General features: G+C 62.6%; 44 protein-coding genes (2 of these 44 cut by a window edge). 14 read left to right on the top strand and 30 right to left on the bottom strand.

Annotated features, from left to right (window positions below; genetic code table 11):
• A protein-coding gene (locus GUY40_RS03390; RefSeq protein WP_371924699.1) for an MFS transporter crosses the window boundary here: on the bottom strand, positions 1-1,052 show its 5' portion. 178 nt of this gene lie to the left of the window's left edge; only the first 1,052 of its 1,230 coding nucleotides appear in the window; the start codon lies at positions 1,050-1,052; its stop codon lies off the left edge, out of view.
• Positions 1,053-1,209: 157 nt separating this feature from the next.
• Here GUY40_RS03390 and GUY40_RS03385 point away from each other — a divergent pair, with 157 nt between their 5' ends.
• Positions 1,210-2,100 (top strand): LysR family transcriptional regulator, encoded by an 891-nt coding sequence (locus GUY40_RS03385; RefSeq protein WP_166567532.1) that lies wholly within the window; start codon positions 1,210-1,212, stop codon positions 2,098-2,100.
• Positions 2,101-2,127: 27 nt separating this feature from the next.
• Here the strand turns inward: GUY40_RS03385 and GUY40_RS03380 are convergent, their stop codons facing one another.
• The 19 genes from GUY40_RS03380 to GUY40_RS03290 are packed head-to-tail and all read right to left on the bottom strand — an operon-like array spanning position 2,128 to position 19,385.
• Positions 2,128-3,354 carry a beta-ketoacyl-ACP synthase gene (locus GUY40_RS03380; protein ID WP_166567531.1) on the bottom strand — a complete coding sequence of 409 codons (1,227 nt, stop codon included), beginning with the start codon at positions 3,352-3,354 and terminating at the stop codon, positions 2,128-2,130.
• Entirely contained in the window at positions 3,354-4,082 is a 729-nt protein-coding gene (fabG, locus tag GUY40_RS03375; RefSeq protein WP_166567530.1) for a 3-oxoacyl-ACP reductase FabG, read from the bottom strand. Before fabG ends, GUY40_RS03380 begins: the two co-directional genes overlap by 1 nt.
• On the bottom strand, positions 4,075-4,545 hold the full coding sequence (locus GUY40_RS03370; RefSeq protein ID WP_166567529.1) for a hotdog family protein: 471 nt from the start codon (positions 4,543-4,545) through the stop codon (positions 4,075-4,077). Before GUY40_RS03370 ends, fabG begins: the two co-directional genes overlap by 8 nt.
• The gene (locus GUY40_RS03365; RefSeq protein ID WP_166567528.1) at positions 4,542-5,735 is read right to left on the bottom strand and encodes a beta-ketoacyl-[acyl-carrier-protein] synthase family protein; all 1,194 of its coding nucleotides are present in this window, start codon (positions 5,733-5,735) and stop codon (positions 4,542-4,544) included. The genes GUY40_RS03370 and GUY40_RS03365 overlap by 4 nt, the downstream gene beginning before the upstream one ends.
• On the bottom strand, positions 5,732-6,217 hold the full coding sequence (locus GUY40_RS03360) for a DUF3261 domain-containing protein (RefSeq protein ID WP_166567527.1): 486 nt from the start codon (positions 6,215-6,217) through the stop codon (positions 5,732-5,734). The genes GUY40_RS03365 and GUY40_RS03360 overlap by 4 nt, the downstream gene beginning before the upstream one ends.
• Positions 6,218-6,242: 25 nt before the next feature.
• Positions 6,243-7,490 carry an NAD(P)/FAD-dependent oxidoreductase gene (locus GUY40_RS03355; protein ID WP_166567526.1) on the bottom strand — a complete coding sequence of 416 codons (1,248 nt, stop codon included), beginning with the start codon at positions 7,488-7,490 and terminating at the stop codon, positions 6,243-6,245.
• Positions 7,477-8,637, bottom strand: a complete 1,161-nt coding sequence (locus GUY40_RS03350; protein WP_166567525.1) for a sodium:proton antiporter — start codon at positions 8,635-8,637, stop codon at positions 7,477-7,479. The genes GUY40_RS03355 and GUY40_RS03350 overlap by 14 nt, the downstream gene beginning before the upstream one ends.
• Complete coding sequence (locus GUY40_RS03345) at positions 8,634-10,952, bottom strand: MMPL family transporter (protein WP_166567524.1); 2,319 nt, start codon at positions 10,950-10,952, stop codon at positions 8,634-8,636. The genes GUY40_RS03350 and GUY40_RS03345 overlap by 4 nt, the downstream gene beginning before the upstream one ends.
• Positions 10,942-11,544 carry an outer membrane lipoprotein carrier protein LolA gene (locus GUY40_RS03340; RefSeq protein ID WP_166567523.1) on the bottom strand — a complete coding sequence of 201 codons (603 nt, stop codon included), beginning with the start codon at positions 11,542-11,544 and terminating at the stop codon, positions 10,942-10,944. The genes GUY40_RS03345 and GUY40_RS03340 overlap by 11 nt, the downstream gene beginning before the upstream one ends.
• Positions 11,541-11,966 carry a thioesterase family protein gene (locus tag GUY40_RS03335; RefSeq protein ID WP_166567522.1) on the bottom strand — a complete coding sequence of 142 codons (426 nt, stop codon included), beginning with the start codon at positions 11,964-11,966 and terminating at the stop codon, positions 11,541-11,543. The genes GUY40_RS03340 and GUY40_RS03335 overlap by 4 nt, the downstream gene beginning before the upstream one ends.
• Entirely contained in the window at positions 11,959-13,503 is a 1,545-nt protein-coding gene (hutH, locus tag GUY40_RS03330) for a histidine ammonia-lyase (protein ID WP_166567521.1), read from the bottom strand. Before hutH ends, GUY40_RS03335 begins: the two co-directional genes overlap by 8 nt.
• Positions 13,484-14,419: a glycosyl transferase gene (locus GUY40_RS03325; RefSeq protein WP_166567520.1), complete on the bottom strand. Its 936-nt coding sequence runs from the start codon at positions 14,417-14,419 to the stop codon at positions 13,484-13,486. Before GUY40_RS03325 ends, hutH begins: the two co-directional genes overlap by 20 nt.
• On the bottom strand, positions 14,416-15,153 hold the full coding sequence (locus tag GUY40_RS03320) for a glycosyltransferase family 2 protein (protein ID WP_166567519.1): 738 nt from the start codon (positions 15,151-15,153) through the stop codon (positions 14,416-14,418). The genes GUY40_RS03325 and GUY40_RS03320 overlap by 4 nt, the downstream gene beginning before the upstream one ends.
• A complete protein-coding gene (locus GUY40_RS03315) occupies positions 15,143-16,828 on the bottom strand; it encodes an AMP-binding protein (RefSeq protein WP_166567518.1) in 1,686 nt (561 codons plus the stop codon). Before GUY40_RS03315 ends, GUY40_RS03320 begins: the two co-directional genes overlap by 11 nt.
• Positions 16,825-17,370: a hypothetical protein gene (locus tag GUY40_RS03310; RefSeq protein WP_166567517.1), complete on the bottom strand. Its 546-nt coding sequence runs from the start codon at positions 17,368-17,370 to the stop codon at positions 16,825-16,827. The genes GUY40_RS03315 and GUY40_RS03310 overlap by 4 nt, the downstream gene beginning before the upstream one ends.
• Positions 17,367-17,621 (bottom strand): acyl carrier protein, encoded by a 255-nt coding sequence (locus tag GUY40_RS03305; protein ID WP_166567516.1) that lies wholly within the window; start codon positions 17,619-17,621, stop codon positions 17,367-17,369. Before GUY40_RS03305 ends, GUY40_RS03310 begins: the two co-directional genes overlap by 4 nt.
• A gap of 9 nt (positions 17,622-17,630) precedes the next feature.
• Positions 17,631-17,903 (bottom strand): phosphopantetheine-binding protein, encoded by a 273-nt coding sequence (locus tag GUY40_RS03300; RefSeq protein WP_166567515.1) that lies wholly within the window; start codon positions 17,901-17,903, stop codon positions 17,631-17,633.
• Positions 17,872-18,690 carry a 1-acyl-sn-glycerol-3-phosphate acyltransferase gene (locus tag GUY40_RS03295; protein WP_166567514.1) on the bottom strand — a complete coding sequence of 273 codons (819 nt, stop codon included), beginning with the start codon at positions 18,688-18,690 and terminating at the stop codon, positions 17,872-17,874. The genes GUY40_RS03300 and GUY40_RS03295 overlap by 32 nt, the downstream gene beginning before the upstream one ends.
• Entirely contained in the window at positions 18,666-19,385 is a 720-nt protein-coding gene (locus GUY40_RS03290; protein ID WP_166567513.1) for a beta-ketoacyl synthase chain length factor, read from the bottom strand. Before GUY40_RS03290 ends, GUY40_RS03295 begins: the two co-directional genes overlap by 25 nt.
• Positions 19,386-19,631: 246 nt before the next feature.
• On the opposite strand from GUY40_RS03290, the gene GUY40_RS03285 reads away from it, so the two are divergent.
• Positions 19,632-20,402: a ParA family protein gene (locus GUY40_RS03285; protein WP_166567512.1), complete on the top strand. Its 771-nt coding sequence runs from the start codon at positions 19,632-19,634 to the stop codon at positions 20,400-20,402.
• Between the two features lies 1 nt (position 20,403).
• Here the strand turns inward: GUY40_RS03285 and trxC are convergent, their stop codons facing one another.
• Positions 20,404-20,838 carry a thioredoxin TrxC gene (gene trxC, locus GUY40_RS03280; RefSeq protein ID WP_166567511.1) on the bottom strand — a complete coding sequence of 145 codons (435 nt, stop codon included), beginning with the start codon at positions 20,836-20,838 and terminating at the stop codon, positions 20,404-20,406.
• 138 nt (positions 20,839-20,976) lie between these two features.
• On the opposite strand from trxC, the gene GUY40_RS03275 reads away from it, so the two are divergent.
• Complete coding sequence (locus GUY40_RS03275) at positions 20,977-21,228, top strand: hypothetical protein (RefSeq protein ID WP_166567510.1); 252 nt, start codon at positions 20,977-20,979, stop codon at positions 21,226-21,228.
• A 228-nt stretch (positions 21,229-21,456) separates the two neighbouring features.
• Here GUY40_RS03275 and selO read toward each other — a convergent pair whose 3' ends face one another.
• The 3 genes from selO to GUY40_RS03260 are packed head-to-tail and all read right to left on the bottom strand — an operon-like array spanning position 21,457 to position 28,113.
• Positions 21,457-22,920 (bottom strand): protein adenylyltransferase SelO, encoded by a 1,464-nt coding sequence (selO, locus tag GUY40_RS03270; protein WP_166567509.1) that lies wholly within the window; start codon positions 22,918-22,920, stop codon positions 21,457-21,459.
• Between the two features lie 58 nt (positions 22,921-22,978).
• On the bottom strand, positions 22,979-26,332 hold the full coding sequence (gene mscK / locus GUY40_RS03265) for a mechanosensitive channel MscK (protein ID WP_166567508.1): 3,354 nt from the start codon (positions 26,330-26,332) through the stop codon (positions 22,979-22,981).
• Between the two features lie 38 nt (positions 26,333-26,370).
• Positions 26,371-28,113, bottom strand: coding sequence for a potassium/proton antiporter (locus GUY40_RS03260; RefSeq protein WP_166567507.1), 1,743 nt, complete (start codon positions 28,111-28,113; stop codon positions 26,371-26,373).
• A 202-nt stretch (positions 28,114-28,315) separates the two neighbouring features.
• Between GUY40_RS03260 and GUY40_RS03255 the strand changes: the two genes are divergently transcribed.
• Positions 28,316-30,925, top strand: a complete 2,610-nt coding sequence (locus tag GUY40_RS03255) for a dermonecrotic toxin domain-containing protein (RefSeq protein ID WP_166567506.1) — start codon at positions 28,316-28,318, stop codon at positions 30,923-30,925.
• 1 nt (position 30,926) lies between these two features.
• Here the strand turns inward: GUY40_RS03255 and GUY40_RS03250 are convergent, their stop codons facing one another.
• A complete protein-coding gene (locus GUY40_RS03250; protein ID WP_166567505.1) occupies positions 30,927-32,729 on the bottom strand; it encodes an acyl-CoA dehydrogenase in 1,803 nt (600 codons plus the stop codon).
• Between the two features lie 205 nt (positions 32,730-32,934).
• Between GUY40_RS03250 and GUY40_RS03245 the strand changes: the two genes are divergently transcribed.
• Positions 32,935-33,474: a hypothetical protein gene (locus GUY40_RS03245; protein ID WP_166567504.1), complete on the top strand. Its 540-nt coding sequence runs from the start codon at positions 32,935-32,937 to the stop codon at positions 33,472-33,474.
• Between the two features lie 395 nt (positions 33,475-33,869).
• Here the strand turns inward: GUY40_RS03245 and putA are convergent, their stop codons facing one another.
• Positions 33,870-37,823 (bottom strand): trifunctional transcriptional regulator/proline dehydrogenase/L-glutamate gamma-semialdehyde dehydrogenase, encoded by a 3,954-nt coding sequence (putA, locus tag GUY40_RS03240; RefSeq protein ID WP_166567503.1) that lies wholly within the window; start codon positions 37,821-37,823, stop codon positions 33,870-33,872.
• A 361-nt stretch (positions 37,824-38,184) separates the two neighbouring features.
• On the opposite strand from putA, the gene putP reads away from it, so the two are divergent.
• Both putP and GUY40_RS03230 read left to right on the top strand, forming a co-directional pair.
• A complete protein-coding gene (gene putP, locus GUY40_RS03235; RefSeq protein WP_166567502.1) occupies positions 38,185-39,669 on the top strand; it encodes a sodium/proline symporter PutP in 1,485 nt (494 codons plus the stop codon).
• A 154-nt stretch (positions 39,670-39,823) separates the two neighbouring features.
• The gene (locus GUY40_RS03230; protein WP_166567501.1) at positions 39,824-40,663 is read left to right on the top strand and encodes a 23S rRNA (adenine(2030)-N(6))-methyltransferase RlmJ; all 840 of its coding nucleotides are present in this window, start codon (positions 39,824-39,826) and stop codon (positions 40,661-40,663) included.
• A 128-nt stretch (positions 40,664-40,791) separates the two neighbouring features.
• Here GUY40_RS03230 and msrA read toward each other — a convergent pair whose 3' ends face one another.
• Together msrA and GUY40_RS03220 are read right to left on the bottom strand one after the other, a co-directional pair.
• A complete protein-coding gene (gene msrA / locus GUY40_RS03225; RefSeq protein ID WP_166567500.1) occupies positions 40,792-41,439 on the bottom strand; it encodes a peptide-methionine (S)-S-oxide reductase MsrA in 648 nt (215 codons plus the stop codon).
• 104 nt (positions 41,440-41,543) lie between these two features.
• Positions 41,544-44,237, bottom strand: a complete 2,694-nt coding sequence (locus GUY40_RS03220) for a bifunctional diguanylate cyclase/phosphodiesterase (protein WP_166567499.1) — start codon at positions 44,235-44,237, stop codon at positions 41,544-41,546.
• Positions 44,238-44,550: 313 nt separating this feature from the next.
• On the opposite strand from GUY40_RS03220, the gene GUY40_RS03215 reads away from it, so the two are divergent.
• Both GUY40_RS03215 and GUY40_RS03210 read left to right on the top strand, forming a co-directional pair.
• Positions 44,551-46,281, top strand: a complete 1,731-nt coding sequence (locus tag GUY40_RS03215) for a PAAR domain-containing protein (RefSeq protein ID WP_166567498.1) — start codon at positions 44,551-44,553, stop codon at positions 46,279-46,281.
• Positions 46,282-46,403: 122 nt separating this feature from the next.
• Entirely contained in the window at positions 46,404-47,057 is a 654-nt protein-coding gene (locus GUY40_RS03210; RefSeq protein WP_166567660.1) for a DUF2931 family protein, read from the top strand.
• Positions 47,058-47,168: 111 nt separating this feature from the next.
• On the opposite strand, the gene aceF is transcribed toward GUY40_RS03210, so the two are convergent.
• The gene (gene aceF, locus GUY40_RS03205; protein ID WP_166567497.1) at positions 47,169-48,818 is read right to left on the bottom strand and encodes a dihydrolipoyllysine-residue acetyltransferase; all 1,650 of its coding nucleotides are present in this window, start codon (positions 48,816-48,818) and stop codon (positions 47,169-47,171) included.
• A gap of 13 nt (positions 48,819-48,831) precedes the next feature.
• On the bottom strand, positions 48,832-51,477 hold the full coding sequence (aceE, locus tag GUY40_RS03200) for a pyruvate dehydrogenase (acetyl-transferring), homodimeric type (protein WP_166567496.1): 2,646 nt from the start codon (positions 51,475-51,477) through the stop codon (positions 48,832-48,834).
• A gap of 72 nt (positions 51,478-51,549) precedes the next feature.
• On the opposite strand from aceE, the gene GUY40_RS03195 reads away from it, so the two are divergent.
• From GUY40_RS03195 to GUY40_RS03175, 5 genes are all read left to right on the top strand, one after another.
• Complete coding sequence (locus tag GUY40_RS03195) at positions 51,550-51,861, top strand: hypothetical protein (RefSeq protein WP_166567445.1); 312 nt, start codon at positions 51,550-51,552, stop codon at positions 51,859-51,861.
• Positions 51,858-54,794 carry a bifunctional [glutamate--ammonia ligase]-adenylyl-L-tyrosine phosphorylase/[glutamate--ammonia-ligase] adenylyltransferase gene (gene glnE, locus GUY40_RS03190; protein WP_166567495.1) on the top strand — a complete coding sequence of 979 codons (2,937 nt, stop codon included), beginning with the start codon at positions 51,858-51,860 and terminating at the stop codon, positions 54,792-54,794. Before GUY40_RS03195 ends, glnE begins: the two co-directional genes overlap by 4 nt.
• A gap of 155 nt (positions 54,795-54,949) precedes the next feature.
• Positions 54,950-55,999: a lipopolysaccharide heptosyltransferase II gene (gene waaF, locus GUY40_RS03185; RefSeq protein WP_166567494.1), complete on the top strand. Its 1,050-nt coding sequence runs from the start codon at positions 54,950-54,952 to the stop codon at positions 55,997-55,999.
• Between the two features lies 1 nt (position 56,000).
• Positions 56,001-57,062 (top strand): lipopolysaccharide heptosyltransferase I, encoded by a 1,062-nt coding sequence (waaC, locus tag GUY40_RS03180; protein WP_166567493.1) that lies wholly within the window; start codon positions 56,001-56,003, stop codon positions 57,060-57,062.
• Positions 57,062-57,671, top strand: the 5' portion of a protein-coding gene (locus GUY40_RS03175; protein ID WP_166567492.1) for a glycosyltransferase family 4 protein. 515 nt of this gene lie beyond the right edge of the window; only the first 610 of its 1,125 coding nucleotides appear in the window; its start codon is at positions 57,062-57,064; its stop codon lies beyond the right edge, outside the window. The genes waaC and GUY40_RS03175 overlap by 1 nt, the downstream gene beginning before the upstream one ends.

Here is a 57,671-nt window from a genome sequence, read left to right as displayed (position 1 = left end):
AGCGACGACGCCTGGCCCTTGGCCTTGGTGGCGCGGCGGCCGATCCAGCTGCTGGCCACCGAGTGGGCGCCGAAGAAGCCGAAGGTGAAGATCAGCATCCCGACGATGATGACCGGCACCGGTGTCAGCATGGTCAGGCCCAGGCCCGCGAACATCACCACGATCGTGGCCCAGAACACCCGGCGGCGGCCGAGTTTGTCAGCCAGTGCGCCGATCTGGGCCGAGCTGTAGATGCCCGACAGGTACACCACCGACAGTAACCCCACCAGCGCCTGGCTCATGTGATACGGCTCGGCCAGCAAGCGGTAGCCGATGTAGTTGAACAGGGTCACGAAGGCGCCCATCAGCACGAAGGCTTCGAGGAACAGCCACGGCAGCCCGGCATCGCGAAAGTGCATGGTGAAGCCATCGAGCAGGCTGCGCGGCTTGAGCGAGCGGGCGCGGAAGTTGCGCGATTCAGGCAGGATTTTCCAGAACACCGTGGCGGCGATCAGGGCCAGGCCACCGATGATCAGCATCGCCGTGTGCCAGCTGACGAAATCGATCAACACCCCAATGATCAGCCGCCCGCTCATGCCGCCAATGGCATTGCCGCCGATATACAGCCCCATGGCCAGGCCGATGTGTTGCGGGTGAATCTCTTCACTCAGGTAAGTCATGGCCACGGCCGCCAGCCCGCTCAGCGACAGGCCCACCAGGGCGCGCATCAGCAGGATGCTTTCCCAGTTGGGCATCAACGCGCTGGCCAGGGTGCACAAGGCCGCACAGAACAGCGCGCAAACCATCACCGGCTTGCGCCCGACCCGGTCGGAGATGGGCCCGGTGATCAACAGGCCGATCGCCAGCATCCCGGTCGAGACCGACAGAATCAGGCTGCTCTGGGCCGCATTGATGGCGAACTCGTGGGACAGCATCGGCATCATCGGCTGCACGCAGTAGAGCAGGGCAAAGGTTGCAAAGCCGCCGCTGAACAGCGCCAGCACAGTGCGCAAAAACAGCGGCGTGCCTTTTTCTATCCAGCGGTGTTCAAGCGTGGGGGCAATCGAATCGATGGGGAGGGGTTGAGCAGGTACAGCAACAGCAGTTTTCACAGGGACCTCGGCGGGGTACGGCCAAAGAGGCAGTGAAAAAAGAATATAGCTGGCTATCGACTAACTCCAATATATTGTTCGACCTGTTTGATAGCTTTGACGAATCAATGGAGCGCCCATGGAATTGCGTCATCTGCGGTATTTCATCGCTGTGGCCGAAGAGCTGCATTTTGGCCGGGCGGCGCAGCAACTCGGCATTTCCCAGCCGCCGTTGAGCCAGCAGATTCAGGCGCTGGAACAGGAAGTGGGCGCGCGGTTGTTCGAACGGACCAACCGACGGGTGGCGTTGAGCGAAGCCGGGCGGTTGTTTCTTGAGGAGGCCCGTCAGGTGTTGGCGCAGGTCGACAAGGCTGCGGATGTCGCGCGCCGTGCGCAGCTGGGTGAGTTGGGCGAACTGAAGATCGGCTTTACCGCTTCGGCGCCGTTCAACTCGAGCATTCCGCAGGCCATCTATCATTTTCGCCAGCAATTCCCGGCGGTGCACCTGAACCTGCAGGAAATGAGCAGCCGGGAGATCGCCGAAGCGCTGGTCAATAAAACCATCGAAGTCGGCCTCATGCGCCCGCTGCCGCTGCCCGAGGGCCTTGTGGTTTCGGAGCTGGCCCGTGAACCGCTGATGGCCGTACTCAGCGCCCAGCATCCCTTGGCGCAAGGCGCCGGCGGCCTGCAGCTGGCCGCGCTGGCGGATGAGCCGTTTGTGTTCTTCCCTCGCACCTTTGGCAGCGGGCTGCATGCGCAACTGCTGAGCCTGGCGCGGCAGGCCGGGTTCACGCCGCATTTTGCCCAGGAAGCGCTGGAGGTGATGACCATTATTGCGCTGGTGGCGGCAGGGCTTGGGGTATCGGTATTGCCGTCGTCGTATCAGCGCATGCGCATTGACGGTGTGGTGTATCGCACCCTGCTGGACCCAGGCGCGGAGACGGCCGTCTGGCTGGCTCAGCGGAGTGAGCCAGCCTCGGCGATGGGGCTGGCGTTTGTGGATTTGTTGACGCGTGGGGTGCAGGCGTGAACGCCTGCACCCATCAGGGGTAAAGGCTCAGGTCCAGCGACGGAAGATCAGTGAGGTGTTGACCCCGCCAAAGGCAAAGTTGTTATTCATCACAAAGCCATGGCTCATGCTGCGAAATTCCCCACACAGGTAATCGAGTTCGCCGCAGCGCGGGTCGATGTGGTCCAGGTTAAGGGTGTGCACGTACAGGTCACGGTTCATCATTTCGATGCTGAACCAGGACTCCAGCGCACCACAGGCGCCCAGCGTATGGCCGAGGAAACTCTTCTGCGAGCTGATCGGCATGCGCGGGCCGAACAGGCTGCTGGTGGCCTGGGTTTCGGCGATATCGCCTTGCTCGGTGGCGGTGCCGTGGCCGTTCACATAGCCGATGGCCTCGGTCGCCAGGTCGGCGTCTTCCAGTGCCAGCTCCATGGCCCGGCGCATGGTGACCTGCTCCGGACGGGTGGTGTGCTGGCCATCGGCATTACTGCCAAAACCCACGATTTCGGCGTGAATATGCGCACCACGGGCCAAGGCATGTTCGAGCTCTTCGAGGACCAGCATGCCGCCGCCTTCGCCGATCACCAGGCCATCGCGGTCGCGGTCGTAGGGGCGCGGGCTGCTTTGCGGAGCGTCGTTCTTGAGGCTGGTGGCGTACAGGGCATCGAACACCATGGCCTCGGTCGGGCACAGCTCTTCAGCGCCGCCGGCGAGCATCAAGGGCAGGCGGCCGAACTTGATCGCCTCATAGGCATAGCCGATGCCCTGGCTGCCACTGGTGCAGGCGCTGGAGGTGGGGATCAGGCGGCCGGTCAGGCCAAAGAAGATGCTGATATTGGCGGCGGTGGTGTGCGGCATCATGCGCACGTAGGAGTTGGCGTTCAGGCCGTCTGCCACCGAGTTGAGCAGCATATTGCCGAACGCCTTGATTTCGGCGGTGCTCCCGGTGGATGAGCCGCAGGCAACGCCCATGCGACCGTCACGGATGATCGGGTCGTCGAGCAGGCCGGCGTCGCGCAGGGCGTTTTCGGCGGCGGCCACGGCCAGGCGCGAAACCCGGCCCATGCTGCGCAACTGCTTGCGGGTCCAGTACGGCGGGACCTTGAAGTCATCGATAGGGCCGGCCAGGCGGGTGTTCAATTCCTCGAAACGGTCCCATTCGTCCATGCGCCGGATGCCGCTGCGATTGGCCGCGAAATTCGCCACGATACTGTCCCAGTCATTGCCCAGCGAGGTGATGCCGGCCATGCCGGTGACGACGACGCGTTTCATCAACACAGCCCTCCGTTGACCGCCAGGACCTGGCGGGTGATATAGGCGGCCTCGGCCGACATCAGGAAGTTCACGGCCCCGGCGACTTCTTCAGGGGTGCCCATGCGCTGGGCCGGAATCATCTTCAGCAGTTCTTCGACCGGTACCTGCTCATCGAGCATGGCGGTATCGATCAGCCCCGGTGCCACGCAGTTAACCGTGATCTTGCGCTTACCCAGCTCGATCGCCAAGGCCTTGGCCGCACCGATCACCCCAGCCTTTGAAGCGCTGTAGTTGACCTGGCCACGGTTGCCGATCAGCCCGGACACCGAGGTAATGCAGACGATGCGCCCGGCTGCGCGGCGGCGGATCATCGGCATGATGATCGGGTGCAGGACATTGTAGAAACCGTCCAGGTTAGTGCGCAGCACCTGGTCCCAATCGTCCTCGGTGAGGGCCGGGAAGGCGCCGTCGCGGGTCAGGCCGGCATTGCACACCACGCCATAGTAGGCGCCGTGGGTCTCGACATCCTCCACCAGAATGGCTGCACAGGCGGCGCGGTCGGCGACGTCGAATTGCAGCACCCGCGCCTGTTGCCCCAGCGTGAGGATTTCTTCGCGCACCGCCTCGGCATCGCTGCGGCCACTGCGGCAGTGCAGCACCAGGTCGAAGCCTGCCCGGGCCAGGCGCAAGGCGATGGCGCGGCCGATGCCACGGCTGGAGCCGGTGACCAGAATGGAGTCAGTCATGGCTGGATTCCTGTGCGTTGGGTTGGGCCAGAGGCTGGCTGGAGGCGGGCGGGCTGAACACATTCAGGCGGGCCTGGGCTTCGATCCCGGGGCCGCTCAGGCGACATTCAAAAACGCCCATGCCGTTGTCGTCTTCCAGTGAGCGCTGGGCATGGATGCTCAGCTCGGTGCCGACCGGGAAGTGTTCCACATTGCATTCGAATTTGCGCGTGCCGAGCAAAAAGCCCAATTGCACGGGTTCGCCTTTGCTGCGGGCGCGGCAACCGGCGAAGGCGGCGACGCTTTGAGCCATCAGCTCGACGCCGATCCAGGCGGGCAGGCTGCCGTCTGGGCGGCTGAAGGGGCCGCCGGGGCGAACGGTGACATGGGTGCAGACCTGATCCTGGTCGAATGATTCGACGGCGTCGATCAGGATCATGTCGCCCGAATGGGGCACCAACTCAGCGATTGGCCAAGCGATCATGGGGCATCTCCGAGAATCAGGCTGACGTTATTGCCACCAAAGGCAAAGGAGTTGCTCATCAGCCGGCGCGCCTTGCCCTGAGGCAGGCGTGCGTGGGTATCTATCAGGTTCAGACTGGGCAGCTGTGGGTCGGGCTGCGCGTCCCAGACGTGCGGTGGCAACACGCTGTCGCGGTTGTCGGCGCAGAGGGCCAGCCAGCAGAACGCGGCCTCCAGCGCCCCGGCGGCGCCCAGTGTATGGCCGCTCAGGGGTTTGGTCGACGAGCAGGGCACGCCCGCGGGGAACACCGCCTGCACCGCCAGGCTCTCCATGGCGTCATTGTGTACCGTCGCGGTGCCGTGCAGGTTCAGGTAGTCGATCTGCTCGGGGCCCAGCTGCGCCCGTTGCAACGCCTGGCGCATCGCGGCGATGGCGCCAAGGCCCTGTGGGTCGGGCGCGGAAATATGGTGCGCGTCGCTGCTGGCGCCCTCGCCGAGCAGGGCGATTCCTGGGCCCTGGTCATCGCGACTCATCAGGAACAGGGCCGCTGCTTCACCGATATTGATGCCATTGCGGTGACGCGAGAACGGGTTGCAGCGCTGTTCGCTGATCGCTTCCAGCGCCGAGAAACCGTTCAGTGTCAGCTGGCAGAGGGTGTCTACACCGCCACAGATCACCGCATCGCACAGGCCCATGTCGAGCAGCCGGCGGGCGCTCATCAAGGCGCGGGCGCTGGAGGTGCAGGCGGTGGAAATGACGTAGGCCGGGCCGCTCGACTGCAGCCAGTCGGCAAGGCAATTGGCCGGGGAGCCAAGCTCTTGCTGACGGTAGTCGTAGCTGTCGGGAAAGCGCTGGTCTTGCAAGTAGGTTTTGATGCCGCGGCTGGCTTCGTCGATGCCCGAGGTGCTGGTGCCGAGCACGATGCCCACGCGTGTGGCGCCGTAACGGCCAATGGCCTCGCGCAGTTCGGTTTCGATCTGGTGGGCGGCAGCCAACAGCAGTCGGTTGTTGCGGCTTTCGTGCGCTGCACAGGTGTCGGGCAGCGCTGGCAGTTCAACGCGCACGGCCGCCACCGGCAGCTGCCGCTCCGGCACCCAGCCGGCTTCGGCGCGCACACCGCTGCAGTCGCCGGCAAACAGGCTGCGGCTGACCTGGGCGCGGTCAGCACCCAGGGCGCAGATCACGCCGAGAGCATTGAGAAAGGCCGTCATGGAGTCGCCTCGGTGGGCAATGGGCTGACGTTGTAGCGCAGCCCCTGCGCAAGTTTCACGGTAAAGGTCTCCGGTTGCTCATAGATCACCTGCCAGCGCTCGCCCAGCGTACGGCGCTGGCCCTGTTGGCGGGCGCCCGGGTAGTTGCCGGCCAGCTCTGCCTCAGGCGTCAGGGCGAACAGCACGGCCGCGAACAGCTCGCGGGCCTGGGGGTTGGGCGGCAGCAAGCCATCGGCCTGCCAGGTTCCGTCGCTCAGCAGTTGGCGGGCCTGGGGGATGCCGAGAAAGTCCAGCAGCGACCAGCGCAGGTTCGCCTGTTCACGCTGTATGACCAGCATCCAGTCCTGGCGTTCGCCGGCCTGCAGACGCTGTATGTGCAACTGCTGCGGCAGGTTCAGCGTCGGCATCTGTGCCGGCAGCGGTGCGCGGCTGGCGCAAGCGCTGAGCAACAGCAGGCAACTGATCAACAGTAGGCGGATCATCCGGCTTCACCCGTCCAGGTATCGCTCATGGCCGCGGCCTCGCACAGACCTGGGCCAGCATGTGCAAGCGTCGCTCGGGTTCGGCAACGAAGGGGTTGCGCTCATCCCAGGCGTAGCCGGCGAGGATCGAGCTGATCATGCCGCGGATGTCGGCGGAACTGCCCGGGTGGAAAATCACGTCCTGGAAGCGGCCGTCGTACCAGCCTTGCACGTAGGCGCGGAAGGTGTCGACACCGCGTTTGAGCGGCGCGGCGAATTCACTCTGCCAATCGACGGCATCGCCCTTGAGCTGGCGGTCGAGCAAGCCAGCGGCCATGCTCGCCGAGCGCATGGCGATCGTCACGCCCGAAGAGAACACCGGGTCGAGAAATTCAGCCGCATTGCCCAGCAGCGCGAAGCCTGGCCCGTGCAGGCTTTTGACGTTGGCCGCGTAGCCGCCGATGGTGCGTGCCGGCGTGTCCCACACGGCGTCCTTGAGCACCGATTGCAGGCTTGGGGTTTGCGCGACGAAGTGTTTGAGGCAGGCATCCAGGTCGCTGCCCGCCTCGGCAAAATGCTCGCGCCCGGCAACCACGCCCAGAGAGCAGCGGCCGTTGCTGAACGGGATGGTCCAGAACCAGATATCGCGATGATCGGGGTGTACGGTGACAAGGATCTTTTCCCGGTCGAAGGCCGGGTGTTCGATGCGGTCTTCGATGTGGGTGAACACCGCCTGGCGCACCGGGAAGTTCGACGGCGCTTCAAGGTCGAGCAAACGCGGCAGGACCCGGCCGTAACCGCTGGCATCGAGCACGAAGCCGGCTTGCACGCGGTAGCCGCTGCCGTCGATGCGGCGCACCTGCAGCTGCGGCTCAGGGCCGCTGAAATCGGCGCTGACAATCTCTTGTTCATAGCGGATTTCGACGCCTTGCCGCGCGGCCTGCTCGGCCAGCAGTTGGTCGAAATCGGCACGCTGCACCTGGAAGGTAGTGGATTTGCCATGGCTGAATGTCTCGCCAAAATCAAAGGCACTGTACTGCTCGCCACAGGCAAAGGCGGCACCGTTCTTGAGTTGGAAGCCGGCCGCTTGTACAGCCTCGAGCATCCCCGCTTCTTCGACGAAATCCAGGCAATGGCAGAGCAGGCTTTCACCGATCGAGAAGCGCGGAAAGCGCTGACGCTCGATCACCAGCACGTCGTGGCCGCGGCGCTTGAGCAAGGCTGCGGCAATTGCCCCCGCCGGCCCCGCACCAATCACGACGATGCTGCGATGTTCCATTTCACTGTTCGGCATGGGGCCTCCTGGCGGGTTCTGAATAAGGGGAAGGGCGCCGGTGGAAACCGGCCAACGCGGGCATCAAGGTTGCGCACAGGCCCATGATCATCAGGGCGAAATACAGCGCAGGGCTGATCAAGTCTTGTTGCAGCAGCAGGTTGAGGAAAATGATTTCGCTCAAGCCGCGAATATTCATCAGCAGGCTTTCCCGCCAGCGGCTCGCGCCGGCAAACGACGGGCCAGCCCAGCGCAGCCCCAGCCAGTTGCCCAGCAGCTTGCTGACGATCGGCAGCAGCAACAGGGCGGCGAACTGCCAAGCCTCAAGGTGTTGCAGCGCCTGGTGAAGGTCGATCTGGACGATACCGAAGGTCAGCACCAGCGGAATCGCCACGGCGGTTTGCACCCGCAGCAGCCACTCGGGTTTGATCGGCAGCCGCAACGGCACCTTGAGCCAGCCCAGGCACAGCAGGTAGCCGATGCCCACCAGCAGGGCGTTGAGCCGGTAATGTTCGGCGATAAACAGCAAGACAAAAAACACCAGGCCATAGACCCAGGGCGTGCGCAGCCCTATCGCGTGCAGCAGCCACGGCAACCCGGCGCAGGCCAGTGGCAGCAGCAGGCTCAGTGGCTTCAGGCTGCCCTGGCCCAGGCCAAACAGGGTCCAGCAGGCGAGGTCGATCAGGATGGCCGCCTGCACCAACCGCCGGGTGGCAGCTGGCGGGTAATCGATATGCCGCAGGTACAGGTACAGCACCGGAATGGCCGTGATGGCGAACACCAGCCCCAGCGCCAGGCTGTTCAGCCACGGCTGGGGTGGCAGCAGCCAGGCGGCGCAGGCCAGCCCGCAGGCGAAGGGCACGGCGAAACTGGGCAGGGCGATTTTCAGGCTCTGGCGCTCGGGCTTGAGGTCAATCACATCGCCCAGAATCTGCCCCAGCAACAACGCGAAGCTCAGGCCGTAAAGGGTTTTTAGCCAGGTCGGTGCAATCAGCGCTGCACCACTGAGTTGCCAGTGCGGCTCTACCCAAAAGAACATCAGCAACGGTAGGCCGAAGGTCGCCAGCAGCAGCTGGCTGACAATCGGGATCAGCCCCAGCCTGCGACCGATAAAGGTCACGGCGGCAAACAACGACAAGGCCAGCAGCCAGAACAGCAGGATCATCATGTTGCTCGCTCCAGGGTTTGGCGCTTGGCCGCCCACGGGGCGAGCAGAAAGCTGAAGGCCAGGCCCAGGCTGACCGCCAGCCCGAAGTTGCTGACCGCCGGTGTGCTCGACACCGCCAGCAGGCCGAACGACAGCCAGGTGGTGGTGGCGGCCAGCAGGGTGCCGAGCAGGCTGACGGCCGCGCCACCGACTTGTTCGCGCATCAGGATGGCATAGTCGACGCTGATGGCGGTCACCAGCAACAGGCCGAACAGGCTGAACAGGGTCAGCGGCTGCCCGAGCCAGCCCAGGCTCGCCAGGCTGCACAAGGCTGCCAGCAGCGGCAGGGCAACGATCCGCAGGGCGCCGCCCAGACCAAAGGGCATGACCAGCAACAGCACGATCAATGCGCAGGACAGCAATTTGAGTTCTGCGGCGCTGATCTGGGTATCGGCGAACACCTGGTTCAGGTCGCCCAGGCGGTCCACCAGGGTGACGCCTTCAAGCCCATCGGCCTGGACCTTCAGCAACGCGGGGTTATTCAAGCCTCTCAGGCTGACCATCGCCGCCACGCCGTCGCCACTGTCGCCCAGCCAGAGCGTACGCCACGGCTCACCGAGCGGGCCGGCCAGCGCCTGGTCGATATCCAGGGTCGGCAAGGCCTGCAGTTGTGCCAGTTCAGCTTGCAGGGCCGGCAGTGGCAGGCCCGCGGCCAGCAGCGGATGCCAGTGCTGCGGCATTCCGGACAGGGCGGTGCGCAGGCGCTGCTGTTCGTCAGGGCTGCTGACCAGTTGATCGAGGGCCATGAAGCCTTGCAGCTTGTTCAGGCTGACCAGTTGCTCCAGTCGTTCACTCAAGCCGCCCAGTCGTTCCAGCAATTGCTGTTGGTTGGCCGCGCGTACCAGGAAGAACTGGCTGGTCGGCTGGTAGCCGGTGATGCGGGCAATGGCTTGGGCTTCTTCGAGCAGTTGGGGCGGGCTGCCGACCCATTGGCGGATGTCGTTGCGGGTCTCCAGCTGCCAGACGCCAAGGCCACAGAACAGCAGCACTGCGGCCAACAGCAGCGGATTGCCCAGCCGCTGCAGCAACACTTCGCGCAGATCAACCAGCGCCTGGGCCACCCGCAGCGGCCAGTCGGTGGGGCGCAGTTGTACCCGTGTGAGCAAGGCTGGCAGCAAGCACACGGCACACAGGTAGGCACCGATCAAACCGGCGGCCGAGAACACCGCGATCTGGGTCAGGGCCGGAAAGGGCGTGAAGGCCAGTGCCAGGTAGCCGATGCAGCTGGTGACCAGGCTCAGGGTCAGGCCTGGCAAGGTGATCCGCAACGCTGTCCAGCTGCGCCAGGGGTTCAGGCTCCAGCTTTTGGACAGGTAGTGCAGCGGGTAATCGATGGCCACGCCGATCAGGCTTGAACCCAGCACCAGGGTCATCACGTGAATCCGGCCGAACAGGGCGATACAGGCGGTGGCGCCGAACAGCATCCCCACCAGCACCGGTACGAACGCCAGCAACACGCCCGCGCGGCGAAAGGCCAACAGCAGCAACAGCAGAATCCCAAGCGTGGCGCCGCCACCGACCCAGGTAATTTCACGGCTGGCCTGGCGCTGGCCATTGGCGGCATACAGCAGGCCGCTGGCGGCGAGTAGTTGGGCGCCACTGTCACCGGCCTGCTGACGCGCGTTGCTCAACAGATCGGCGACTTTGAGGGGCAGGTGCAGGTCGAAGGCGTTGCCTTGGGTGCGCGCCCGCAGCAGCACCCATTGCTTGCCATCGGCCTCGGCGACCAGCGCGCCGCTGCTCAGGTCCAGTTGCACACTGGCCGGTTGTGCCTGATTGTTCTGGATGCGCCCGGTGAGGCCGAGCCAGTCGTCCTGGCTCGCCACCAGGCTGAAGGCGAAGGGGTCGTAGAGCGTCTGCACGCGCTGTTCGATAAAAGCCTGTGGCTGTTCAAGCAGCAGCTTGCGATCGGGCGCAGGCAGCAATGCCAGGCGTCCTTGCAGCAGTTGCGCGCGCAATGCCGGCAAGTCGGCCTGCAGGTTCCACTGGACCTTTTCAAACAGCCCGCTGGCTTGCCACTGCTCACCGAGACGGTGGGCCAGGGCGATGGCCCGGGTCCGATCGGGGTGACCGACCAGCACCAGCATCTCCCGGTTCAATGGCTCTTGCATGCGCTGTTCGGCGCGCTGCTCGAGCGCATCGGGGGTGGCCCCGGGCACCAATTGCATCAAGTCCGCCGACAGCGGCGCGGCCGCGTGCCACTGCCAGCCGGCCAGCGCGGCGACGGCCAGCAACAGCAGCATGAACAGGTGCGGCAGCAGGCGTTCAGTCGGCAAAGTCGTGCTGCTCCGCAGGGCTGAGGCTGGCGGCGCTGGTGCTGGCCGGCATCAGCAGCACGGTGCTGTCGCCTTGGGTTTCCAGCAGTTCGATGCGTTCGACAAAGGTGCCGCCGTTGATGGTGATGGCAGTGAAGATCTGCTTGAGCAGCAGCGAGCGTGGCGTCAGGTTCAGCTGCCAGCGCTTGGCATCACCTTGCAGGGCCAATTCGAAGTCACGCTCAAGGCCACTGCTGTCGCCTTTGAGCACGGCGAAAAACAGTTGGTTCTGCTGGGCGGCAGCGGTCTTGCCGGGCAAGCGCTGCCAGCCGCTGGGGTCGCGGCGGGCGATGCCTTGGGCGTCGATGCGGTAGTCCTGCTGCACGGGGGTCTTGAGTAGCCAGAGCAGGCCCTTTTCCTTGGCGAGCACAAAGTCGCCCTTGCTCACCAACGGTTGCGGCAGGGCACGCAGGTGTTTTTCCTGGGTGAAGGGGCCGTGGATCACAGCAGGCTTGGCCAGCTGTGCTTGCAGGTCCTTGAGGTCGAAGGCCTGGGCCAGGTTGGCCATGGCCAGCAGGCTCAAGGCGCAGAGCAGGCGCACGCCGCGGCTCATGCCAGGGCCTGCTGTACGGCATCGACAAACACGCCGGGCGAGGCCAGCTGCATTTCGCCGCTCTCGATATGGACGGCGACCTGCACGGAGCTGGCGCGGGTCATGCGCTCGCCACTGACCGCATCGCTGATCAGGTAGTGGATCTTCAGCCGGTTTTCCCACTCCACCAGGCTTGCGCGAACGCGCAGGCGCTGGCCGAAGGTGGCGCCACGGATATAGCGCAACTGCAGGTCGATCACCGGCCACTCATAGCCGGAATCGCGCATCTGCAGGTAATTGTGCGCAAGCCGGTCGAGCAGCGCGCAGCGGGCGATTTCCAGGTATTTGACGTAGTGGCCGTGCCAGACCACTTGCATGGTGTCGACGTCGAAAAACGGCACCAATACTTCGGTATCAACGTGCAACACGCCTTGGCTACGCATGCAACCCCCAGTGCCGTTCGGCGATCCGTTGCAGGCACAGGCGCAGCTCGCCTTCCAGGGCGCGGTCTTCAATAACTGGGGCAAACTCTTTGAGCAACTGCTCGTGCATAACGGCCAGCGGCGCCGGCAGCGGCCGTGCCTCGGCTTCGCGGTTGCGCAGCCAGACGCCCTGGTTGGCGGCCAGCAGGGTTGCGGCGGCCACCTGTTCAGTCAACTCCAGCACCCGCAAGGCATCGCGGGCAGCGATGGTGCCCATGCTGACCTTGTCCTGGTTGTGGCATTCGGTGGAGCGCGAGAACACGCTGGCGGGCATGGTCAGTTTCAGCGCCTCGGCGGTCCAGGCGCTGGCGCCGATCTGCACGGCCTTGAAGCCGTGATTGAGCATCGCCCGCTCCTCGGCTGCGCCGGACAGATTGCTCGGCAGGCCGTGGTTGTAGCGCACGTCTACCAGCAACGCCAGTTGCCGGTCGAGCAGGTCGGCGACGTTGGCCACCAGGGTTTTGAGGCTGTCCATGGCGAAGGCGATATGACCGCCGTAGAAGTGCCCGCCGTGCAGCACGCGTTCGGCTTCGGCGTCGATGATCGGGTTGTCGTTGGCGCTGTTCAGCTCGGTCTCGATAAAGCCGCGCAGCCAGCCCAGGCTGTCGGCCAGCACGCCGAGCACATGCGGGGCGCAGCGCAGCGAATAGCGGTCTTGCAGGCGATGCAGGGGCGCGGTTGGGGCGTCGATGGCGAGGTCCTGACGCAGCCAGGCCGCCACTTGCAGCTGGCCGGGATGCGGCTTGGCGGCAAACAGGCGCTCGTCGAAGTGCTCCGGATTACCCTGCAGCGCCACCACGTTCAGGGCGGTGATGCGGGTGGCCAGCTTGAGCAGGTAGTCGGCCCGGGCGAAGGCCAGGCAGGCCAGGCCGGTCATGACCGCTGTGCCATTCATCAGCGCCAGGGCTTCCTTGGGCCGCAACACCAGCGGTTGCCAGCCCAGTTCGCGGTGCACCTCCAGGGCGCTGCGGCGCTCACCGCGAAACAGTACTTCGCGCTCGCCCGACAAGGTCGCGGCCACATACGAAAGTGGAGTCAGGTCGCCACTGGCGCCCACCGAGCCCTCTTCGGGAATCAGCGGCAGCACATCGTGTTCGAGAAAGCCTTGCAGCCGTTCGAGCAGCTCCACGCGCACCCCGGACACTCCATGGCAGAGCGACTGCAAGCGGGCGGCGAGCACGGCGCGGGTGGCCCCGGCGTCGAGCAGCTTGCCCAGCCCGCAGCCATGGAAGGTGTAGAGGTGACGGGGCAGGGCCTCGACATGCTCCAGCGGCACGGCGACCACGCAGGAGTCGCCATAACCGGTGGTGACCCCGTAGATCACGCCTTCCTTGTCGAGCAGGGTATCGAGAAAGCGCGCGCCCTTGGCAATGCGCTCTCGGTACGCCGGGTCGGTTTCAAGCTGTGCGGGGGCCTGACGCCAGGCCAGGGCCTGGACGTCTTCGATGCTGAGGGGGAGCGGGCCGAACGTGACCGGCTCAAGCGGATGCGTCGTCATCGGTCTTCCAGTAAGGGTAGAAATTGAACCATTGTTGGGGTGCTTGCCGGCAGTAGTGGCCCAGGCGTTCAGCGTAGCGGCCGGCCCAGTGCGCGATCACCTGGTCGCGGTCGCTGCGCCGCCAGTTGATCGCCTCGGCGAACGGCTCGAGGGTGACCCGGTAGCGACCCTGGTGCTTGAGGCAAAAAATCAGATTGAGTGGGCATTTCAGCAACCCGGCCAGCAACCATGGGCCCTGCGGGAAGGCCGCGGGGTGGCCGAGAAAATCGACCGTGACCTGGCGCCCGCCGTGCAGCGGAATGCGGTCGCCGGCAATCGCCAGCCACTCGCCATCGTCCAGGCGCTGGCTCAGTTGCAGCATGATCGCCGGGTCCAGCTCGCTGACTTGAATCAGGCGCAAATGGGTGGCACCGGCCTCGCCGAGCAAGCGGTTGAAGCGCTCGGCGTGACGGGTATGCACCAGCACATTCATGGTCACCTGTTCACCCAGCTCGGCCAGTGCACGGCAAACTTCGAGGTTGCCCAGGTGCGCGCCCACCAGCATTTGCCCGCGGGCACCGCGCAGCTGTTGGCGCAGAAAGCCTGGGTCAATGATTTCGATCTGCTCGATGCCCAGCTTGCCGTTCCAGACATCGAGCTTGTCCAGCAGCGCATCGGCAAAGGCCATGAACTGGCCGAACACCCGGCGATGAGTCGGGCGCAGCTGCGGCTGCCCGCTCCAGCTCGCCAGGCGTTGCTGGTATTGCCAGGCGCTGCGCCGGGCGCGGCGGCCAAACAGGAAAAAGTACAAGACGATGCCGTGCAGCACCGGCCCAAGCACCCGTCGGCCGAGTAGCTTCACGCCCAATGCAGTCAGCTTCATCAACCAGAAGCTGCCGCGCTCCTGCTGGTCGGCCCAGTGTTCTTGCGTGCTCATCCCTGAAACCTGCGCCAGAGGATCAGCGGGAAACGCAGCAACATGCCGAAGAACAGCTTGGCGTGCATCTTGGAAATCAGCACGTTGTCGTGGACCAGGCGAAAGTGCGAGAGCCCGTCCTGGGGGTAATGCACGCGGGTGGCCAGCCACTGCATCGGCTGGTTGCGCCAGGCCAGGCGGACGAGGATTTCCGGGTCGAAGTCCATGCGCTTGCCAAGCTTGACCGAGTCGATCAGCTGCAGGGTGACCGGCAGCGGATAGACGCGAAAACCGCACATCGAATCGGGGATGCGCAGCGACAGGCTGTTGATCCAGACCCACACGTGGGTCAGGTAGCGCGCATACAGACGGCCCTTGGGCACGCTGGCATCGTACTGTGGATAACCGCAAATCAGCGCCTGTGGATAACGGCGCGAAGTCTCGATGAAACGGGCCACGTCCTGAAGGTCGTGCTGACCGTCGGCGTCCACCTGCAGCGCATGGCTGAAACCCAATCGCCTGGCCTCGCGAAGTCCCGCCATGACCGCGCCACCCTTGCCCTGATTGACCGTCAGGCGGGTCAAAAAGACCTGCGGTTGCCCGGCCAGTTGCTCCAGCACCCGCGCGCAGGCCGGGCTGCTGGCATCATCGACCAGCACGCAGGGCAAGCCGGCCTTCAAAAGCTCGGCGACCACCGCCGGGACGGCGCGTTCGTGGTTGTACACCGGGATCACCGCGCAGGGCTTATGCGTCATGGGCAAGCTCCAGCAAAATGCGGCCGCTGGAGCAGGCTGCGCCCGCATCATTGCGGTAACTGAAATAGAGTTTGCCGCGCGCAGGGTCGAAGCGCAGGTTCAGTTCCAGCGTGTCGCCGGGGCGGACCAGATTCTGGAATTTCAACACTTCCATGCCGGTAAAACGTGCGCCGGGCGCCAGGTGCTCGCAACCCAGCCGGATAGCCCAGTCAACCTGCACGACACCCGGCAAGACCGGCGTGCGGGCGAAGTGGCCGCTGAACACGGCGAGGTCTTGAGGCACGTAGAGCGTCCAGCGCTGTTCATCGTTAACCGTGCTGTGTTCGAGGACCTCCGGGGTTTGCGGGCGTGGCGCCAGCAAGAGTGCTTCGACATCAGCCTGGGGTAGCTTGCCCTGGGTATTGAGCGGCAGCTGGCGCACCAGTCGCCAGCGGCGTGGCAAGGCAATGGCTTCGCAGTGCCGGGACAGATGCTCGCGCAAGGCGTCGGTCAGGGCGCGTCGCCCCTGCTCGCGCAAGGCTTTCAGCCCCTGGCTGCTGAGCACCAGCAATGCACCGAGGCTGGCGCGACGTTCCTGAACCACGCCTAGCCGCGCCTCGGCGACCCACGGGTGATCCATCAGGGCCTGCTCAAGCATGGGCAGGGCGATACGTTTTTCTTCCAGTTTGACGATCCGGTCCAGGCGGCCGAGCAGGCGAAAGCGACCGTCGTCGGCAATTTCGGCGGCATCTGCCGTTTGTTCCACATGCCCGGCGGGCAGGTAGGGCGATTCGATCCGCAGGGCACCTTCCTCGTTCTGGCTCAGGCGCACATCGGCAAAGGGTTGCCACAGGACGTCGGCCTGGCGCCAGGCGATACCGCCGGTTTCGGAACTGCCGAGAATTTCGATGGGCCATTGACCGAGGCGTTGTTCCAACAGGGCCGCGGCCTCGGCGGGCAGTGAGCCGCCGGAGGAGAACACCCGCCGCACCTGGCGCAACGCGGGCCAGTCAAGGTTGTCACCCATGCGCTTGAGCAAGGCCGGGCTTGCGACCCAGGCAAAGGCCGGATGCTCTCGGCTGGCGCGTTGCAGCTCTTCGGGGAAGGGCAGCTGGCGGCGGACAAAACCGCGCCCGGCGCATAGCGGCCAGAGCACGCGGAACAACAGTCCATAAATGTGTTGGGTGGCGACGCTGCCAATGATGCAGGCATTGCCCAGCGAGTCGCCCCACAGCTGCTCGAGCGCCGACACTTCATTGGCCAGTTGCCGCAGGCATTTGTCGATGCGCTTGGGCTCGCCGCTGGAGCCTGAAGTGCACAGGCTGACCTGGGCGCGGTCGAGGTCGAGCGCGGTGGCGGGCAATGGTTCGCCATAGAGACTGTTCAAGCGGCTGTCGTCGGGCAGGTCGCTGAGCCACAGCTGAACATCGGGGCTCCAGCGTTGCCGGGTCTGCGGCTGCAGGTCGGCCGGCAGCAGCACTTGGGCACCGGCATGCCAGGCGCCAAGCAAGGCGATGGCCAAGTCACCGGCATCTTCCAGGTGCACGGCCAGCCGGTTGATGCCGCGGGCTTTCAGGCCACCGGCCAGGCGCAGGGCCTGGTCGCGCAGCTGGGCGTGGTCCAGGGCCGGGGCGAAGGTCACCGCCCGACCCGGCTGCGCCTCGATCAGCAGCTGCTCAAGGGCAATCCATTTCATGGGCGTTCTCGTACACGTTGACGTATCAGCCATTCAGCAGCGAACAGCAGGCCCATCAGGGCATAGGCGATCACGCCGTTGTAGAGCGTCCACCAGTCCAGCGGCGCCCACAGGGTCAGCCCACTGGCAATCAGGCCGTTGCCCAGGAAAAACAGGCACCAGACCTTGGTCACCTGGCGGGTGTAGGGGATCGCCGCCGTGGGCAGCTCCGGTTCGCGCAGGCGTGCCAGGCGCTCGACCAGCGGCGGGCCGTAGCGAAGGCTCAGGCCGAACAGACCGAGCAGGAAACTGTTGATCAGTACCGGGTACCAGCGCAGCAGCTGCGGGCTGTTGGCCACTGCCAACACCCCGCAAAAGGCCAGTGCGGCCAGGGCCATCCACAGGCTGCCGGGCTTTCCACCGCTGGTCAGCGCCCGGCCCAGCCACAGCCCGCCCAACAGTAAGGCGAACTGCCAGGGGGCAAAATGCGCCATGCCCGCATACACCGCAAAGGGGTACAAGACGCCCGCCAGCAACAGGCCCAGGCCAATCAGATGCTTCATGCAGCCGGTTGCACCAGGCGGTAAACCGCCTCGACCACGTCGCTGACCGTACGCACGGACTTGAAGTCCTCGGCGGCGATCTTCTTGCCGGTCTGGCGCTTGATATGGTCGATCAAATCGACGGCATCGATGCTGTCGATTTCCAGATCCTCATACAGGTTCGAGTCCAGGGCGATACGGTCGGGTTCGAGTTCGAACAGTTCAACCAGGGCAGCGCGCAGGGTATTGAAGATGTCATCACGGGTTTGCATGGTGCGGTCTCAGGCAGCCTGTTTTGCAGTGACAAAAGCCGCGAGGCTGGCCACGTTGGTAAAGTGCGAGCGGGTGTCCTTGGCATCGGCGTCGATCTTGATGCCGTAGCGCTTCTGGATCGCCAGGCCGAGTTCCAGGGCGTCCACCGAATCCAGGCCCAGGCCTTCGCCGAACAGGGTTTGTTCGCTGTCGATGTCGGCGGCGCTGATGTCTTCCAGGCCCAGGGCGTCGATGATCAGCAGCTTGATTTCAAGGGTGAGGTCCGGGTGCAGATCGCTCATCTTCGGCGAGCTCCTTTAGAAAATAGTGGTGCAAAAAGTCATTCAACTTGCGCGAGGCCTGCGGTGGCGGGCCTGTTGCCGCGAAGGATTGCGGGTCGATATCGGCGCCCACATGCAGGCTGAAATGCACACGGCGCAAGGGGATGCGATACCAGGGTTCGGCCTTGGTCAGCGTGGTCGGGCTGACCTTGATGGTCACGGGGGTGATGATTCTCGCACCCCGCAGCGCAATTGCGGCAGCGCCGCGATGAAAGGCGGGCGCGCGGCCAGGTTGGGTGCGTGTGCCCTCGGGGAAAATGATCAGGCTCTGGCCGCCTTGCAGGGCAGCGACGGCGGTGTCGAGCATGTCCATGCTGCCGTCGTTGCTGATGTAGCCGGCATCGCGTATCGGGCCGCCGGTGAAGGGGTTCTGCCACAGGCTTTGCTTGACCACGCAGTTGGCCTGGCGGATCAGGCCGATCAGAAACACCACGTCAATCAGCGACGGGTGGTTGGCGATCACCATCTGGCCGGGACGGCCGAGCCGTTCAGGGTGCTCGATGGCGTAGGTGAGGACGCCGCTGCGGTGCATGAACCGCACGAACAGCCAGAACAGCCAGCTGATGGTGTGGCGGGCGCGGCGCTGGTGGGCGCGGGTATCGCCCGGCAGGCACGACAGCAAGGGAAACACCAGCACGCGCAGGCATAACCCGCCTAGCCCGAACAGGCTGAAGCTCAGGGCCGTGGCCAGCAGACGCCAGTAATAAGCGTCGCGGCGGCGATTCAACGGTTGCGCTGCCATGTCCATTCGCGGCGCTCCCAACGGTGGCGGCAAGTGGGGGAAGCGGTCAGCAGGCAGCGCAGCAGGTCAAGGCCGTGGGGCAGGCCTGCGGGTTCGGCAGGTTCGCTGTTATGGCCGAGCGTCAGCTGCCAGTCATCGCCCGGGGTTATCAGCAGCCCAACGGCGTAGGCAAAGGGCACGTCGTCGATCCAGTGTTGGTAGGCGCGAGGCGGCTGCTCTTCAGCAATCACCAACAGCACCGCCCTGGCGCCGTCGGCGATCAGCCCGGCAGCCTCGAGCATGCCGTGTTCCAGACCGTCGCCGGTCGCGGCCAGCGCGGTCATCTCGCTGGTTTCTGCGCGCAGGATCGACCACAGGCCAATCACGGCGTTATGCACCGACAGGCTGAACTGGGTGGGTGACAGGGGTTGGCGCAAGGCTACGTCGCTGAGGATCTCGAAGGTGCGTGGGGTTTCGCCATGCCGGGAGACAAACACCAGCGGCAAGGCTTCATGGCCTTCAGCCAGCGGCCAGCCAACGCTGAACGCCATGCGGGCCAGGCGGCTCAAGCGGCGCCGTTGCATGGCCGGCAAGAACGAAACATCGGGAGCGGATTGACTGTCATCGACAGGGGTCGGCGACTGGAACCAGCGCAGCCAGTCTTCGTCTGACTCAAGCCCGGGGGCCCAGGCACGCCATCGCGCGATATTGAATGTGATCAACGTGTACTTCCCGCCGTATAGACGTCCATGCCGTGGGAGAGACTCGGTGCGACCACCTACCGTGGCATGGCGCAATCGCCGAGTGTGGGCATTATCCGGGTGAGGCTTGCAGGTAGCAAATATTGGTTGAATACACAGACCTGTAGGCCGTTCGACAGTTCAATGGCTAAAAGCCCGGCGGTGCTGGCTTATTCGATGTAGAGGCCACTACACTCGGGCATTCCCCAGGAACACGGAGGTCTTTTCATGCGGCGCGTGGTATTCAATCAGAAAGGTGGCGTAGGCAAGTCGAGCATCGCCTGCAACCTGGCGGCGGTCAGTGCCAGTGAAGGCTATCGGACGCTATTGATCGATCTGGACGCCCAGGCCAACTCGACCCAGTACCTGACGGGCCTGACCGGTGATGACATCCCCATGGGGATCGCCGATTTTTTCAAGCAAACCCTGTCGTCCGGGCCATTTGCCAAGAAGAACAAGGTCGATATCTACGAAACCCCGTTCGACAACCTGCATGTGGTCACCGCGACGCCGGAGCTGGCGGATTTGCAGCCCAAGCTTGAAGCCAAGCACAAGATCAACAAGCTGCGAAAGTTGCTGGATGAGCTGGCCGAGGATTATGACCGGATATACCTCGACACCCCTCCGGCCTTGAATTTCTATGCGGTTTCGGCGCTGATTGCAGCTGATAGAGTATTGATCCCCTTCGATTGCGACAGCTTTTCCCGCCAGGCGCTGTACGGCTTGCTGGCCGAGATCGAAGAATTGAAGGAAGACCACAACGAAGACCTCGCCGTCGAGGGCATTGTCGTCAACCAGTTCCAGCCACGGGCCAGCCTGCCCCAGCAGATGCTCGACGAGTTGATCGCCGAAGGTATGCCGGTGCTACCGATCTACCTCAACAGCTCGGTCAAGATGCGTGAATCGCACCAGGCCAACATGCCATTGATCCACCTCGACCCACGACACAAGCTGACCCAGCAATTCGTCGACCTGCACAACTTGCTGGAAAACGCCTGATTCAAATGCCCTGGCTGCCCAGCCAGGCGAGCAATTGCGGCAACGGGAAGGCGCCACTCTGGCGCGCCACTTCCCGGCCGTCCTTGAACAGGATCAGGCTCGGGATCGAGCGAATCCCCAGCTGTGCCGACAACGGCTGGTTGGCCTCGCTGTCCAGCTTGGCCAGGCGGCAGCGTCCCGCCAATTGTGCCGCCGCCTGCTCGAACACCGGCGCAAATGACTTGCACGGCCCGCACCAGTCCGCCCACACATCAATCAACAACGGCAGATCGCCCTTGATCTGGCTGGCGTAATCGCCTTGCTTGAGCTCGAAGGGTTTGGCCTGCAGCACCGCCGCCTTGCACCGCCCGCACTTGGGTTGATCGCCCAGGCGTTCGGCGGGGATACGGTTCAGGCCGTTGCAGTGGGGGCAGGGGATTAGTAGTGGGGCGGTCATGGTGTGGGGCTCCGGCAAAAAGGCGATTGATTGCCTATTTGGCGGCTTGGAGGTCGGTTATCAAGGGTTACACCTTGTTGCTTGTGGCTGGCAGCTCGGGGCTTGTATGGTTCGCCAACAGAAGAAGGAGCAAGCACGATGAGTTCTCTAATCGAAGAGGCAGCGGAGCACTGGTGCTATATCGCGCCTTTGTTACGAAAGCCGGCAACAGAGGCTGAATACGATGCGCTGGTGGAGTCTATCGACGAGCTGCTGGTACTGATAGGCGAGGATGAGTTCCATCCACTGGCCGGTTTGCTGGTGCAGATGGGCGATCTGGTCGCGGCCTACGACCGCGAGCACCGGCCGATGCCACCCGTTACCCGTGCCGATGCCTTGCGGTTTTTGTAGGAGCCGGGCTTGCCCCGAATAGAACGACGCAACCCTTGTAGGAGCGGACCTGGCCGCGATGGGCTGCGAAGCGGCCCCGGCGATTCCGAAACCGTACGCATTCCCAGGGCTTGTCATAGATATCACCGGCCTCGGGGGCTGCTGCGCAGCCCATCGCGGCCAGGTCCGCTCCTACATGGACGTCTGTGTTCCGGTCCTTAATGCCGCGAATGGGTGCGGCACCGATGTTCAGGAAGAGCAGCTGATCTCCAGATGCTTGCCCCACTCCGGTGGCCGTTCGGCATAGGCTTCCATGCCTGGCTGGGCATCGAAGGGGCGGATGAGCACGGTGTGCAGGCGGCGGACTTCTTCGTAGTCGCCGCGTTGCGCCGCGTCGATGGCGTTCTGGGCCAGGTAGTTGCGCAGCACATACAGCGGATTGACCGCGTGCATGCGTGCGGTGCGGGCGGCATCGTCGGTATTGCCTTCGCGCTCCACGCGCGCCGAATAGTCCTGGCCCCAGGTATCAAACCCTTTGATATCGACGAAATCATCGCGCAAGCGCTGCACGGCCAACTCGGCCGCCTGATCGCCGAGGCGGCGGAAAAACTGGCTGTAGTCCACGCCGCTGTTTTGCATCAGTTGCAGCAATCGCTCAATCAGCGGTTTGTCTTCTTCCTCCGCTTGGGTAAAGCCCAGGCGGCGGCGCATCAGGTCCAGGTAATGGGCTTCATACAGCGGCAGGAACAACCCCAATGCCTCGCGCAGCGCCTCGACACTGATGAACGGCGTTAGCGCTTGGGCCAGCGCGCTCAAATTCCAGTGCGCGATCGGCACCTGATTGCTGAAGGAGTACCGGCCCTGATCGTCGGAATGGTTGCAGATGAAATTGGCGTCGAAGTCATCGAGAAAGGCGAAGGGGCCGTAGTCGAAAGTGATACCCAGGATCGACATGTTGTCGGTGTTCATCACCCCGTGGCAAAAGCCATAGGCCTGCCATTTGGCGGTCAGTTCGGCGTTGCGTTCGACGATGTCGCGGAACATCGCCAGGTAAGGTTCGGCTGCACCCAGGCAATGGGGAAAGTGCTCGTTGAGCACATGTTCGGCGAGGATCTTCTGCTGTTCCGGCTGGCGGGTGTAGTAGAAATATTCGAAATGCCCGTAACGTACATGGCTGGGCGCCAGGCGCATGAGCATCGCCGCGCGTTCCTGGGTTTCGCGCCAGACCACGCTGTCGGAGCCGACAACGCACAGGGCGCGGGTGGTCGGGATGCCCAGTGCATGCAAGGCTTCAGAGGCCAGAAACTCGCGAATCGAAGAGCGCAGCACGGCACGGCCATCGCCCATGCGCGAGTACGGCGTTTGCCCGGCCCCCTTGAGGTGCAGGTCCCAGTGCTCGCCCCTGGAATTGACCACTTCGCCCAGCAACAGCCCGCGCCCGTCGCCCAGGCGCGGGGTGTACGAACCGAATTGATGCCCCGAATACACCATCGCCCGCGGCTCGGCTTCGGACCACAGCTTGTGGCCGCTGAACAGCTCGGCAAAGGTCGGGGAGAAGGTTTCGGCCGGGTCGAGGTCGAGCAGGTTCATGGCCGCTTCACTGGCCACCACCAGTCGGGGTTCGGCAATGGGGTCGGGCAACACCGAGGTGGAAAACGCATCGCCCAGGCGGGCGAAGCGGTTGTCGAAGATCAGTTCGTCGAGGGCTTTCAATGGCCGGCTCCAGCAGAATACTTGAGTATTCTGCTGGGGCTGAGCGCTTTAAGTCCAGTCAGTCCAGCTTGGCGGCGGGCGCCGGCGGCTGTTTGTCATCAACCGGCTCCAGCGGCAACACCGTCTTGTCCATGCTTTCAATCGGCACCATCTTGTATTCCTGGCCCTGCATGTTCTTGAGGTACACCTCCATCTGCCGGAAGGAGATGTTGATGCGCTGCTTCTTGAACTCTTTGTTGATGTAGCGGTTGATCTCGTCGAGTACCGGGTTGCGGTCGCCGAGGTCGCGCACATGCATGCGCAGTTCGTGGTCCAGGGTGCTTTCGCCGAAGTTCAGGAAGTAAACGATCGGTGCCGGTTCCTTGAGCACGCGCGGATTGTCCTGGGCGGCCTTGAGCAGCAGGGTGCGCACCAGGTCCAGGTCCGAACCGTAGTCCACGCCGAGTTTCAGGGTCACGCGGGTGATGGTGTCGGTCAGCGACCAGTTGATCAGTTGCCCGGTAATGAACGTCTTGTTCGGGACAATGATGTCCTTGCGGTCGAAGTCGGTGATGGTGGTGGCGCGGATGCGGATCTTGCTGACCGTGCCCGACAGGTTGCCGATGGTGATGGTGTCGCCGATCCGCACCGGGCGCTCGAACAGGATCATGATGCCGGAGATGAAGTTCGCGAAGATCTCCTGCATGCCGAAGCCCAGGCCGACCGACAGCGCCGCGACCAGCCACTGCAGCTTGTCCCAGCTCACCCCGAGGGTGGACAGGGTCGAGACAAAGCCGACGCCTGCGATCACATACGACAGTAAGGTGGTGGTGGCATAGGCGCTGCCCTGGGCGAGGTTCAGCCGCGACAGCACCAGCACCTCCAGCAGACCTGGCAGGTTGCGCGCCAGGGCCACGGTAATGCCGATGATCACCAGCGCGCCGAGGAAATCGAACAGGCTGATCGGCACCATGCTCATGCTGGCGCCGGTGCCGCTGGTGTATTCGTAAAGGGTGATGTTGTCCAGGTAGACGAATACGCTGATGAGGTCCGCCCAGACCCAGTACAGCGCACCGATAAAGCCGCCGAGCAGGGCCAGGCGGATCAGGCGCAGAGACTGCTGGTTGACTCGCTCGATGTCCAGGGTCGGCTCTTCGATCACGCCTTCGCCGTCGCCGCTTTCTTTCGCGGCCTGGCGTTTGCTCAAGGCGCGTTGATAAGCCAGGCGCCGAGCGGCGACGCTCAGGCCGCGGACGAAGGCGGCCTCGATGACCAGCCAGAGCATCAGCAGGTAGAGGGTGTCGATCAAGCGATCGGTCAGCTTCAGCGCGGTGTAGTAGTAGCCGAAGCACACGGCGATAAACAGTGCGATGGGCAGGGCGGTGAATGCCACGCCTACGGCCTTGCGGAACAGCGAGGCGTTTTCGTGGGTCGGGCTGCTGACCAACAGGCGGCTGAGCAGCCACGCCATCAGCGCGTAGCAGGTCAGCACCACGCCAATGCCGAGGACGTCATCGGCCAGCGCCGAGGGCTGGTGTTCGGCCACTGCCACCACGGCGACCAACGCCAACACCACTGTACCCAGCCGGCGTATCCAGCCGCGCAAGAACTCGACTTGCGGTTTTTCCCAACGGAAATGCAGCTCGGCCACGCCGCCTGGCGCCAGCACGCGGTAGGCGGTGTAGAACACCAGCCAGGCCTGTGCGATTTGCCAGAGCGCGGAGCCGAGGTTGGCGTTCTGCCCGCGTGCGTCGATTTGCAGGGCGTAGCCACACAAGGCCAGGCCCAGCGCCACCGGCATGGCCAGGAGGATATTGACCAGAATCGCCTGCGGGGTGTGCCACTGGCTGTCGCGGCGGAAGTGGCCGATGTCCTGGTGCACTTTGCGCAGCCGTTCATGCAGGTAATTGCGCTTCCACAGCAGCGCGCCGATCAACAGCAGCAGCGGCAGGAACAGCAGCGGCCGCTGCAGCAGGCCGTCGGTCAACTCGTTCAGGCTGGAAAACCACGGCAGGGTGGTGACCTGCTGGCTCAAGCGCTTGGGAATGGTCTGCAGCCATTCCGCGTCCAGCGGTTTGTTGCTCGGGATCCAGAACATCTGCTCGTCCAGGGTCGCGCGCAGGCTCTGGGCGGTGCTGAGGAGTTGCTTCTGGTTCAGTTGCAAAGTGATGGATTCGTTGAGCAGGGCGCTCAATTCGCGGTTCAGGCGCTCGAGCAAATCGCTGCGGGTCACGGCCAGGTCCAGCAGGGTCTTGCGCAGTTGCGGCGTGACCTGTTCGGCGGGCTGGCTTTCCAGCAGCTTGTCAACGTAGGCGCTTGGGCTGCTGATCTGCTCGCGTTGCTGATTGATCTCAAACTGGTACAGACGGATGTCGGCGATCTGGTCGGCCAGGTCGCGGTCGACCTTCAGGTGCGGCAGTGCCTGTTTCTGCTTGTAGAGAATCTTCGACAGCAGCAGGCTGCCCTTGAGCACGCTGATCTGCTCGTCGAGGGTCTGGTCGGCCTGGGTGATGCTGTCCAGTTGTTGCTTGGTGCGCAGGTTCTGTTGGGTCAGTTCGTTGAGCCGGTCGGTGCTGCGCAGCAGGTAATCGGAGAGCTTGAGGTTGGTGGCGCTTTCGGTGGCCAGCAGGCTGCTGCCGCCGGCTTTCTGGGCTTCCAGCGACTGCTCGGTGACGGTTTGCTGGGAGTGGGCCAGGCGCTTCTGGTTGATCAGTGTCTGCAGGTCCTGGATTTCCTGTTCCAGGCGGGTGGTCTGGGCTACCAGCAGGTCATGCTGGCTGTTGCCCAGGTCTTGCAGCAGGCCGTTGCCGGCCAGTTCCTGGCGGCGCAGGTTGATCAGCGCGTTGATCGACGCCAGTTCCGCGTTGAGCTTGTTGCGATGGTCGGCCGTGACGACCTTGCCGCCATCCTTGCCCAGCTTGAGGATGTTGTTGATCTGCTGGATGCGCGTCTGGCTGTTGCTGATTTCGGCCTGGGCACGCTCGGGGCGGGTCTGGGCGGTGATGGCCAGGGTGTTGGCATCGGACAGGGCTTTTTGCAGGTCACCCTGCTGCGCATTGCGCTCGCTGAGCTGTTGCTCCAGCTGCGGCACGTTCAGGTTGGCGTAGCGCTGAGCGACCGGAATCACCTTGGCGACCTTCAGGCGCTCCAGTTCCTTCTGGCTCTCCGCGGTCTGGCGCGGCGCTTCGCTGAGCTGCTGCTTGAGCGCGGCCAGGCGTTTTTCGCTGTCTTCCTTGTTGCCGAGAAAGGTCAGGGTCTGTTCCAGCACTCCCTGCAGCGCCTTCTGATCGGCTTCGGGCAGCTTGCGCTCGGCGATCTTGTCCAGGCTGTTTTGTACAGCGGAGCTGGTGGGGGGCTCGGCCGCCTGTACTGAGGCGACCGATGCACACAGCCCTAGCAGGGCTGCGCCAATGATATTGAGCAGTGTGGGCATAGGCTAAAAATCGTACAACCTGAGAAAAGGATGGCAGTTTAGAGGAATAAGCCGGGGCCGGGTCGCGTTCCGTCGGGGAATCTGACGCCCACTTTGCGGATCTTGTTCCCTTCAATCAGAGCAACGGTCCAAATTGTGTTGTTCCATTCGATCTGGTCGCCGACCACTGGCGCGCCACCCACCTTCTGAGTGATGAACTGGCTGAGCGGCATGTGCGGGTCCTGGCCATCGAGCTGCAAGCCGTACAGCGCCGACACGGCCCCCAGTTCTGCGTCGCCTTCGAGCACGAAGTCGCCGAAGAAACGCAGATCCAGTCCGCGCTGTGGCGCCTGGCTGAACAGTTTGCCCAATGCTGGCAAATTGTGTTCATGACCGATTACGCAGAGCAGATCGCCGACTTCCAGCGTCGTACTTCCCGACGGATGGAGCAGTTGCTGGCCTCGAAACAGGGCTGCAATGCGGGTGCCTTCGGGCATTTTCAGCTCGCGCAGGGCGGCGCCGATGCACCATTTTTCTGCGCCCAGGCGGTACACGAACAACTCCCATTCACTGGTAATGTGCACTTCCAGGGCTGAGCGGGAGATGGGGGCCGGGTCTGGCGGTACGGTGACTTTCAGCAGCTTGGCCACCCATGGCAGGCTGGTGCCCTGCACCAGCAGCGAGACCAGCACGATAAAGAACGCCAGGTTGAAGTACAGCTGGGCGTCGGGCAGGCCGGCCATCAGCGGGAACACCGCCAGAATGATCGGGACCGCGCCGCGCAAGCCGACCCAGGAAATAAACGCCTTCTCTCGACCGTGGAAGGCCTTGAATGGCAGCAGGCCGACCATCACCGACAGTGGCCGGGCAAGCAGGATCATCCACAGCGCCAGTACCAGTGCCGGAATCGCGATGGGCAGCAGATCGTGCGGGGTGACCAGCAGCCCCAGCACCAGGAACATGCCGATCTGGGCCAGCCAGGCCATGCCGTCGAGCATGTGCAGGATGCCGTGGCGGCTGCGGATTGGCCGGTTGCCCAGCACCAGGCCGCAGATGTACACCGCCAGAAAGCCGCTGCCGTGCAGGGCGTTGGTCAGGGCAAACACCGCCAGGCCGCCGCTGATGACCAGGATCGGGTACAGGCCGCTGGCCAGTTTGATCCGGTTGACCAGTTGCAGCATCACCCAGCCGCCGCCCAGGCCCAGGATGCTGCCGATGCCGAATTCACGTATCAGATGGGTGAGCAGGCTCCAGTGCAGGCCGGTCTGGCCGCTGGCGAGCATGTCGATCAGGGTGACGGTGAGGAACACCGCCATCGGGTCGTTGCTGCCCGACTCGATCTCGAGGGTGGCTGTGACCCGCTCGTTCAAGCCCTTGCCGCCGAGCAGGGAAAACACCGCCGCGGCATCGGTGGAACCGACGATGGCGCCGATCAGCAGGCCCTGAATCATGTTCAGGTCGAACAGCCAGGCCGCCATCATGCCGGTCAAGCCGGTGGTAATCAGTACCCCGACCGTGGCCAGCGACAAGGCCGGCCACAGCGCCACCCGGAAACTGGCGACCCGGGTTCGCAGCCCGCCGTCGAGCAGGATCACCGCCAGCGCCAGGTTGCCGACCAGATAAGCCGTTGGGTAATTGTTGAAAATGATCCCGCCACCATCGACCCCGGCCGCCATACCGACCGCGAGGATGATGACCAGAATCGGGATGCCGAGCCGCGAGGAAAGCGAACTGACCAGAATGCTTGCACCTACCAGCAACGCGCCGATCAAGAACAGGCTGTTGATGAAGGTCGCATTCAATGGGAGTACTCCGGAGGGGGTGACAAGGCGAGGCAGGCTATGCAGTCTGCGTGCCAAGGAATTCTAACCTGAGCGGTTGTTGCCGCGTCAAAAGCTTTTTGGAAACCACCAAGATCCAGCGGCAACACGATAGATAGTTGCTGCCTTGCCAGCCTGAGCGACTGATTTAGTCAGGGTTCCTTCAGTTCACGGAACCTGCGACATGAACAACGAAATCTCACGACTGGATACAGACGCCGAAGGCCAGGATCTGCGCCGCACCGGCCAACGCTTCGCCGAAGCCTTTCCCGACCTGCATGACGTGGTCCGCTCCGCCGCCTCGGCGTTGCTGCTCAAGCACACAGGCCAGGCACTGGACCCGGAAAAGGTCTGGTGGCACCGGTTTCGCGATGCACAAAGCAGCAACAGGTCTTTCACCGGTTGGGAGCATATAGGCCGGCCCGAGCAAAGCCTTACCTTTTTACATCTGATGATGGAGCGCTTTCGCGTCAGTGATCAGGACAATGCCGATCTGCTTGCCCTGTATGGTGGGTTCTACTCAGTCGACGGCGGGGCAGGGGTTTTCAACGAACGCAACGAAGTGCGACTGCTTCCAGCCGATGTCTTGAAGGACTTCTGGGCACTTGATCTGGCTACAGACTACCGAAACACGCTGGCGGCTTTCTGGGCTGCCCATGGCGACGATTTCAGGCTGCTTGCTCGAGTGGCCTTTCTGGGGGCTGCGATTCAGGACTATGAGGCTCACCACCTGGCGCCTGAAGACTTTCACAGGATCCTGCTGGCTGCGGGGCGTCCTGGCTTTCCATCCGTGCAGTCGATGACCGGTGTGCTGCCTGCGCTGGCGCCCATCCGGCTGCAACCGGTGGTCATCAACGACGTGATCGCTCTGGATCTGGTCAGGATTGCGGGCCGAGACGGTCAGGAAATACTTTATGCCCCCGGTCAAACACCTGCGTTTCGCGTATTCGCCGACACCCTGCAATTGCAGCAGTGGTTGGCCGCACAAATGAAACAGGCTGAGCTGATCGAACATTTCCCGCTCGGTGATCGCACGGCCCTGCAATCGGCCGCGGCATTCACCCTGGCGCCAGGAGCCAGGATTGTCGGCGATTTGTTCGACTACCTTTGCCAATGCGCTCGGCAACGGATGCAAAAGGATGCGGAGCAACTGCTGGTGTCCGATTGGCAGCTCAACAAGCAACTGTGGATCGGTTACCTGGCGGCCTTCGTTTCCATCGCCGGTGCAGCAGCGCCTATGGCCTGGCCGGTGGCCCTGACCGTGGTTGGGGCAAGTATTGCCAGTGTGGCGCTGAACATTGATCAGGCTGTCAATGGGGCTACCGCGCAGCAGCGGCGCAGCGGGGTAGTTGGGGCAATCGCGGGTTGCATCGATGTACTTTTCCACGGCTTCTTCCTGTTGTCTGGCCCTGCGCACCGTCCGCTGCCGACAGCCTTGGCTCTGGAAGGCCAGGTTTCGATCACGCAAGCCCTTGACGGCCTGGAGTCCAATATCGTTATTGACCTGCGCCAGCCGATTGCACAGGGGCCCCTGCGCGGGGGGTATCTGCAGCATGACGGTGGTGTCTACATCGAAATGGGCTATGTGCCTTATCGCGTGCGCTACAACCCGGCGATCAGGTCGGTCGAGATCGTCGACCCCGACAACCCCTTTGCTTTCTCTGGTGGGCGACCGGTCGCGCTGGATGACGCAGATCAGTGGCGATTGCTCAAGCCGTTGGCGCTCAAGGGCGGCGACGAGACTACCGAAGCCATTATCGCGAAGGTCTTTCCCAATGAAGGGAGCGTCGAGTATGTGTTGGGCGCTTACGACTTTCCGCAAAACCAGGCCGAAGCCTTGCGGCTGCGCGTCGCGATTTATTTGCGTGAACGCCTGCTTTGCCCGCCGGAGCTGGATATTTACCTGAAGGCCGGTCGCTCCCGTCCGTTTCCTGAGCCGCAGCGCGGTACCTCGACGTTCTGGGATCGCTACATGATGCAGGACCCTGATGCGCAGCAGGCCTTCGCCAACCGTGCCTTGCAGCGGCAAAAGGCGGTGATTGAGGTCTTGAAGTTACCGCCGCAGGCAGAGCTCGAGAATGACGTGTATATAGACAGCCATGGCGAAGAGCATCGGGTCTACGTGACGGCTGAGGGGCGCTACCATTCTGAAGCGATTCTGTATTACACAGACGACGATGAAGCGTTCAACGGCTTTTTGCGCCGAGGTAGCCGGGACGTCAACAGCCACGCGATCCAGGATATCGAAGCGCTGGCCAAAGAGCTTGAGTCGGTCGAAACCAATGACGAGGCAGCCTTGTACCGCGGCGGATCGGGCTTGCGCGGGACGTCCGGCCTGGTGTTCCGCTCGGGCCGCTTGAAAGTGGGAGATGTGCTGGTCAATACCGACATCGCCTCCTTTACTGAGAGCCCCTATGTTGCCCGCCGATTTGCCAGCAGCCATGCAGGCGACGGGATTAGAGAAGTCGCAGAGGCGAGCTTCGATGAGAGCTCGGTGATTTTCAAGCTGGATGCCGAAAATTACTACAGTGCCTACCCCGTCGCGCCCTTTTCAAAAACGCCTAACGAGGCGGAGTCGCTGTTTCTGCCGGGCGCGTACTTCCAGATCGAAAGCCTCAGGGAAGTGGCCGGCACCACTTACCGCTTGATGGAGGTAGGGCTCAAGGAGGTTGGCAGCGCGGCAGCGAGCGTCTTTTATGACTTGTGCACCGGCGAGCCCTTCGACCGGGAGCGCTACCTGCAACGGCTGGGCGAGGACGCCCGGCCGTTGGTGGATCGGTTTTTTCCTGCCTGAGTCAGAACCAGTCGTTCTGCATGCTGGCGCAGGTGGTGTCGCGCGTGTTCAGCAGCTCAAGCGTGTGATGGCAGCCCGGGATTTCCCAGGTCAGGAAGTAGCGGGCTGCCTGCAACTTGCCGTGATAGAAACCGGCATTGGCAGGGTCGCACTGTTGCAGGCCTTGCTCGGCCCGGATGGCCTGCTCCAGCCAGCGCCAGCCGATCACAGTGTGGCCGAACACATTCAGGTACAGCGCCGAGTTGGCCAGGGCCGTGTTGACCTTGCCGGCGGTGAGATCGCCAAGTAATGCCAGCGTCACTCGCTGCAGGTGCTCCACCAGTGTTTCCAGCGGTTCGCGCAAGGCGTCCAGCACACTGAGTTCGGCGGCCCGTGCGCAGGTCTGGGCAATTAGCCGCAACAGTTGCTTGAGCCCGGCACCGTTGTTTTGAGCCAGCTTGCGACCGAGCAGGTCCAGAGACTGGATGCCGTGGGTGCCTTCGTGAATCGGGTTGAGGCGGTTGTCACGGTAGTACTGCTCAACCGGGTATTCGCGGGTGTAGCCATGGCCGCCGAGAATCTGGATCGCCAGCTCGTTGGCCTTGAGGCAGAACTCCGAGGGCCAGGATTTGACGATCGGCGTCAGCAGGTCGAGCAGCTGCCCGGCCTGCTCGCGGGCCTGTTCGGTCTCACCGGTCTGGGTGTCGTCGAACAGGCGGGCGGCATACAGGCCCAGGTCGAAGGCGCCTTCGACGTAGGCCTTCTGGGTCAGCAGCATGCGCTTGATATCGGCGTGCTCAACGATCGCCACCGGCGCCGTATTTGGATCCTTGCTGTCGGGCAGTCGGCCCTGCGGTCTTTGGCGGGCGTACTCCAGCGAATACAGGTAACCGCTATAGCCGAGCATCACCGCGCCCATGCCAACGCCGATGCGCGCCTCGTTCATCATCTGGAACATGCAGCTCAGGCCCTGATGCGGCTTGCCCACCAGATAGCCGACACAGTGGCCGTTGTCGCCAAAGTTCAGCGCGGTCGAGGTGGTACCCCGCCAGCCCATCTTGTGGAACAGCCCGGCCAACAGCACATCGTTGCGCGGGCCGAGGCTGCCATCGTCATTGACCAGGAACTTGGGCACGATAAACAGCGAAATCCCCTTCACCCCCGGCGGTGCATCCGGGAGCCGGGCGAGGACCATGTGGACGATATTTTCTGACAACGGGTGATCGCCGCCGGAAATGAAAATCTTGTTGCCACGCAGGCGATAGGTGCCGTCCTCATGGGGTTCGGCACGGGTGCGGATGTCTGACAGCGATGAGCCCGCGTGGGGTTCGGTCAGGGCCATGGTGCCGAAGAAGCGGCCCTCGATCATCGGCTGCAAAAAGCGTTGTTTTTGCTCTTCGCTGCCAAAATTTTCAATCAGGTTGGCGGCGCCCATGGTCAGGAACGGATACGAAGTCGTCGCCGCGTTGGCAGCCTGGAAGTGGGCGAAACAGGCTTGTGACAGCAGCGTCGGCAGCTGCATGCCCCCTACCTCGAAATCACGGGCCGCGTTCAGAAAGCCGGCCTCAAGAAACGCATCCACCGCCGGTTTCACCTCCGGGATCAGGATGGCTTCGCCGTTCTCATAGCGCGGCTCGTTTTCATCGCCCTTGCGGTTGTGTGGGGCGAAGTACTTCTCCGCGATCATCCTCGCCGTACCAAGCGCCGCATCAAAGGTTTCACGCGAGTGCTCGGCGAAGCGTTCGCGCCGGGTCAGGGCTTGCGCGTCGAGCACTTCATAGAGTTCGAACGCCAGGTTGCGGGAGCTGAGCAAGGTTTCGGACATGGCGGCATACCGGTAGGGGAGTGGGCCGAGTCTAGGACGGGTGGTGCGGGGATGGACAGCACAATAGGTGGGGGTGATGGCGGGCTAGAACAGTGGGTGACTTCGTTAGACCGCGATGTTTCGTACGCGCAAGGCGGATAGGGATGGCTTCTTTATATTGGTGAATCGGGCTCGATATCGATCCATTTTTTACAGGAGTTTTACGATGTCGATTGAAGGGTCAGAAACGGTCAATGTCGAGGCTGAGGACAAGCCGGCTTTTTTCGTGGTGTCACTGCAGAAACTTCTTGTGATGGGTTTTTTTACCATGGGTTTCTATTTTACCTATTGCCTGTACGCCAATTGGCGCAACTACAAAACTGCGACCGGTGCTGAAGTGATACCGCTGTTAAGAGCATTGTTTGCCATATTTTTCCTTCACTCATTGTTTCGTAAAGTTGACGAAAAGATCATTGCCACCGGCCGTCACTTTGCTTGGTCACCCAATGTCTATGCCACTCTGTTGGTGATTGTCGCGCTGATATCACTGATTCCGCAGGCACATGTGGTGACTGCTTTAATCTTCTCGCTTTTGTGCTTGATTGCCATTTTTTACCTGTGGGCGCGGTCTCAGCAGGCGATCAATTTTTGCGAGGGCGATCCAAAGGCTGAAGCCAACTCGGCATTCACGCTCGCCAACGGTTGCTGGATCGCGGTAGGTGCGCTGTTTTGGCTGTCCGCGTTTTTGCCCTTGTTTGATATATAACTTCCACGCCCTTTTCGCGAGCAAGCTTGGCTCCCACGCCGATATTGAATCCCACCGAAGATCGCTGTGGGAGCCAGGCTTGCCCTAATGCCAGTCAGTTAAGGAATGGAACACCGCAGCTTTTGTAGGAGCGGACCCGGCCGCGATGGGCTGCGAAGCGGCCCCGGCGATTCCGAAACCGCCCGCATTCCCAGGGCTTGTCGTAGATATCACCGGCCTCGGGGGCTGCTGCGCAGCCCATCGCGGCCAGGTCCGCTCCTACAAGGGTTGCGTCGTTCAATTGCTTAACTGACTGGCATTAAGGCTTGCCCGCGAAGGGGCCTGAAGCCCAATACAAAATTTCCAGGCAAAAAAAAGGGAGACCGAAGCCTCCCTTTTTTGTCAGCCGACAGCCATCAACCGATGGTCATCAAGCTCGCATTACCCCCCGCCGCCGCGGTGTTCACGCTCAACGCCCGTTCAATCACCAAGCGCTCCAGCGCAATGCTGGTCTCGCCCCGGGACAAACCATGCACCCCGACGATCGCACCGGCACGCTTGGCCACGTGCTGGCAGACCGCGCGCAGTTGGTCGGAGTGACCGTGGTGCAGGACGGCGTCGAACACCACCTCGTCCTTGTTCCACTCCGGCACCAGCTGGATGCGCGCCTGAACTTCCTTCGGCAGGCGAGCACGCAGGGGCTTGCTCAGCTCGGTTTCCGGCCAGATCGCCGAGCTTCCGACCGCCAGCACCGCGGCCAGTTGCACCAGCAGGTCGGCTTCGACTTCGGCCAGGCACAGCACGTGCTCGCGCGGCAGGATGCTGTAGCTGTTGCGCTCACCGGTCGGGCCGGTCAGTTGGCGGGTCACGCCGCTTTGCGATTGCGCCGCGAATGCGCTGCACAGCTCGGCCAGGTCCGCCTGCTTGTTGCTTTGGGCCCAGGCTTGCAGGGCTTGCAGCGGCGTGCTCATCGCATCGCGCAAACGGGTGTCCGGGGTGATGCCGGCGTCGGCGCGCTGGAAGGTGGTGCCGATCGCGTCGTTCGGCCGGGTCGACAGCAGGCGGTACAGGTACAGCGGGCCGCCGGCTTTGGGGCCAGTGCCCGACAGGCCTTCGCCGCCGAACGGCTGCACGCCGACCACGGCACCGACGATGTTGCGGTTGACGTAGACGTTACCGGCGTTGACGTTGTCGATCACCTTGGCGATGGTCTCGTCGATGCGGGTGTGCACGCCCAGGGTCAGGCCGTAGCCGGAGGCGTTGATCTGCTCGATCAGCTGATCCAGATTCTTGCGGTTGTAGCGCACCACGTGCAGCACCGGGCCGAAGATTTCACGCTGCAGCTCGTCGAAGCTTTCCAGCTCGATCAGGGTCGGCATGACAAAGGTGCCGCGCTTGATTTCTTCGCCGTTGGCGATCGCCACCTGGTACACGGTACGACCTTTGTCACGCATGCCCTGGATGTGTTTCTCGATGCCGGCCTTGGCTTCGGCGTCGATCACCGGGCCAATGTCCACGCTCAGGCGCTCGGGGTTGCCGAGGCGGCTTTCGGCCATGGCGCCCTTGAGCATTTCGATCACCCGGTCGGCCGAGTCTTCCTGCAGGCACAGCACGCGCAGGGCCGAGCAGCGCTGGCCGGCGCTGTCGAAGGCCGAGGAGACGACGTCGATCACCACCTGTTCGGTCAGCGCCGAGGAGTCGACGATCATGGCGTTCTGGCCACCGGTTTCGGCGATCAGCGGGATCGGCCGGCCCTGGGCGTCCAGCCGACCAGCGATGTTGCGTTGCAGCAGGCGCGCCACTTCGGTGGAGCCGGTGAACATCACGCCTTTGACCCGATCGTCACCGACCAGTCGCGCACCGACGGTTTCACCACGGCCCGGCAGCAGTTGCACCACGCCTTCGGGGATGCCGGCTTCGAGCAGCAGGCGCACGGCCTGGGCCGCCACCAGCGGGGTTTGTTCGGCCGGCTTGGCCAGCACCGGGTTACCGGCGGCCAGTGCAGCGGCGACCTGGCCGCTGAAGATCGCCAGCGGGAAGTTCCACGGGCTGATGCAGACCACCGGGCCCAGCGGGCGGTGGGCGTCGTTGCTGAAGTCGTTGCGAGCCTGCACCGCGTAGTAACGCAGGAAGTCCACGGCTTCACGCACTTCGGCGATGGCGTTGGCGAAGGTCTTGCCGGCTTCGCGGGCCAGCAGGCCCATCAGCGGCTGGATCTCGGCTTCCATCAGGTCGGCGGCGCGTTCCAGGATCGCGGCGCGCTCGGCCGGCGGGGTGGCCTGCCAGATCGGCGCGGCGTTCAGCGCGCACTGGATGGCGTTGTCGGCATCCTCGACCGTGGCTTCCTGCACATGGCCGACCACGTCGCGCTGATCGGACGGGTTGAGCACGGCGGCGGCGGTGCCGGCGCTGGCAGCGCAGCCGAGCATCGGCGCGGCTTTCCAGTCGTTGTGGGCGGTGGCCAGCAGGGCGCAGGACAGCGACGCCAGGCGATGTTCGTTGGCCAGATCAATACCGGCAGAGTTGGCGCGTTCGGCACCATAAAGGTCACGCGGCAGAGCGATGCGCGGATGCGGCAGGCCGAAACCGCCTTCCTGGGTGGCCATGCGCTCGATGGTCGCGACCGGATCGGCCACCAGCTCCTGGATCGAGATCGACTGGTCGGCGATGCGGTTGACGAACGAGGTGTTGGCGCCGTTTTCCAGCAGGCGACGGACCAGGTAGGCCAGCAGCGTTTCGTGGGTGCCGACCGGGGCATAGACCCGGCACGGACGGTTCAGCTTGCCGTCGGCAATCTTGCCCACCACTTGCTCGTACAGCGGTTCGCCCATGCCGTGCAGGCACTGGAACTCGTACTGGCCAGGGTAATAGTTCTGGCCGGCGATGTGGTAGATGGCCGACAGGGTGTGGGCGTTGTGGGTGGCGAACTGCGGGTAGATGACTTCCGGCACCGACAGCAGTTTGCGCGCGCAAGCGATGTAGGACACGTCGGTGTACACCTTGCGGGTGTAGACCGGGTAGCCTTCCAGGCCGTCGACCTGGGCACGCTTGATCTCGCTGTCCCAGTAGGCGCCTTTCACCAGGCGAATCATCAGGCGGTGGCGGCTGCGGCGGGCCAGATCGATCACGTAGTCGATCACGTACGGGCAGCGCTTCTGGTAGGCCTGGATGACGAAACCGATGCCGTTCCAGCCAGCCAGTTGCGGCTCGAAGCACAGGCGCTCGAGCAGGTCCAGCGACAGCTCCAGGCGGTCGGCTTCCTCGGCGTCGATGTTCAGGCCGATGTCGTATTGCTTGGCTAGCAGGGTCAGCGACAGCAGGCGCGGGTACAGCTCGTTCATCACGCGCTCATACTGGGCGCGGCTGTAGCGCGGGTGCAGGGCCGAGAGCTTGATCGAGATGCCTGGGCCTTCATAGATGCCACGGCCGTGGGAGGCCTTGCCGATCGAGTGGATGGCCTGCTCGTAGGACGCCAGGTACTTCTGCGCGTCGTGCTCGGTCAGTGCGGCTTCGCCGAGCATGTCGTAGGAATAGCGGAAGCCCTTGGCTTCGAACTTACTGGCATTGGCCAGCGCTTCGGCGATGGTCTCGCCGGTGACGAACTGCTCGCCCATCAAGCGCATGGCCATGTCGACGCCCTTGCGGATCATCGGCTCGCCGCTCTTGCCGATGATGCGGCTGAGCGAGGAGGTGAGGCCGGATTCGTTGTGGGTCGAGACCAGCTTGCCGGTCAGCAGCAGGCCCCAGGTGGCGGCGTTGACGAACAGCGACGGGCTGTTGCCCAGGTGCGGCTGCCAGTTGCCGGTGCTGATCTTGTCGCGGATCAGCGCATCGCGGGTGCCCTTGTCGGGGATGCGCAGCAGGGCTTCGGCCAGGCACATCAGTGCCACGCCTTCCAGGGACGACAGGGAAAACTCCTGCAGCAGGCCCTGAACAATCCCGGCCCGACCGCCGGCGCTCTTCTGGTTACGCAGTTTTTCCGCGATCGAAGCGGCCAGCTTGTTGGTGGCCTCGGCCATCGGCGCGGGCAGGCGGGCCTGCTCCAGCAGCATGGGCACGGCTTCGGGCTCGGGGCGGCGGTAGGCGCCGGTGATGGCAGCACGCAGCACTGATTGCGGCAGGATGCTTTCAGCGAATTCGAGGAAGCACTGGTGATTATGGTCGCCCTGGACTTCGCCGGCGTCGTCGGAATTTGCGCCCGGCACACCGCTCAATTCGGACAGGGTTGCACCACCCTCGAGTTTTTCCAGGTAATTGAAAATTGCCTGTTTGATCAACCAGTGTGGAGTACGGTCGATGGACTGAGCAGCGGTCTTCAGTCGCTCGCGGGTAGGGTCATCAAGTTTGACCCCAAGGGTGGTAGTCGCCATTTCTTATCCTCATTATCGCCACGGTGGTGCGGCACAAGCTGGTGCCAAGATTAGCGTCGGGGAGGACAAGGTGCAACCTGGTGCAACCTCCGTTTGTAGGAAATATCTTTTGTGGTACTACACTGCATATTCCCTTCACCGATTCCGGCTGTTTTTGGTGCATTCATTTATGAAAAAGGTCTTTTTTGCTCCCAAAAGTAGCAAAAAGCGTCTGTAATGGAAAAAATCCGACGAGGTGCAACTGAGGTGCAAATTTTGGTTGCACCTTATTCGCTTTGTTGCATAGGATGCGCCGCCTAGGTGCAACCTCCCATAAAGAGCGTTCGCTTTTTCATAAAAACAAACACCAGGGCGCCACATCATGAGTGTAAGCAACCCAACCCTGATCACGTTCGTGATCTACATCGCGGCAATGGTGATGATCGGCTTTATGGCCTATCGCTCCACCAACAACCTTTCCGACTACATTCTTGGCGGTCGCAGCCTGGGCAGCGTGGTAACCGCGCTCTCGGCCGGCGCCTCGGACATGAGTGGCTGGTTGCTGATGGGCTTGCCAGGTGCCATCTACATGTCGGGCCTGTCGGAGAGCTGGATCGCCATCGGCCTGATCGTCGGTGCCTATCTGAACTGGCTGTTCGTGGCTGGCCGTCTGCGTGTGCAGACCGAGCACAACGGCGATGCGCTGACCCTGCCGGACTACTTCGCCAGCCGTTTTGACGACAAGAGCGGCCTGCTGCGGATCATCTCCGCTGTCGTGATTCTGGTGTTCTTCACCATCTATTGCGCTTCCGGCATTGTTGCCGGTGCCCGTCTGTTCGAATCGACTTTCGGCATGTCCTATGAGACCGCTCTGTGGGCCGGTGCTGCAGCGACGATTGCCTACACCTTCGTAGGCGGGTTCCTGGCGGTCAGCTGGACCGACACCGTGCAAGCCACGCTGATGATCTTCGCCCTGATCCTGACCCCGATCGTGGTCATGCTCGCCACCGGCGGCCTCGACACCACGTTCCTGGCGATCGAAGCGCAAGACGCCAGCAACTTCGACATGCTGAAAAACACCACCTTCATCGGCATCGTTTCGCTGATGGGCTGGGGCCTGGGCTACTTCGGCCAGCCGCACATCCTGGCGCGCTTCATGGCCGCTGATTCGGTGAAGTCGATCGCCAACGCCCGTCGCATCTCCATGACCTGGATGATCCTGTGCCTGGGCGGCACCGTGGCCGTTGGTTTCTTCGGTATCGCTTACTTCTCGGCGCACCCTGATGCGGCAACGCCGGTTACCGAGAACCACGAGCGGGTGTTTATCGAACTGGCCAAGATCCTGTTCAACCCATGGATCGCCGGTGTACTGCTGTCGGCCATTCTGGCTGCTGTAATGAGTACCTTGAGCTGCCAGCTGCTGGTGTGCTCCAGCGCCCTGACCGAAGACTTCTACAAGACCTTCCTGCGTAAAAGCGCTTCGCAGCTGGAACTGGTCTGGGTCGGTCGCGCCATGGTGCTGCTGGTTGCACTGGTCGCCATCGCCATGGCCGCCAACCCGGAAAACCGCGTTCTGGGCCTGGTCAGCTACGCCTGGGCCGGTTTCGGTGCGGCCTTCGGTCCAGTGGTTCTGATCTCGGTCCTGTGGAAAGGCATGACCCGTGACGGTGCGCTGGCCGGTATTCTGGTGGGGGCTATCACGGTGATCGTGTGGAAACACTTCGAGGTGATGGGCCTGTACGAAATCATCCCGGGCTTCCTGTTCGCCAGCCTCGCCATCGTGTTGGTGAGCTCGATGGGCAAGCCTTCGGCCAGCATGCTGTCGCGCTTCGCAGCAGCAGAGGCGGCTTACCACAAGGACAAGTAATCAGCCCTCGCTGACCTGCCTTGGCTCCTTGCCTTGAAGCCGGCCCGCATCCTCTGGATGTCGGGCCGGTTTTGTTTTGCCGAGCCATCTGCCCAGTGGCGACCTGACGCGCGCCGTCGCGCAAGGTAAACTCTGCGGCCTTGCAGGAGTTGCCATGAACTATCGTCACGCCTACCACGCCGGCAACCACGCCGACGTGTTCAAACACCTCGTTTTGACCCGTCTGATTGCCTTGATGTCACGCAAGGAGCAGCCGTTCGCCTACCTCGATACTCACGCAGGTCTGGGCCTGTATGACCTGCGCGGCGATGAAGCCAGCCGCACCGGTGAGTGGCTGGAAGGCATTGGCCGTTTGTGGGGGCGCCAGGACCTGCCAGATCTGGCCGCCGACTACCTGCGCATTCTGGGCAAAATGAACCCGGACGGCGAGCTGCGCTACTACCCCGGTTCTCCTGAACTGGCCCGGCGTCTGGCGCGTCAACAGGACCGCGTGCTGCTCAACGAAAAGCACCCGCAGGATGGCCAGCTACTCAAGGAGAACATGAAGCGTGACCCGCGTGTGTCGGTGCACCTGGGCGAAGGCTGGCACGTGCCGCGGGCGCTGCTGCCGGTGGCCGAGAAGCGTGCGCTGATGTTGATCGACCCGCCGTTCGAGCAGCTCGATGAGCTCAAGCGTTGCACTCAGGCGCTCAAGGAATCCATTTCGCGTATGCGCCAGACGGTGGCGGCGATCTGGTACCCAATCAAGGACGATGCGCGTCAGATGACCCGCTTCTACAACGACCTCACCAGCACCGGCGCGCCGAAGCTGCTGCGTGTGGAATTGCTGGTGCATCCGCTGGAAACGCCGCAAAGCCTGAATGGCTCGGGCCTGGCGATTGCCAACCCACCGTGGGGGCTGGAAGAGGAATTGCGTGAGCTGTTGCCGTGGCTGGCGGAGGTGCTGGGCCAGACCAAGGGCAGCTGGCGGATGGATTGGTTGATTGCCGAGTAAGGCTTGAGATCGGCGGTGGGGTTATTCGCGGATAAATCCGCTCCCACAAAAGCCCCCGCACATTTGAAGTGGGGATTTCTGTGGGAGCGGATTTATCCGCGAATAGCTCCACCGCCGCGAAGCTTTTATCAGGCTGGCAAGCAGACGCCAGTGCCACCAATCCCGCAATAACCCTGCGGATTCTTGGCCAGATACTGCTGGTGATACGCCTCGGCGTAGTAGAACGTCGGGGCTTCGTCGATTTCAGTGGTGATGGTCCCCAGGCCCGCCTTGTCCAGCTCAGCCTGGAACTCTTTCTCGCTGGCCTTGGCCTGTTCCAGTTGTTCCGGGGTGGTGGCGTAGATCACCGAACGGTATTGGGTGCCAATGTCATTGCCCTGGCGCATGCCCTGGGTCGGGTTGTGCAGTTCCCAGAACAACTTCAGCAATTCCCGATAGCTGACAATGCTTGGCTGGTAGACCACCAGCACCACTTCGCTGTGGCCGGTCATGCCCGAGCAGACTTCTTCGTAGGTCGGGTTCGGCGTAAAGCCACCGGCGTAACCTACGGAGGTGCTGTACACGCCTTCTCGCTGCCAGAAGCGACGCTCCGCGCCCCAGAAGCAACCGAGGCCGAAGATGGCGAATTCCACATCGCCCGGGAATGGGCCCAGCAGCGGATTGCCGTTCACGAAATGTTCGTCAGGGACTTTGATAGGGGTTTCGCGGCCAGGCAGGGCTTGTTCAGCAGTAGGCAGTACGTTTTTGTTCACCAGAATCTCCGAGCGCAGGGCCATATAGACATACCTCTCGTTAGTCAGAAACGACCACCCGGCTCTTGTACGGGCAGGTGTGGTCATTATTCGATAGACCCGTAGTTTGCCCGACTGTCACGCGCCTGTCAGGCCATTGGTCCGCGCGGGTAACGTTTGAGCTTTTCGGCCAGTTCAGTGCCCGGGATCGGCCGGTCGAACAAATAACCCTGGCCCACGTCGCAGCGATGGCGGCGCAGGAAGGCCAGCTGCTCGGCAGTCTCGACGCCCTCGGCCACCACCTTGAGCTTGAGGTTGTGGGCCATGGCGATTACGGCCGAAGTGATCTCCATATCGTCCTGGTTGTCCGGGATTTCGTTGATGAAGCTGCGATCGATCTTGAGTATGTCGATGGGAAACTTCTTCAGGTAACTCAGCGACGAATACCCGGTGCCGAAGTCGTCCATCGCCAGCGTCACGCCCAGCTGCTTGAGCTGGTCGAGTTGACGGTGGGTGTCTTCGGTGGCCTCCAGTAACAGGCCCTCGGTCAGTTCCAGCTCCAGCAGGTGCGGCGCCAGGGCTTCCTCCTTGAGGATGGTGGCGATCGAGCTGACCAGGTCCGGGTCGGAGAACTGCTTGGGCGACAGGTTGATTGCCACTTGCAGGTTGCCCATGCCGGCGGCGGTCAGTTGTTTGCTCATGCGGCAGGACTGGCGCGCCACCCATTTGCCGATCGGGATGATCAGGCCGGTTTCCTCGGCCACGCTGATGAACTGGTCCGGGCGGATCATGCCGCGCTCCGGGTGGTTCCAGCGCAGCAGCGCCTCCATGCCCAGCAGGCGACCGCTGCGCAGGCACAGCTTGGGCTGGTAGAACACCTCCAGCTCATTCTGAGACAGGGCGCGGCGCAGGTTGTTTTCCACGAACAGCTTGTAGCTGGCCTCGGCATTGAGGATTTCGGTAAACACCTGGACCTGGTGTTTACCATTGGCCTTGGCCTTGTGCAGGGCCAGACCGGCGTTTTTCATCAAGGTCTGCGGGTCACGGCCGTGCAGCGGCGCGCAGGCCAGGCCCACGGAGGCGGTGACGTTGATCAGCTGGTTGTCGACGAACATCGGCTTGTCGAGGGTCTTGAGCAGCTGCATCGCGATCTGTTGGCCGCTGTCCAGGTCGGTGTCATCGAGCAGTACGGCAAATTCGTTACTGGCGAAGCGCGCCAGGCTGCCATTGGGGCTCAGGCTATTGCGCAGGCGCCGGGCCAGGCTGACCAGCAGCTTGTCGCCGGTCTGGTGGCCGAGGCTGTCGTTGATCCGCTTGAAGTTGTCGATGTCCACCAGCAGCAGGCTGATCGGGCTGTCACTGTCGCGGGCAAAGCGTTCGTCGAGGTTGCGGATAAACGCCGGGCGGTTGCCCAGGCTGGTCAGGTTGTCGGTGTAGGCCAGTCGCTCGATGCGCTGTTGCGCCAGCTTGCTTTGGGTGATGTCCTCGTAAATGCCGATGTAATGGGTCAGCTCGCGGTTGTCACCGTACACCTTGGAGATCGACAACTGGCCCCAGTAGGGTTCCAGGTTCTTGCGCCGGCTTTTGAATTCGCCCTGCCAGCTGTTGCTGCTGGCCAGGCTCGAGGCTGCATCGAACAGCAGCTCGCTGAGGTTCTCCAGTGCCGGAAGCTCGGACAGTCGGTGGCCGTGGACTTCTTCGGTGCTGTACTGGGTGATGGCCGTAAAGCTCGGGTTCACGTACTCGACGATGCCGTCGCAATTGACCAGCAGAAAGGCGTTGGCACTTTGTTCCACGGCCCGTTGGAACAGGTGCAGGGCGTTGGTGGCCGTGCGCCGGTTGTGGTTGTTGATGACTTGGGCGAACTGGTCGGCCAGCTCCCCGGCAAAGGCAATCTCATCGGTTTGCCAGGCCCGGGTGCTGCCCGATTGCTCCAGGCACAACACGCCAACCACCTGGCCATCGATGCGGATGCTGGCGTCGAGCATGGCGTGTACATCGCGCGGGTGCAGGCTTTCGGTGATGTCGCGGGTGCGCGGGTCGTGCCGGGCGTCGTGGGCGTCGATGGCGCGGCTGGAGTGCAGAGCGTCGAGGTAGTCCGGGTAGCGGCTGGCGTCGATCGCCTCGGGCAAGTCGTACTGTTGGGTGTTGCGGTAAAACGCCGAGATCGGCTCCAGGCGCTGGCCGTCGAGGTTCCACAGGCTGGCGCAATCGACTGCGTAGATTTCGCAGGCACTGCGGGTAATCAGTTCGGCGGCTTCCTGCAGGGAATTACCCGCGCTGTAGCGGTGCCGGGCCAGGCGCAGGATCAGGTCCTGCTGGGCGCGCACCCGGTCCAGGTGTTGCAGTTGCTCCTGCTGGGCCTGCTGGTTCAGTTGCAGCGCGATTTGCAGGCGACTGTTGCGGGTTTCCAGGTCGCTGGCCGACAGCGGCGAGGCATCGCTGAACAGCTCGTCCACCACCAGCAAATAACCGCGCAGCAGGTGGCGGTTGTGCTGTTTGTAAGGCTCACCCATTTCCAGCAGGCTCAATGGCCCCTGGGCGGTGTGCAGGGTGTAGCGGACCAGATACTGGGGCTTGTCCGTCAGCTGCAGCTGGATCGAATCGTGCAGCTTATAGCGCGCCTCGGGCTCCATCAGGCTTGCGTAGGGCGAGCCGACCAGGGCACACAAGTCGACGGCGGGCATGCCGAAACGGCGTTCGCAATGGGGGTCCAGAAACAGCATGGCCCAGCTGGGCTCATTCAAGCGCTCGAAGCGCAACATGCCCAGCCGCGAAGGCACGGGCAGTTGCGTGACGACCTCGGCCGTCAGGCGACTGACGACATCCGGCTGGCTTTTCATGGAGAGCTCGCTTCAAGAGAACGGAGCGCGCAAGGGTCTGAAACTCGCATCCGGGCGCGTGGCGCAAGGTTGCATCATGCGGGTGTGGCTGACAAGCGCAACGATGGCAATTGGCTTGCGTTGTATCGGCAGTTGAGGTGGATTCTGTAGGCAAGCTCTGGATTGTTCGCGGTAGAGAAAGACAGATCAGCGAAGGCGCAAGCGCCGGCACGGCGTTTTCGGATATTTCTTCGTTTCTTGCAGATCGGTCTGCTTTCGCCCCCAGTCGGATTAGCCGTCCCATGCTCCCTTCCATTGTGAGAAGGAGACCGGCATGGCTACGTGTTATTTCGTTATCCAGGGTGATACCACCACGACCGGCGGCAAAGTGCTGAGCGGGTCGCCGCTTTACATCATCGAAAATGTTCCCGTGGCGGTACTCGGCACTCCGGTCTTCTGCCCGGCGTGTGGGCTTGAAGGGCAAATCATCGAAGGCAACCCCAATTGGATCGTCGACGGTCAGCCTGCCGCGCATGACGGGCATGAAGTCGCTTGCGGCTGTGCACCGGGTAGCCATCGTCTGGTCTCCAGCCAGCGTATTTCTTCTATCGAGGGTGCGACGGTGCGAGCTGCGAGGCATTCGTCAGGAATGAACCAAGCACTGAGCCCACCTGCGTTGCTCCGCTCTGGCAGGGTTTATCGCGATTCGAGGCAAACAGAGGAATACGAGGAGGAAGAGGAAGAAGTCGAGATGGAGGATGAGGCGGTGGTAGCGGTTACCCTGCGGATTGGGGTGTTCTTCGATGGGACTGGGAATAACGCCACTAACTCGATGTTGGGAGCGCAGTGCAACTCGGAGAGGGCGGTGTCGGCTGATGAGGCGGCTGTTGTGTGCAAGCCCTATATGCGCGACCCGGACAGCAGTTATGGGAATGATGTGACGAATATCAAGAAGCTGAATGATCTGTATTACAAGCGTGACAAATTGAAAGATGATGGCTCAGAGAAGTGCGGATTTTTATCCATCTATATTGAAGGTATTGGCACTATCGCAGGCGAAAAGGACAGTCTATTGGGTGCCGCCATGGGCCGTGGCAAGACAGGCGTTGTCGGACGCGTGGAGCAGGCAATTGCGGACACCAAAATTGCGATTGACAGTTTTAGCCAAGAGAACCCAACCTGCAAAATCAAGCATCTGATCTTTGATGCCTTTGGTTTTAGCCGAGGCGCCGCTGCCGCACGGCATTTCGCCAATCAAATCGCGCTTGGTAGAAGCGGGCCACTGCAAACACTACTGCAGAGTAAAAACGCATCGTTTGCCCAATCCTTCACCGGTAATTTTCAATGCGACATTGAGGTTGGCTTTATCGGCCTGTTCGATACTGTCGCCTCGGTAGGCGGCTGGACCAATTTCGGCTATATCCGCAGTCCGCAGGCGCCGGGGGTGAAGCTTCATCTGCCGCGAAATCTGTTTCCGAATGTGGTGCACCTGGTTGCCCGCGACGAAGTTCGTATGAATTTCGCGCTTAATCGGGTCGGTCCGGAGCATCCTGAAATCGTCATGCCCGGAGTGCACTCGGACTTAGGCGGCGGTTATTACCCGAGCGCTGAGGAACGGGTACTGATATCGCCGATGCTGGCTCAATCGGTGCCCGATGCTACTCCAGTGGAACACACCAGTATCTACAAACATAGCCGTCGCGTTTACGACGAGTATCGCGCCATGGGTTGGCCCGACGAGATGTTAGAGATTGTTACGCCGGTGTCGAAAGCCTTGCCGATGGATCCGCAAGACCGTTTGGGCATTCGCCACAAACAGGTATTTGTGGCTCTTGAACTCAGGCGCCAGGTACGAGGCGAGTTGTCGCGGGTTTATCTGCGTGTCATGCATGCGCTGGCGAAACAGAAAGGTGTCCGTTTCAAGGACATATCCGATCAACCAGATTTAAGTATTCCTCAAGAGCTTCAACCACTGTGCGAGCGCCTCGTCAGAGGTGAATATCGGATGACGCCGCAAGAAGCGCAGTTACTTAAGCTTCGCTACATCCACACCTCTGCCCATTAGAATCCGCCCGCCGCCTTGCAAGGGCGAGAACCCCATACAGGACTGCTGCTCTATGTCAATGCTCCTACCTCAAACGCCGAACGCGTGCTCCATCCGCATGCTCCCGTGGGAGGGCGCTGATGATGAGAGTCCTGTTCATTTTATTGAGTATGTTGCTGACTTCCGGCTGTCAGGCACTGGATCCGCTGGCGGGAACTCGAGACCCTCACTCGCCATGGTGGAACCTGGGCTTTACTGCACCGTACTACCTGCTGGCTCATGTAGAACACAGTGCGGTTGTTGATACCGCCGCAAGGCTGATTCATCTTCCCGGTGGTGGTTTGATTGGAAATGAGCCGGAAGGCGAGGGCACGTCCGCGCACGAGTGGGCGGGGCGGGGGGGCATCGGCCGATCCGTAACGGGGGCTGCGCTTCCCCAGCGCATCTATGTCCGTTGGCAGTCCATTGCCGAACCGCAAACTTACGATGCCTGGGTAGAAGTCCCGAAGGAGGCGCGGCAAATCATGAAAACAACCACATCCAGACGGTGCCCCAAATATCCGGACAGCGAATCGCCTTACCGTGCCATCGTGACGCTGGGCCTGGCTCCCGGCGGTATTGTCCAGGCCTGGACTTATGATGAATGTCATAAGCCGGTCAAAATCGCGCGCGTCAAAGGTGAAGTGGTGCTCTTGGGTCCCTACTTGGGCAAGAACGAAGGCCGCTATGCCTATCCGGTCAGTGAAAGGTCCAAGCGCTATATCGAACGCTTCGGCATTCCCTACGGCAGTTGGTAGTCCTTTTCTCCCACCCAAAAAAAGCCCCGCCAAAGCGGGGTTGAGGTACGAGCGTGGCAGCTCGAAAACGGTGTGGCATGGCTCCCCGCAGGGCAGGGAGCCAGTACAGCATTACAGCAGCATGGTGCGGATATCCTGCAGCAGCTGACTCAGGCGCTGGGTGAAGCGTGCAGCCGCGGCGCCGTTGATCACGCGGTGATCGTAGGACAGCGACAGGGGCAGCATCAGCTTCGGCTGGAAGGCTTTGCCGTCCCAGACTGGCTGGATGGTTGCCTTGGAGACACCCAGGATCGCCACTTCCGGCGCGTTGACGATCGGCGTGAAGCCGGTGCCGCCAATGTGGCCGAGGCTGGAAATGGTGAAGCAGGCACCTTGCATGTCGTCAGCCGACAGCTTTTTGGTCCGGGCTTTTTCAGCCAGGGCCGCCGCTTCGCCAGCCAGTTGCAGCAGGCTCTTCTGGTCGACGTTCTTGATGACCGGTACCAGCAGGCCATCCGGGGTGTCGACGGCGAAACCGACGTTGACGTATTTCTTGCGGATGATGGCCTTGCCGCTTGGCGCCAGCGAACTGTTGAAGTCCGGCAGCTCCTTGAGCAGGTGAGCACAGGCCTTGAGCAGCAGTGGCAGCACGGTCAGCTTGACGCCGGCTTTCTCGGCGGCGGCTTTCTGTGCAACACGGAAAGCTTCAAGCTCGGTGATGTCAGCCTGGTCGAACTGGGTGACGTGAGGCACGTTCAGCCAGCTGCGGTGCAGGTTGGTGGCACCGGCCTGCATCAGGCGGGTCATCGGCACTTCTTCGATTTCACCGAAGCGGCTGAAGTCGACGACAGGAATCGGCGGGATGCCCGCGCCGCCGGTTGCGCCGGTTGCGCCGGCTGCTGGAGCTTCCTTGGCCTTCTGCATCATGGCCTTGACGTAAACCTGGACGTCTTCTTTCAGCACACGGCCGTGCGGGCCGCTGGCAGCAATGGCGTTCAGCTCGACGCCGAATTCGCGGGCCAGTTGGCGAACCGCAGGGCCGGCGTGAACCTTGGCACCGTTGGCAACCGGGGCGGCTGCTGGCGCCGCTTCGACTTTGGCGGCCGGTGCGGCGGCAGGAGCCGGAGCCGCTGCAGGTGCTGCTTCAGCCTTGGCCGGTGCCGCTGCTGGAGCAGGGGCAGCGGCTGGCGCTGCACCGGCGATCTTCAGCTTCAGGATCAGGTCGCCCGTGCCGACTTCGTCGTCGAGCTTGGCAATCACGCTTTCAACGATGCCGGCGGCAGGCGATGGAATTTCCATGCTCGCCTTGTCCGATTCCAGGGTGATCAGCGACTGGTCGGCTTCGACGGTGTCGCCGGCCTTGACCAGTACTTCGATGATCTTGGCCTTGCCCGAGGAGCCGATGTCCGGAACGTGAATGTCCTGAACGGTAGCTGCAGCGGCGGCTGCCGGTGCGGCAGCCGGAGCAGCCTCGGCAGCTGGAGCGGCGGCAGGTGCCGGAGCAGCAGCCGCCGCTCCAGCTGCCGGAGCCGCAGGCGCAGCAGCGGCGCCCTCGACTTCCAGTTCCATCAGATCGTCGCCTTCTTTCAGGCGATCACCCAGCTTGACCTTCAGGCTCTTGATGACGCCGGCCTTGGGGGCCGGAATCTCCATGCTCGCCTTGTCCGACTCCAGAGTCAGAAGACTCTGGTCCGCTTCGATGCGGTCGCCGACCTTGACGAACAGTTCAATGATTTCACCTTCACCGCTGCCGATGTCAGGTACGCGAATGAGTTCGCTCACTTAAAAATACTCCTCAGCAGTCCAGTGGGTTGCGTTTGTCCGGGTCGATGCCGAAACGGATAATGGCCTCGGCCACCACTTTCGGTTCGATATCGCCACGGTCGGCCAAGGCTTCCAGGGCAGCCAGCACAACGAAGTGACGGTCGACTTCGAAGAAGTGACGCAGCTTCTTGCGGCTGTCGCTGCGACCGAAGCCATCGGTACCCAGGACTTTGAACTCTTTGCTCGGCACCCACTGACGAATCTGCTCGGCGAACAGCTTCATGTAGTCGGTAGAAGCGATGACCGGACCTTTACGGCCGTTCAGGCACTCTTCGACGTAGGTCAGCTGTGGCTTCTGGCCAGGCTTGAGGCGGTTGCTGCGCTCTACGGCCAGGCCGTCACGACGCAGTTCGTTGAAGCTGGTAACGCTCCAGACGTCAGCGCCGACGTTGAACTCTTCACGCAGGATCTTCGCCGCTTCGCGAACTTCACGCAGGATGGTGCCGGAGCCCATCAGCTGGACGTGGTGCGCCGCTTCGCGGGTGTCTTCCTCGAGCAGGTACATGCCTTTGACGATGCCTTCCTCGACGCCTGCCGGCATGGCTGGCTGGGTGTAGGCTTCGTTCATCACGGTGATGTAGTAGAAGATGTCCTGTTGCTCTTCGGTCATCTTCTTCATGCCGTCCTGGATGATCACCGCCAGCTCGTAGCCGTAGGTCGGATCATAGGTGCGGCAGTTCGGGATGGTGCCGGCCAGCATGTGGCTGTGACCATCTTCGTGCTGCAGGCCTTCGCCGTTCAGCGTGGTGCGGCCGGCGGTGCCGCCGATCAGGAAACCACGGGTACGGCTGTCGCCAGCGGCCCAGGCCAGGTCACCGATACGCTGGAAGCCGAACATCGAGTAGAAGATGTAGAACGGCAGCATCGGCTGGTTGTGGTTGGAGTACGAAGTACCGGCAGCGATGAAGGAGCTCATGGCGCCCGCTTCGTTGATGCCTTCTTCCAGGATCTGGCCTTTCTTGTCTTCGCGGTAGAACATCACCTGGTCTTTATCGACTGGCTCGTAGAGCTGGCCGACGGACGAGTAGATGCCCAGTTGGCGGAACATGCCTTCCATACCGAAGGTACGGGCTTCGTCCGGGATGATCGGAACGATGCGCTGGCCGATTTCCTTGTCCTTGACCAGCTGCGCGAGAATCCGCACGAAGGCCATGGTGGTGGAGATTTCACGGTCGCCCGAGCCATCCAGGATCGCCTTGAGGGTGTCCAGTGGCGGGGTTGGAATGCTGAAGCTCTTGGCGCGACGCTGAGGCACGAAACCGCCCAGAGCAGTACGGCGCTCGCTCAGGTAACGGGCTTCGGCGCTGCCTTCTTCAGGTTTGAAGAACGGCAGGTTTTCGATCTCTTCGTCCCTGACCGGGATGTCGAAGCGATCGCGGAATTTGCGCAGGCTGTCGACGTCGACCTTCTTGGTGTTGTGCGCGGTGTTCTTGGCTTCGCCAGCACCGGTGCCGTAACCCTTGATGGTCTTGGCCAGGATAACGGTCGGTTGATCTTTGTGGTTGACCGCCTGGTGGTAGGCCGCATAGACCTTGTACGGGTCGTGACCACCACGGTTGAGCTTCCAGATTTCGTCGTCGGACAGGTCTTCGACCATGGCCTTGAGTTCTGGGGTGTTGAAGAAGTGCTCACGGACGAACGCGCCGTCCTTGGCCTTGTAGTTCTGGTACTCGCCGTCGATGACTTCGTCCATGCGGCGCTGCAGGATACCGTCGGTGTCCTTGGCCAGCAGTGGGTCCCAGAAGCGGCCCCAGACGACCTTGTTGACGTTCCACTGGGCACCACGGAACACGCCTTCGAGTTCCTGGATGATCTTGCCGTTGCCGCGAACCGGGCCGTCGAGGCGCTGCAGGTTGCAGTTGATGACGAAGATCAGGTTGTCCAGCTTCTCGCGGCCTGCCAGCGAGATCGCGCCCAGGGATTCCGGCTCGTCGCACTCGCCGTCGCCCATGAAGCACCAGATCTTCTGCTTGCCAGCCGGGATGTAGCCACGGCTTTCCAGGTACTTCATGAAACGTGCCTGGTAAATCGCCTGGATCGGGCCCAGACCCATGGATACGGTCGGGAACTGCCAGAAGTCAGGCATCAGCCAAGGGTGCGGGTACGACGACAGGCCGTTACCGTCCACTTCCTGACGGAAGTTGTTCATCTGGTCTTCGGTGATGCGCCCTTCCATGTAGGCACGAGCGTAGACGCCAGGCGAAGCGTGGCCCTGGAAGTAGATCAGGTCGCCGCCGTGTTCATCGGTCGGAGCCTGGAAGAAGTAGTTGAAGCCGATGTCGTACAGCGTGGCACTGGAGGCGAAGCTGGAGATGTGGCCGCCCAGGTCCGAGTCTTTCAGGTTGGTGCGCATTACCATGGCCAGCGCGTTCCAGCGTACCAGCGAGCGAATGCGGCGTTCCATGAACAGGTCGCCAGGCATGCGTGCTTCGTGGGTGACGGGAATCGTGTTGCGGTATGGCGTGGTGATTGCGTATGGCAGCTGCGAACCACTGCGGGTAGCCAGCTCGCCCATACGGGTCATCAGATAGTGAGCGCGGTCTTCGCCTTCTTTGTCGAGAACCGACTCCAGGGCGTCCAGCCATTCCTGGGTTTCGACGGGATCGAGGTCTTGCATGGCTTGCTCCAGGGCGGAAAGGCTTCCAGAATCGGTTGCCTGAGTTTGCGACTGGCCTTGTGGGCAGACGACATGAAATTCTTGGAATACCGGGGTTACTCCGGCGTTGTAGTTTTACTACAAATCGACAGCTATTTCATGCTTTCGCGCTGTTGGCACAGTAGTAAAACTACACAAACACGGCTTTTAGCCTCCTGTCGGGTTGTGGGAATAATCGGTAAGGTTGGTAAAAAACCAGTATTGGTAAGGATAGTTGCGATGCTTTCTGCCAGAGAATCAGATTTTTCAGCTATTTATAACTTTTGTACGACAGTTCTTGTGACAGCGCTATCTCCTGCCTTTTTCTTCACTGTCCGTTCCACGCCGATCAAGGATAGACCATGAGCCTGCCGTTGCTGGTTGATTTGCCAAGCACCCTCGAACCCCTGCTCAAGCGCAATGAGGCCTCGTGGCGCGCGGCGGTCGCGGGGCTGCCCGACGCCAGCCTCGATGACTGGGATGCCAGGCGCTGGGCGGATTTTGGCCGTGTCTGTGCGGCCAGCGAGTTTGTGCTTGAGCAGGCCTTGCGCCACCCGGCGATGTTGCTGGCGCTGGTGGCCAGCGGTGAGCTCGACCGCCCATTCGCGCCCGGCGAGCTGCGCGCGCAGCTCGCCGCTGTTGCCCAGGTGGCCGAAACAGAAGAGGCATTGGGCCGAGGCCTGCGCCGTCAACGCAGCCGCCATCAAGTGCGGATCATCTGGCGTGACCTGACCCGCCAGGCTGATCTGGTGCAGACCTGCCGCAACCTTTCCGACATGGCCGATGCCTGCATCGATGAGGCCTATCAATGGCTGTACCCGCGCCACTGCCAGCAGTTCGGCACCCCCATCGGGCGGCGCAGCGGCGAACCGCAGCCCATGGTCATCCTGGGCATGGGCAAGCTGGGTGCGGTGGAGCTGAACCTGTCATCGGACATTGACCTGATCTTCGCTTACCCCGAAGGCGGCGAGACCGAAGGGGTCAAGCGCCCGCTGGATAACCAGGAATTCTTCATTCGCCTGGGGCAGCGCCTGATCAAGGCGCTGGACCCGATCACTGTCGATGGCTTTGTGTTTCGTGTCGACATGCGCCTGCGTCCCTACGGCTCGTCCGGTGCGCTGGTGCTCAGCTTCAATGCGCTGGAGCAGTACTACCAGGATCAGGGCCGTGACTGGGAGCGCTACGCCATGATCAAGGCGCGGGTGGTGGCGGGCGATCAGGCCAGCGGCGCGCAATTGCTGGAGATGCTGCGGCCGTTCGTGTACCGGCGCTATCTGGACTTCTCGGCCATCGAAGCGCTGCGCACCATGAAGCAGCTGATCCAGCAGGAAGTCCGGCGCAAGGGCATGGCCGAGAACATCAAGCTGGGCGCCGGTGGCATTCGTGAGGTGGAGTTTATCGCCCAGGCGTTCCAGCTGATCCACGGCGGCCGTGACCTGAGCCTGCAACAGCGCCCGTTGCTCAAGGTGCTGTCAACTCTGGAGGGCCAGGGTTACCTGCCGGCGCCAGTGATTGCCGAAATGCGCGAGGGTTATGAGTTTCTGCGCTACACCGAGCATGCTATTCAAGCGATTGCCGACCGCCAGACCCAGATGCTCCCCGACAATGACCGGGACCGGGCGCGGATTGCCTTTATGCTGGGGTTTGCCGACTGGGCGGCGTTCCATGCGCAATTGATGCATTGGCGTGGACGCATCGACTGGCACTTCCGCCAGGTCATCGCCGACCCGGACGAAGAGGAGGGCGACGAAGGCGAAGTGGTGGTCGGCGGCGAATGGCTGCCATTATGGGAAGAAGCGCAAGACGAAGAGGCGGCCTGCCGGCAGCTGCAGGAAGCCGGTTTCGTCGATGCGCCCAACGCGCTGCGGCAATTGGCGGGGCTGCGCGGCAGTCCGCAATTGCGCGCCATGCAGCGGCTGGGGCGTGAGCGGCTGGATGCGTTTATCCCGCGTTTGCTGGCCCAGGCCGTCGAGCACAAAGATCCGGACCTGGTGCTGGAACGCGTGCTGCCACTGGTTGAGGCCGTGGCGCGCCGTTCGGCGTATCTGGTGCTGCTGACTGAAAACCCCGGTGCCTTGCGCCGCTTGCTGACCCTGTGCGCCGCGAGCCCGTGGATCGCCGAGCAGATCACCCGCTTTCCATTGCTGCTCGATGAGCTGCTCAACGAAGGCCGGCTGTTCAACCCACCCTTGGCTCCAGAGCTGGCTGCCGAGCTGCGCGAGCGCCTGACCCGGATTCCCGAAGACGACCTTGAACAACAGATGGAAGCCCTGCGCCATTTCAAGCTGGCGCACAGCTTGCGGGTCGCCGCCTCGGAAATCGCCGGCAACCTGCCGTTGATGAAAGTCAGCGACTACCTGACCTGGCTGGCCGAAGCGATTCTGGAGCAGGTGCTGGCCCTGGCCTGGCGCCAGACCGTGGCCAAGTATGGCCAGCCGCAGCGCAGCGACGGCAGCCTGTGCGATCCGGGCTTTGTGATCGTTGGCTATGGCAAGGTTGGCGGCATCGAACTGGGCCACGGCTCTGATCTTGATCTGGTGTTCGTCCATGACGGTGATCCGCAGGCCGAGACCGATGGCCCCAAGCCTATCGATAGCGCGCAGTTCTTCACTCGGCTGGGGCAGCGGATCATTCACCTGCTGGCCACTCAGACCAACTCCGGCCAGCTTTATGAAGTGGACATGCGCCTGCGGCCTTCGGGGGCTTCAGGCCTGTTGGTCAGCTCGCTCGGCGCGTTCGAGCGCTATCAGGAAAACGAAGCCTGGACCTGGGAGCATCAGGCGCTGGTCAGGGCGCGGGTGCTGGTGGGCTGCAAAGCGGTCGGCGAGGCTTTTGAAAAGGTCCGCGCCAAGATACTGGAGCGCCAGCGCGATCTGCCGGGCTTGCAGGTAGAGGTCAGTGAGATGCGCGCCAAGATGCGCGAGAACCTGGGCAGCAAGGCCACGGCCGCCGGCACCGCCGCCAATGCCTTCGAGGCCGCGTCGCCCTTCGATATCAAGCAGGATGCCGGTGGTATCGTCGATATTGAATTTATGGTGCAATACGCGGCATTGGCCTGGTCCCATGAGCACCCGGCGCTGACCCGCTACACCGACAATATCCGCATTCTGGAAGGGCTGGAGCAGGCCGGGTTGATGCCCGCCAGCGATGCCTGCCTGTTGCGTGAGGTCTATAAGGCCTATCGTTCGGCCGCCCACCGCCAGGCCCTGCAAAAGCAGGCCGGGGTGATCGCCGGCGATCAATTTGTCAGTGAGCGGCGTGAAGTGCTGCGGATCTGGGCTCAATTGGGGCTGAGTTGAAGAGGCGTCCAGCCAGGCCGGATGCCTGCAATGGCTGCAAGCGCACGCTTTGCGTGGAGTGGCGTACACTTGTCAGCCAAGCCTGATTATAAAGACGGGGAGGCCAGGCTGTTTTCGAACAGGCTGTAGCCTCCCTGATCGTTTCTGGAAAAAACATGAGAATTCTGATCATTGGGCCCAGTTGGGTGGGCGACATGGTAATGGCCCAGACCCTGTTCCAGTGCCTGCAGCAGCGTCATCCGGGGTGCGTGATCGACGTCCTGGCCCCGGAATGGAGCCGGCCGATCCTGGAGCGGATGCCCGAAGTGCGTCAGGCCTTGAGCTTCCCGCTCGGCCACGGCGTGCTGGAGCTGGCGACCCGACGCAAGATCGGCAAATCGCTGGCCGGTGAGTACGACCAGGCGATTCTGCTGCCCAACTCGCTCAAGTCCGCGCTGGTGCCGTTCTTTGCCGGCATCCCCAAACGTACCGGTTGGCGCGGCGAGTTCCGCTATGGCCTGCTCAATGACGTGCGCACGCTGGATCAAGAACGCTATCCGCTGATGATCGAGCGCTTCATGGCCCTGGCCTATGAGCCGGGCGCCGAACTGCCCAAGCCCTATCCGCGACCCGATCTTCAGATCGAAACCGCCAGTCGTGAGGCGGCGCTGGCCAAGTTTGGCCTGACGCTGGACCGCCCGGTGTTGGCGCTGTGCCCGGGGGCCGAGTTCGGTGAAGCCAAGCGCTGGCCGTCCGAGCATTACGCCAAAGTCGCCGAGGTCAAGATCCGAGAAGGCTGGCAGGTCTGGCTGTTCGGCTCGAAAAACGATCATGCGGTGGGTGAGTCGATCCGCGAGCGGCTGATCCCGGGCCTGCGTGAAGAATCGGTGAACCTGAGCGGTGAAACCTCGCTGGCCGAAGCCATTGACTTGATGTCCTGCAGCGATGCGGTGGTGTCCAACGATTCCGGCCTGATGCACGTCGCGGCGGCGCTGAACCGTCCGTTGGTGGCGGTCTATGGCTCGACCTCGCCGGGCTTCACGCCGCCGCTGGCCGAGCACGTGGAGATCGTCCGCCTGGGGCTCGAGTGCAGCCCCTGCTTCGATCGCACCTGCCGCTTCGGCCATTACAACTGCCTGCGCCAGCTGGCGCCTGATGTGGTGGTGGCCGCCCTGCAGCGCTTGAGCGGCCAGGCTGTGGTCAAAATCCAGGTCGGGGTCGATTAAGTTGCGGGTACTGTTGATCAAGACTTCTTCGCTGGGCGACGTCATTCATACCTTGCCGGCCCTGACCGACGCCGCCCGGGCGATTCCCGGCATTCGCTTCGACTGGGTGGTGGAAGAAGGCTTTGCCGAAATTCCCACCTGGCACCCAGCCGTTGACCAGGTGATCCCGGTGGCGATCCGGCGCTGGCGAAAGAACCTTTGGCAAACCTTCAAGAATGGCGAATGGCGCGCATTCAAACGCCGTGTGCGCGAGCGGCATTACGACTTGGTGATCGATGCCCAGGGCTTGCTGAAAAGCGCCTGGCTGACACGCTACGTCAAGGCGCCGGTGGCCGGGTTGGACCGCCATTCGGTGCGTGAGCCGCTGGCCAGCCGTTTCTACCAGCGCCGCCTCGCGGTGGCCCGAGGGCAACATGCGGTGGAGCGGCTGCGGCAGTTGTTCGCCGTGGCACTGGGGTACGACTTGCCGTCCGGTATTGGCGACTACGGCCTGGACCGCAGCAAGCTGGTCGATCAGCCTGCTGGTAAACCGTTCGTGCTGTTTTTGCACGGCACCACCTGGGACACCAAGCACTGGCCCGAGGCCTACTGGCGCGAGCTGGCCCAGCGCCTGGCGCTGGCCAATATCGAAGTGCGGCTGCCCTGGGGTAACCCAGCGGAGCTGGCGCGCGCCGAGCGTATCGCCAAGGGCCTGGCCAACGTGGTGGTGTTGCCCAAGCTCAACCTGGCCGGCGTGGGCCGCGTACTGGCGGCAGCCAAGGCCTGCGTTGCCGTGGACACCGGGCTCGGCCACCTGGCGGCGGCGCTGGATGTGCCAACCATTTCGTTGTTCGGCCCGACCAATCCGGGGCTGACCGGCGCTTACGGCAGCGTGCAGGTCCACATCGCCAGCGACTTTGCCTGTGCGCCGTGCCTGCAAAAGAAATGCACCTATCAACCGACCGCTGAGGACCAGCGTCGATTCGATCTCAAACGCGAGTGGCCGCTGTGCTTCACTCGCCTGAATCCCGAGCGTGTGGCGAGCCGGTTGGCTGCGCTGCTGCTGGCCGAGGATCTTCGTTGATGCAACTGGCTTTTGTGCTTTACAAGTATTTCCCCTTCGGTGGCCTGCAGCGCGACTTTATGCGCATCGCCCTGGAGTGCCAGCAGCGCGGGCATTCGATCCGCGTCTATACCCTGATCTGGGAAGGCGATGTGCCGCCCGGTTTTGAAGTGCTGGTGGCGCCGGTGAAGGCGCTGTTCAACCACCGTCGCAACGAGAAGTTGACGGCCTGGATGGAAGCGGATCTGGCCAAGCGCCCGGTCGACCGCCTGATCGGCTTCAACAAGATGCCGGGGCTGGATGTCTACTACGCCGCCGACGGCTGCTTCGAAGACAAGGCGCAGAACCTGCGCAACTCGCTGTATCGTCGCTGGGGCCGCTATCGCCACTTCGCCGAATACGAGCGGGCGGTGTTCGGCAAAGAGGCCAAGACCGACGTGCTGATGATTTCCGAGGTGCAGCAACCGCTGTTCGTCAAACACTACGATACCCCTGCAGAGCGCTTCCATTTGCTGCCGCCGGGCATTGCCCTGGACCGCCGCAAACCGGCCAATGCCGCCGAAATTCGTGAAGGCTTTCGCCGTGAGTTCAAGCTCAAGGACGATGAGCTGCTGCTGGTGCAGATCGGCT

The sequence above is a fragment of the Pseudomonas sp. R5(2019) genome (assembly GCF_009905435.1).
Taxonomy (GTDB): Bacteria; Pseudomonadota; Gammaproteobacteria; order Pseudomonadales; family Pseudomonadaceae; genus Aquipseudomonas.
Note: the sequence above shows the minus strand (reverse complement) of the source record. Positions and strands in the feature narration are given on the sequence as shown.

Coding starts and splice junctions, on each gene's coding strand:
- GUY40_RS03385 (WP_166567532.1), top strand. CDS start 1,210: ATGGAATTGCGTCATCTGCGGTATTTCATCGCTGTGGCCGAAGAGCTG.
- GUY40_RS03380 (WP_166567531.1), bottom strand. CDS start 3,354: ATGAAACGCGTCGTCGTCACCGGCATGGCCGGCATCACCTCGCTGGGC.
- fabG (WP_166567530.1), bottom strand. CDS start 4,082: ATGACTGACTCCATTCTGGTCACCGGCTCCAGCCGTGGCATCGGCCGC.
- GUY40_RS03370 (WP_166567529.1), bottom strand. CDS start 4,545: ATGATCGCTTGGCCAATCGCTGAGTTGGTGCCCCATTCGGGCGACATG.
- GUY40_RS03365 (WP_166567528.1), bottom strand. CDS start 5,735: ATGACGGCCTTTCTCAATGCTCTCGGCGTGATCTGCGCCCTGGGTGCT.
- GUY40_RS03360 (WP_166567527.1), bottom strand. CDS start 6,217: ATGATCCGCCTACTGTTGATCAGTTGCCTGCTGTTGCTCAGCGCTTGC.
- GUY40_RS03355 (WP_166567526.1), bottom strand. CDS start 7,490: ATGCCGAACAGTGAAATGGAACATCGCAGCATCGTCGTGATTGGTGCG.
- GUY40_RS03350 (WP_166567525.1), bottom strand. CDS start 8,637: ATGATGATCCTGCTGTTCTGGCTGCTGGCCTTGTCGTTGTTTGCCGCC.
- GUY40_RS03340 (WP_166567523.1), bottom strand. CDS start 11,544: ATGAGCCGCGGCGTGCGCCTGCTCTGCGCCTTGAGCCTGCTGGCCATG.
- GUY40_RS03335 (WP_166567522.1), bottom strand. CDS start 11,966: ATGCGTAGCCAAGGCGTGTTGCACGTTGATACCGAAGTATTGGTGCCG.
- hutH (WP_166567521.1), bottom strand. CDS start 13,503: ATGACGACGCATCCGCTTGAGCCGGTCACGTTCGGCCCGCTCCCCCTC.
- GUY40_RS03325 (WP_166567520.1), bottom strand. CDS start 14,419: ATGAGCACGCAAGAACACTGGGCCGACCAGCAGGAGCGCGGCAGCTTC.
- GUY40_RS03320 (WP_166567519.1), bottom strand. CDS start 15,153: ATGACGCATAAGCCCTGCGCGGTGATCCCGGTGTACAACCACGAACGC.
- GUY40_RS03315 (WP_166567518.1), bottom strand. CDS start 16,828: ATGAAATGGATTGCCCTTGAGCAGCTGCTGATCGAGGCGCAGCCGGGT.
- GUY40_RS03310 (WP_166567517.1), bottom strand. CDS start 17,370: ATGAAGCATCTGATTGGCCTGGGCCTGTTGCTGGCGGGCGTCTTGTAC.
- GUY40_RS03305 (WP_166567516.1), bottom strand. CDS start 17,621: ATGCAAACCCGTGATGACATCTTCAATACCCTGCGCGCTGCCCTGGTT.
- GUY40_RS03300 (WP_166567515.1), bottom strand. CDS start 17,903: ATGAGCGATCTGCACCCGGACCTCACCCTTGAAATCAAGCTGCTGATC.
- GUY40_RS03295 (WP_166567514.1), bottom strand. CDS start 18,690: ATGGACATGGCAGCGCAACCGTTGAATCGCCGCCGCGACGCTTATTAC.
- GUY40_RS03285 (WP_166567512.1), top strand. CDS start 19,632: ATGCGGCGCGTGGTATTCAATCAGAAAGGTGGCGTAGGCAAGTCGAGC.
- trxC (WP_166567511.1), bottom strand. CDS start 20,838: ATGACCGCCCCACTACTAATCCCCTGCCCCCACTGCAACGGCCTGAAC.
- GUY40_RS03275 (WP_166567510.1), top strand. CDS start 20,977: ATGAGTTCTCTAATCGAAGAGGCAGCGGAGCACTGGTGCTATATCGCG.
- mscK (WP_166567508.1), bottom strand. CDS start 26,332: ATGCCCACACTGCTCAATATCATTGGCGCAGCCCTGCTAGGGCTGTGT.
- GUY40_RS03255 (WP_166567506.1), top strand. CDS start 28,316: ATGAACAACGAAATCTCACGACTGGATACAGACGCCGAAGGCCAGGAT.
- GUY40_RS03250 (WP_166567505.1), bottom strand. CDS start 32,729: ATGTCCGAAACCTTGCTCAGCTCCCGCAACCTGGCGTTCGAACTCTAT.
- GUY40_RS03245 (WP_166567504.1), top strand. CDS start 32,935: ATGTCGATTGAAGGGTCAGAAACGGTCAATGTCGAGGCTGAGGACAAG.
- putA (WP_166567503.1), bottom strand. CDS start 37,823: ATGGCGACTACCACCCTTGGGGTCAAACTTGATGACCCTACCCGCGAG.
- putP (WP_166567502.1), top strand. CDS start 38,185: ATGAGTGTAAGCAACCCAACCCTGATCACGTTCGTGATCTACATCGCG.
- GUY40_RS03230 (WP_166567501.1), top strand. CDS start 39,824: ATGAACTATCGTCACGCCTACCACGCCGGCAACCACGCCGACGTGTTC.
- msrA (WP_166567500.1), bottom strand. CDS start 41,439: ATGGCCCTGCGCTCGGAGATTCTGGTGAACAAAAACGTACTGCCTACT.
- GUY40_RS03220 (WP_166567499.1), bottom strand. CDS start 44,237: ATGAAAAGCCAGCCGGATGTCGTCAGTCGCCTGACGGCCGAGGTCGTC.
- GUY40_RS03215 (WP_166567498.1), top strand. CDS start 44,551: ATGGCTACGTGTTATTTCGTTATCCAGGGTGATACCACCACGACCGGC.
- GUY40_RS03210 (WP_166567660.1), top strand. CDS start 46,404: ATGAGAGTCCTGTTCATTTTATTGAGTATGTTGCTGACTTCCGGCTGT.
- aceE (WP_166567496.1), bottom strand. CDS start 51,477: ATGCAAGACCTCGATCCCGTCGAAACCCAGGAATGGCTGGACGCCCTG.
- GUY40_RS03195 (WP_166567445.1), top strand. CDS start 51,550: ATGAAATTCTTGGAATACCGGGGTTACTCCGGCGTTGTAGTTTTACTA.
- glnE (WP_166567495.1), top strand. CDS start 51,858: ATGAGCCTGCCGTTGCTGGTTGATTTGCCAAGCACCCTCGAACCCCTG.
- waaF (WP_166567494.1), top strand. CDS start 54,950: ATGAGAATTCTGATCATTGGGCCCAGTTGGGTGGGCGACATGGTAATG.